Origin of the sequence: Clostridium sp. MCC353 (genome assembly GCF_018785315.1) — a bacterium.
Classification (GTDB): Bacteria; Bacillota; Clostridia; order Lachnospirales; family Lachnospiraceae; genus CHH4-2.
On record NZ_WQPN01000093.1, the window covers coordinates 1 to 57,297 of the forward strand.

General features: G+C 47.7%; 46 protein-coding genes. 37 read left to right on the forward strand and 9 right to left on the reverse strand.

What is annotated here, in order from left to right; all coding sequences use genetic code 11:
- Positions 1-103: 103 nt before the first annotated feature.
- Together GPL15_RS16155 and GPL15_RS16160 are read right to left on the reverse strand one after the other, a co-directional pair.
- On the reverse strand, positions 104-991 hold the full coding sequence (locus GPL15_RS16155) for a type II CAAX endopeptidase family protein (RefSeq protein ID WP_215699721.1): 888 nt from the start codon (positions 989-991) through the stop codon (positions 104-106).
- Between the two features lie 212 nt (positions 992-1,203).
- Positions 1,204-1,599 carry a cytidine deaminase gene (locus GPL15_RS16160; RefSeq protein WP_215699722.1) on the reverse strand — a complete coding sequence of 132 codons (396 nt, stop codon included), beginning with the start codon at positions 1,597-1,599 and terminating at the stop codon, positions 1,204-1,206.
- Positions 1,600-1,788: 189 nt separating this feature from the next.
- On the opposite strand from GPL15_RS16160, the gene GPL15_RS16165 reads away from it, so the two are divergent.
- Together GPL15_RS16165 and GPL15_RS16170 are read left to right on the forward strand one after the other, a co-directional pair.
- Complete coding sequence (locus GPL15_RS16165; protein ID WP_215699723.1) at positions 1,789-3,411, forward strand: amidohydrolase; 1,623 nt, start codon at positions 1,789-1,791, stop codon at positions 3,409-3,411.
- A gap of 61 nt (positions 3,412-3,472) precedes the next feature.
- The gene (locus tag GPL15_RS16170; RefSeq protein WP_215699724.1) at positions 3,473-5,356 is read left to right on the forward strand and encodes a PrpR N-terminal domain-containing protein; all 1,884 of its coding nucleotides are present in this window, start codon (positions 3,473-3,475) and stop codon (positions 5,354-5,356) included.
- A 168-nt stretch (positions 5,357-5,524) separates the two neighbouring features.
- Here GPL15_RS16170 and GPL15_RS16175 read toward each other — a convergent pair whose 3' ends face one another.
- The gene (locus tag GPL15_RS16175) at positions 5,525-7,390 is read right to left on the reverse strand and encodes a histidine kinase (protein WP_215699725.1); all 1,866 of its coding nucleotides are present in this window, start codon (positions 7,388-7,390) and stop codon (positions 5,525-5,527) included.
- Positions 7,387-8,127, reverse strand: a complete 741-nt coding sequence (locus tag GPL15_RS28065; RefSeq protein WP_215699726.1) for a response regulator — start codon at positions 8,125-8,127, stop codon at positions 7,387-7,389. Before GPL15_RS28065 ends, GPL15_RS16175 begins: the two co-directional genes overlap by 4 nt.
- Positions 8,128-8,488: 361 nt before the next feature.
- On the opposite strand from GPL15_RS28065, the gene GPL15_RS16185 reads away from it, so the two are divergent.
- From GPL15_RS16185 to GPL15_RS16250, 14 genes are all read left to right on the forward strand, one after another.
- Entirely contained in the window at positions 8,489-9,409 is a 921-nt protein-coding gene (locus tag GPL15_RS16185; RefSeq protein WP_215699727.1) for a sugar ABC transporter permease, read from the forward strand.
- Positions 9,409-10,248 (forward strand): carbohydrate ABC transporter permease, encoded by an 840-nt coding sequence (locus GPL15_RS16190; RefSeq protein WP_215699728.1) that lies wholly within the window; start codon positions 9,409-9,411, stop codon positions 10,246-10,248. Before GPL15_RS16185 ends, GPL15_RS16190 begins: the two co-directional genes overlap by 1 nt.
- Positions 10,249-10,302: 54 nt before the next feature.
- A complete protein-coding gene (locus GPL15_RS16195; RefSeq protein ID WP_215699729.1) occupies positions 10,303-12,621 on the forward strand; it encodes a hypothetical protein in 2,319 nt (772 codons plus the stop codon).
- Between the two features lie 137 nt (positions 12,622-12,758).
- Positions 12,759-14,159: an ABC transporter substrate-binding protein gene (locus tag GPL15_RS16200; RefSeq protein WP_215699730.1), complete on the forward strand. Its 1,401-nt coding sequence runs from the start codon at positions 12,759-12,761 to the stop codon at positions 14,157-14,159.
- A 309-nt stretch (positions 14,160-14,468) separates the two neighbouring features.
- Complete coding sequence (locus GPL15_RS16205; RefSeq protein WP_215699731.1) at positions 14,469-15,392, forward strand: MBL fold metallo-hydrolase; 924 nt, start codon at positions 14,469-14,471, stop codon at positions 15,390-15,392.
- A gap of 405 nt (positions 15,393-15,797) precedes the next feature.
- Entirely contained in the window at positions 15,798-16,682 is an 885-nt protein-coding gene (gene garR, locus GPL15_RS16210) for a 2-hydroxy-3-oxopropionate reductase (RefSeq protein ID WP_215699732.1), read from the forward strand.
- Between the two features lie 240 nt (positions 16,683-16,922).
- Positions 16,923-17,822 (forward strand): dihydrodipicolinate synthase family protein, encoded by a 900-nt coding sequence (locus GPL15_RS16215; RefSeq protein WP_215699733.1) that lies wholly within the window; start codon positions 16,923-16,925, stop codon positions 17,820-17,822.
- A gap of 290 nt (positions 17,823-18,112) precedes the next feature.
- Positions 18,113-19,255 (forward strand): glycerate kinase, encoded by a 1,143-nt coding sequence (locus GPL15_RS16220; RefSeq protein WP_215699734.1) that lies wholly within the window; start codon positions 18,113-18,115, stop codon positions 19,253-19,255.
- A 65-nt stretch (positions 19,256-19,320) separates the two neighbouring features.
- Positions 19,321-20,133 carry a hypothetical protein gene (locus tag GPL15_RS16225; protein WP_215699735.1) on the forward strand — a complete coding sequence of 271 codons (813 nt, stop codon included), beginning with the start codon at positions 19,321-19,323 and terminating at the stop codon, positions 20,131-20,133.
- Positions 20,134-20,596: 463 nt separating this feature from the next.
- On the forward strand, positions 20,597-21,250 hold the full coding sequence (locus GPL15_RS16230; RefSeq protein ID WP_215699736.1) for a GntR family transcriptional regulator: 654 nt from the start codon (positions 20,597-20,599) through the stop codon (positions 21,248-21,250).
- A gap of 150 nt (positions 21,251-21,400) precedes the next feature.
- Positions 21,401-22,477 (forward strand): TAXI family TRAP transporter solute-binding subunit, encoded by a 1,077-nt coding sequence (locus tag GPL15_RS16235; RefSeq protein WP_215699737.1) that lies wholly within the window; start codon positions 21,401-21,403, stop codon positions 22,475-22,477.
- 55 nt (positions 22,478-22,532) lie between these two features.
- On the forward strand, positions 22,533-24,431 hold the full coding sequence (locus tag GPL15_RS16240; protein WP_215699738.1) for a TRAP transporter permease: 1,899 nt from the start codon (positions 22,533-22,535) through the stop codon (positions 24,429-24,431).
- Positions 24,432-24,455: 24 nt separating this feature from the next.
- Complete coding sequence (locus tag GPL15_RS16245; protein WP_215699739.1) at positions 24,456-25,430, forward strand: hydroxyacid dehydrogenase; 975 nt, start codon at positions 24,456-24,458, stop codon at positions 25,428-25,430.
- A gap of 228 nt (positions 25,431-25,658) precedes the next feature.
- A complete protein-coding gene (locus tag GPL15_RS16250) occupies positions 25,659-26,579 on the forward strand; it encodes an AEC family transporter (protein ID WP_215699740.1) in 921 nt (306 codons plus the stop codon).
- A 127-nt stretch (positions 26,580-26,706) separates the two neighbouring features.
- Here GPL15_RS16250 and GPL15_RS16255 read toward each other — a convergent pair whose 3' ends face one another.
- Positions 26,707-27,609 (reverse strand): LysR family transcriptional regulator, encoded by a 903-nt coding sequence (locus GPL15_RS16255; protein ID WP_215699741.1) that lies wholly within the window; start codon positions 27,607-27,609, stop codon positions 26,707-26,709.
- A 344-nt stretch (positions 27,610-27,953) separates the two neighbouring features.
- Here GPL15_RS16255 and GPL15_RS16260 point away from each other — a divergent pair, with 344 nt between their 5' ends.
- Complete coding sequence (locus GPL15_RS16260; protein WP_215699742.1) at positions 27,954-28,862, forward strand: AEC family transporter; 909 nt, start codon at positions 27,954-27,956, stop codon at positions 28,860-28,862.
- 7 nt (positions 28,863-28,869) lie between these two features.
- On the opposite strand, the gene GPL15_RS16265 is transcribed toward GPL15_RS16260, so the two are convergent.
- A complete protein-coding gene (locus GPL15_RS16265) occupies positions 28,870-29,790 on the reverse strand; it encodes a LysR family transcriptional regulator (protein WP_215699743.1) in 921 nt (306 codons plus the stop codon).
- A 226-nt stretch (positions 29,791-30,016) separates the two neighbouring features.
- Between GPL15_RS16265 and GPL15_RS16270 the strand changes: the two genes are divergently transcribed.
- The 7 genes from GPL15_RS16270 to GPL15_RS16300 all read left to right on the forward strand — a co-directional run bounded on the left by GPL15_RS16270 (position 30,017) and on the right by GPL15_RS16300 (position 37,202).
- Complete coding sequence (locus tag GPL15_RS16270) at positions 30,017-30,364, forward strand: cupin domain-containing protein (protein ID WP_215699744.1); 348 nt, start codon at positions 30,017-30,019, stop codon at positions 30,362-30,364.
- Positions 30,365-30,375: 11 nt separating this feature from the next.
- Positions 30,376-31,107, forward strand: coding sequence for an RraA family protein (locus tag GPL15_RS16275; protein WP_215699745.1), 732 nt, complete (start codon positions 30,376-30,378; stop codon positions 31,105-31,107).
- A gap of 65 nt (positions 31,108-31,172) precedes the next feature.
- On the forward strand, positions 31,173-32,228 hold the full coding sequence (locus tag GPL15_RS16280) for a tripartite tricarboxylate transporter substrate binding protein (protein WP_215699746.1): 1,056 nt from the start codon (positions 31,173-31,175) through the stop codon (positions 32,226-32,228).
- A 24-nt stretch (positions 32,229-32,252) separates the two neighbouring features.
- On the forward strand, positions 32,253-32,732 hold the full coding sequence (locus GPL15_RS16285; protein WP_215699747.1) for a tripartite tricarboxylate transporter TctB family protein: 480 nt from the start codon (positions 32,253-32,255) through the stop codon (positions 32,730-32,732).
- Between the two features lie 78 nt (positions 32,733-32,810).
- A complete protein-coding gene (locus GPL15_RS16290) occupies positions 32,811-34,322 on the forward strand; it encodes a tripartite tricarboxylate transporter permease (RefSeq protein WP_252198467.1) in 1,512 nt (503 codons plus the stop codon).
- A 15-nt stretch (positions 34,323-34,337) separates the two neighbouring features.
- Positions 34,338-35,639, forward strand: a complete 1,302-nt coding sequence (locus tag GPL15_RS16295; RefSeq protein ID WP_215699748.1) for a lactate racemase domain-containing protein — start codon at positions 34,338-34,340, stop codon at positions 35,637-35,639.
- Positions 35,640-35,672: 33 nt separating this feature from the next.
- Entirely contained in the window at positions 35,673-37,202 is a 1,530-nt protein-coding gene (locus GPL15_RS16300; RefSeq protein WP_215699749.1) for an altronate dehydratase family protein, read from the forward strand.
- A gap of 55 nt (positions 37,203-37,257) precedes the next feature.
- Here the strand turns inward: GPL15_RS16300 and GPL15_RS16305 are convergent, their stop codons facing one another.
- Positions 37,258-38,154 carry a LysR family transcriptional regulator gene (locus GPL15_RS16305; protein WP_215699750.1) on the reverse strand — a complete coding sequence of 299 codons (897 nt, stop codon included), beginning with the start codon at positions 38,152-38,154 and terminating at the stop codon, positions 37,258-37,260.
- A gap of 207 nt (positions 38,155-38,361) precedes the next feature.
- On the opposite strand from GPL15_RS16305, the gene GPL15_RS16310 reads away from it, so the two are divergent.
- The 10 genes from GPL15_RS16310 (at position 38,362) to GPL15_RS16355 (ending at position 50,384) form a co-directional block, all read left to right on the forward strand.
- A complete protein-coding gene (locus GPL15_RS16310; protein ID WP_215699751.1) occupies positions 38,362-39,705 on the forward strand; it encodes an enolase C-terminal domain-like protein in 1,344 nt (447 codons plus the stop codon).
- Positions 39,706-39,835: 130 nt separating this feature from the next.
- Positions 39,836-40,324, forward strand: a complete 489-nt coding sequence (locus GPL15_RS16315; RefSeq protein ID WP_215699752.1) for a tripartite tricarboxylate transporter TctB family protein — start codon at positions 39,836-39,838, stop codon at positions 40,322-40,324.
- 10 nt (positions 40,325-40,334) lie between these two features.
- Positions 40,335-41,846, forward strand: coding sequence for a tripartite tricarboxylate transporter permease (locus GPL15_RS16320; RefSeq protein WP_215699753.1), 1,512 nt, complete (start codon positions 40,335-40,337; stop codon positions 41,844-41,846).
- Positions 41,847-41,919: 73 nt separating this feature from the next.
- Positions 41,920-42,990 carry a tripartite tricarboxylate transporter substrate binding protein gene (locus GPL15_RS16325; RefSeq protein WP_215699754.1) on the forward strand — a complete coding sequence of 357 codons (1,071 nt, stop codon included), beginning with the start codon at positions 41,920-41,922 and terminating at the stop codon, positions 42,988-42,990.
- A gap of 201 nt (positions 42,991-43,191) precedes the next feature.
- The gene (locus tag GPL15_RS16330; RefSeq protein ID WP_346344989.1) at positions 43,192-44,376 is read left to right on the forward strand and encodes a mannonate dehydratase; all 1,185 of its coding nucleotides are present in this window, start codon (positions 43,192-43,194) and stop codon (positions 44,374-44,376) included.
- A 248-nt stretch (positions 44,377-44,624) separates the two neighbouring features.
- Complete coding sequence (locus tag GPL15_RS16335; protein WP_215699755.1) at positions 44,625-45,470, forward strand: MurR/RpiR family transcriptional regulator; 846 nt, start codon at positions 44,625-44,627, stop codon at positions 45,468-45,470.
- Between the two features lie 48 nt (positions 45,471-45,518).
- A complete protein-coding gene (murQ, locus tag GPL15_RS16340) occupies positions 45,519-46,415 on the forward strand; it encodes an N-acetylmuramic acid 6-phosphate etherase (RefSeq protein WP_215699756.1) in 897 nt (298 codons plus the stop codon).
- Between the two features lie 56 nt (positions 46,416-46,471).
- Entirely contained in the window at positions 46,472-47,632 is a 1,161-nt protein-coding gene (locus GPL15_RS16345; RefSeq protein ID WP_215699757.1) for an extracellular solute-binding protein, read from the forward strand.
- A gap of 12 nt (positions 47,633-47,644) precedes the next feature.
- A complete protein-coding gene (locus GPL15_RS16350) occupies positions 47,645-48,739 on the forward strand; it encodes an ABC transporter ATP-binding protein (RefSeq protein WP_215699758.1) in 1,095 nt (364 codons plus the stop codon).
- Positions 48,732-50,384, forward strand: coding sequence for an iron ABC transporter permease (locus tag GPL15_RS16355; RefSeq protein ID WP_215699759.1), 1,653 nt, complete (start codon positions 48,732-48,734; stop codon positions 50,382-50,384). Before GPL15_RS16350 ends, GPL15_RS16355 begins: the two co-directional genes overlap by 8 nt.
- On the opposite strand, the gene GPL15_RS16360 is transcribed toward GPL15_RS16355, so the two are convergent.
- Positions 50,379-51,824 carry an MATE family efflux transporter gene (locus GPL15_RS16360; protein WP_215699760.1) on the reverse strand — a complete coding sequence of 482 codons (1,446 nt, stop codon included), beginning with the start codon at positions 51,822-51,824 and terminating at the stop codon, positions 50,379-50,381. The genes GPL15_RS16355 and GPL15_RS16360 overlap by 6 nt on opposite strands.
- Positions 51,825-52,119: 295 nt before the next feature.
- Complete coding sequence (locus GPL15_RS16365) at positions 52,120-53,028, reverse strand: LysR family transcriptional regulator (RefSeq protein ID WP_215699761.1); 909 nt, start codon at positions 53,026-53,028, stop codon at positions 52,120-52,122.
- Positions 53,029-53,247: 219 nt separating this feature from the next.
- Between GPL15_RS16365 and GPL15_RS16370 the strand changes: the two genes are divergently transcribed.
- The 3 genes from GPL15_RS16370 to GPL15_RS16380 all read left to right on the forward strand — a co-directional run.
- Complete coding sequence (locus tag GPL15_RS16370; protein ID WP_215699762.1) at positions 53,248-54,555, forward strand: lactate racemase domain-containing protein; 1,308 nt, start codon at positions 53,248-53,250, stop codon at positions 54,553-54,555.
- A 43-nt stretch (positions 54,556-54,598) separates the two neighbouring features.
- Entirely contained in the window at positions 54,599-56,116 is a 1,518-nt protein-coding gene (gene garD / locus GPL15_RS16375) for a galactarate dehydratase (RefSeq protein ID WP_215699763.1), read from the forward strand.
- Between the two features lie 501 nt (positions 56,117-56,617).
- The coding region (locus tag GPL15_RS16380; protein WP_215699764.1) for a hypothetical protein at positions 56,618-57,297 on the forward strand (680 nt) is incomplete at its 3' end.

A 57,297-nucleotide genomic window follows, 5' to 3' on the forward strand; every position in this document is an offset into this window, starting at 1 on the left:
GAGGCGGCGGATGGAGGACCGGGGGTTTGGAACGGTCCTCCATCCGCCGCCTCGCCCCGCTTTCCTGCTGGGAGTCTCAGGCTAAAGGGAATTAAAAGCATTATTATGAATTGGTGGGTGGATTATTTTTGTTGAGGGTAAAAATAATGAGAATAACAACGCTATAACCAATGATGGCTGGCAAAGAGGATTCAATTCCAAAAGCACCGCCGGTTAATAAGTAAGATTTTGATTTCAATGCATAAGTAAATATTGCTGATCGGGGGTTAACACTAATTTCTAATATGCCGCCGATTATTACAAGGTTCCATATTCCGTGTACAACGGCACTTGACCATATGGAAGAACTTTGTATTGTAATCAAAGAGAACATGATTCCAACAGCAGTACCCGCAATCACCAGTATGAGAATATCGATTGCATTAGGGGCTTTCATATTAAAAATATGTAATAGTCCGAACAACACTGACGGCGCCAAAACCGCAATGGCTTTTCCCCAGCGCAGTTCAAGTATATGCATGATCAGACCTCGGAAGATAAGTTCTTCTGTAATTCCTGCCACAAGGCATGTCCTAAAAATTGCATTCCATATGATTTCTATTATTTGTTCATTGTTCAATTCAGACACATGAAATATGCCAGGCGTAAATAGAATAAAAAAGCTGGATACTGCAACGGGAAGGACAACAGCACATAAAAACCACGTAATAATATTTTTTGGCTTGCGTATACGAAAATCATGCAATGGCAATTTGAGTATTTTAAGTATGTAAAAAATAGTGAGCGATATCAAAACGATAATTGTTAATAACGCCCGAATCGCAACTACTGCTAAGATTGAAGGTTCCATCTTTACGATAGAAAAAAACAAATCCACAGGAAGGGATGCCAATATATTGCCTGCAAACCAAATTACAATACCCATCAATACATGAAAAATTGTCTTTAGTCCCCGTCTGTCATGTTCTAAATCTACTAATGAATTTCGCATGAAATTACCCCCCTATAAATAATAAAATCGTAAATCATATTTTATTATACCAACAAACTAGAAATAACACATACTTTTTTCGTTCCACCTATCCAGACGGTCAATAAATGGGGAACCCTAAAACCATTGACAAGCTGGATTTTTGCCGTGGCATTGCGCTGCTAAAACAAAGAACAGAACAAAAGCCCTAAGGGTTTTTTCAACCTCTTCTATCACTCTGTCTTATAAGAAAAAGGCAATAGCTCCTTGGCTCCAATCTTTTTGTTCTCTCCATTTACTGAAAGGATTACTTCACATTCCGGCATGTAATCGTGCAGTATTTGACGGCAGTTTCCGCATGGAGGTATAATTTCTTCTCCATCTTTTCCGCGAACCGCAACAATTGTTTCAAAATCCCTTTCTCCATGGGTAATAGCAGTTCCAATTGCTACCTGTTCTGCACATGCCCCATGCAAAGAATAAACATTTACCCCAACGTATATGTTGCCGTTTTTACACCGGATTGCTGCTCCTACCGTATGATTGTAGTTTTCTTTATCATAGTTTAAATGGATTGCTTTTTGCGCTTCTGTTATTAACTCATGATCTTTATCTGTTAATGGGTACATTTTTATCCGCCCTTTCAAATTTTGATTGGTTGATCCGCGTCCCATCCACCGGAGGGAAGCGAATATACAACTGGTTTTATCATTCTAATATGGGCGCATGAAAATGTCAAACAGCCGTGTAAAAACAGTTCATTTGGTGTAAAATTGTAGTAACGCATGAATATGTAAATATAACTAGGAGGGAACGAAATGGAGCAGATTTTATACAATGGAACGTTTTTGACCATGGATCCGGGCTGCCGGGAGGCGGAGGCAGTGTTGGTTTCAGAGGGCATGATTAAGGCTGTGGGGAAGTTTGAGGAAATCTGCGCCCTGGCGCCGGACGCCAAGAAGAAAGATATGGAAGGACACACGGTGCTGCCTGGATTTATCGATGGGCACTCCCACATTTCCGCGGTGGCTTATCAGCTTCTGATGGCGGATTTGAATCCGCCGCCTACAGGGGACTGCAGTTCGGTAGAGGACGTGATCAGGAAGATGAAGGAATTTTTGGCTTCCAGAAAGCTGGCTCCAGGGCAGTGGCTGATGGGGATGGGGTATGACAACAGCGTATTTCCCGACGGGAAGCACCCGACGAAAGAGGATTTGGACCAGATCAGCCGGGAACATCCGGTTGTGATTCTTCACGTGTCCGGCCATCTCTGTGTTGTGAATACAAAAGGGATGGAGCTGATGGGATATGTGGGGGATCATTTTGCGGTTCCTCAGGGCGGCGTTGTGGAAAAGAGCGGGCTTTTAAAGGAACAGGCATTTTTGGGATCGGATAAGATGGAAGGCCCATCCCCGGAAGAGGTGATCCGTTCAGTGGAAAATGCCTCCCGCCTCTATGCGTCCTATGGGATTACCACAGTACATGACGGAAAAGCCAGAATGTCGGAGTACAGGCTTTTAAAAGCCGCCGCCGAACAGGGGCTGCTATGCAATGATGTGGTCATCTACTTTTCGCCGGAAGCCGCTGAGGAACTTCTGCCCCATCAGTATCCGGCTCTGAATGGTTATCATAACCGGCTGAGGTTTGCGGGTATGAAGCTGTTTTTGGACGGTTCGCCTCAGGGGAAGACGGCCTGGCTTTCAAAACCTTATTATGAAGCGCCGGAAGGGGAAGGGAAAAATTACCGGGGATTTCCGGTGCAGACGGAAGAAGACGTGATGGGGCTGATGAAGAAGGCAGTGGAAAATCATTGGCAGATCAATGTCCATGCCAACGGGGATGAAGCGATTGAGCAGATGATCCGCTGCTATACGAGAACTCTTGAGGAAACAGGGTGCAGAGAGAATTTGAGGCCGGTAATCATTCACTGTCAAACGGTTCGGGAAGATCAGTTGAAACGGATGAAAGAGATCGGCATGATCGCCAGTTTCTTTTTGGATCATGTATATTATTGGGGGGATTATCATTATGAATCGGTTCTGGGGCCGGAAAGGGCGGAACGGATCAGCCCCCTTAAATCGGCTCTGGAACAGGACATTTCATTCACGCTTCACCAGGATTCTCCTGTGGTGCCGCCCAATGTCCTGTTTTCCATCCACAATGCGGTGAACAGGAAAACTTATAAAGGCAGGATTTTAGGAGAAGACCAGAGAATCAGCGTTTATGAAGCCCTTCAGGCGGTCACCATTCACGGGGCTTACCAGATATTTGAAGAGGATAAAAAGGGCAGCATTACTCCGGGAAAATGTGCCGATTTTGTGGTGCTGGATCAAAATCCGGAGAAAACGGCGCCTGAGCGGATTAAGGATATCGCTGTTAAAGAGGTGATAAAAGAAGGTAAGACAATTTTTACAGCCCCTGGCCATGACGGAAATGCTTGACCCTGGGCATTTGGCTAACGTATAATCAAAATATTATAAAAGGACGGGAGCTGAGTTTAGGATGGGAAAGATAGCGCTTCTGGTTTCCAGGGAAGAAATGCTGTATCAGGCGCATAATATCCTTCAGGAGAAAAAATATGAGATCAGTGAAATAAGGGTGGTGCAGACCCGGGATACCATTGTGGAGGCCAGACAATCCATTGCCAACGGGGCTTCCATCATCATTGCCCGGGGCCTGCAGGCCTCGCTGATTAAACAATATACGGACATTCCCGTGGTTGAAATTGCGCTTACGGCTCAGGAAATGGCCCTTTTGGTGGTAAAAGCGAAACAGATTGTGAAAAAGCCCAAACCGGTGATCGCGGTTGTGGGCTTTAAGAACATGTTCTGCGATATGTCGTATTTTGACACCCTGTATGATATTGAACTCAGGACGTATTATTCGGACAACAGTTCCGGCCTGCGGGACGCGTCCCAAAGGGCAGTTGAGGAGAAGGCGGATCTGATCATCGGAGGGGACACGACTGTGGAGGTGGCCACCAAAGCCCATGTGCCGTCGCTGTTTTTGTCCACCACGGAAGATTCGCTGAAGACTGCATTTGCCATGGCTGAAAGCATGGATTACGCCATGGGGGTGGAGAAGAAAAATGCGGCCCAAATGGAGACGCTGCTGGATTATTCCTACAGCGGAGTGATAAAACTGGACGCTGAGGGGCTGATTACAGCGGTCAACCCTCTGATGGAGGATATTCTGGGCAGCCGGGAAGAGGAGCTGACGGGGAAGCGGATCACGGACGTGATCGTGGATCTGGATGTGGACGCGGTATACCAGGCTCTCAGTGAAGGGGAGGAGTATTCTTCTTTTATTGACGCCAACCGGACGTCCTTATTCGGTGTTCTGGCCCCTGTTTTGATTGAAAACCGGGTGGACGGAGCTATTCTCACCTGCCATAAGATGAGGCGGCGCCAGTCTGTGGAGGTGGAATCTAAAAAGAAACGCCGTTTTGGCGGACAGATTGCCCTGGGAAAATTCCAGGATATACTTCAGGAATCAAAGGCCATGCAGGAATGCGTACATACGGCCAAACTTTACGCCCTTTCAGAGAAGCCGGTTATGATCATGGGCGAGCCCGGAAGTGAAATCCGTTTGATCGCCCAAAGCATCCACAATTCCAGTTTGAGGAACGACGGGCCGTTTATGGATGTTTCCTGCTGCGGAATGGCGGGGGAAGACCAGACGGACTTGATTTTTGCCGATAAAGGGGCGGCAGCCCAGGTAAATGGGGGGACGCTTTTTATCGAAGATGTGGATCAGATGACCCTTGAGAACCAGTACCGGCTGTATCAGTTGATCCGCTATAAACGCAGAAACAGCAGGGACGGCCTGCAGACGTCCCACACGGATGTCCGGGTGATGGTGTCTTCCGGCGCCCCGCTGGAACCGGTGGTGAACCAGGGGAAGTTCCGAAAAGATCTGTATTATCTTTTAAATGGGCTGGTGGTGTCCGTTCCTCCCATCAGGAACCGGGAAGAGGATTTAAAGCAGAAGATAACGGACTGCATTAAGGAGGGCTGTGAACGGTATTCCAGATATCATGTGCTGACAAACGGCGCTTGGAGGATTTTGATGGAATATGGCTGGAAGGGGAATCTGCTGCAGATTGAATCATTTTGTGAGCGTTTGATCCTGACATCGTCCAGAAGATCCATTGACGAAATCGCTGTTAACAGGCTTCTCAGGGAACTCTATCCTGAGACAGAGGAAGAGGAAGTGATGGATGGAGATCAGATTTTCGCGTCGGTTTCCGAATCCAGAGAAGCGCAGAGGATTGTAAGAGCGCTGAAAAAGTGTGGCGGCGACCGGATGAAGGCGGCCGCGGAGCTGGGGATCAGCAAGACTACGCTTTGGAGGCGGATGAAGCAGTATGAGATTACGGAGGGATGATGCGCTTGGAGGGTGAGAGTACATCTCAGAGAGAAGCGCCCATCCCAGAGAAAAGTGCCCATCCCATTTGCCGATGGGTGGGCGCTGATTTTAGCGGTTCCTATTTTGGCTCGGAAAGCCAGAAAAGGTGATAATTAAGCTGTAAAAGAAATCCGTATACCGAGTTACTTATTCATCTATTTGTCTATTTATTTCAGCAGGATTCCCGGAGATTCCGCCGATTTCAACGATTGTGCCCAACCCTTCTTTGCTCCAGAGTTTCATATAACCGCTGGGATAGGCCAGGCGGATTCGCTGGCTGATATTTTTTAAGCCGATGTGGCGGCCGGAGCTTTCTACCTGGTCGTCTGTAATGCGGACGCGGAGTTCGTTCAGGGTTTCAGGCGGCATTCCCAGGCCATTGTCTATGATGTAAAAAGCCAGGGACTGGGGTTTCTTTTTTATCTTGATTTTGATCTTCAGTTCTTCCGGCGATGAGAGGCCGGAGTGGGAGATGGAGTTTTCGATGATGGGCTGGAGCAGCAGGCGCAGCATGGGCATGGCCAGAACTTCCGGCCCGTATTCCCAGATGACTTGGAACTGTTCTCCCAGACGGCAGGACTGGAGATCTATGTAATTTTTCGTCGCATCGATCTCTTCCCGGACGGTAACCTTTTTCATGGGTTCATCCAACGCGTAGCGCAGGAGCTGGGACAGGGCCGAGATCATGTGGTTGGCCGGAGTGGGCCGTCGGCCGATTTTCAGCACTTCCAGGTCAATGCTCTGAAGGGTATTGAACAGGAAATGAGGGTTGAGCTGGTACTGGAGGGCGGAAAGCTGCGCTGTGGAAAGGGCATATTTCTTCGCGTCCAGCTGGACTTTCAAATAGGTCTGCGACATGAACAGGTTGATGATGTTATTGATGATATTCAAATACGCGTGGTTTTTCATTTTCACGGGAGTGAGGGGCTCAAATTCCCCTTTTTCCGCATGTTCAAACAATTCTATGATCTGGAAAATCTGTTTATAATCCCGCATGGTATAAAAATACGCCAGGACAGAGGACAAAAGGATGCTGAGCAGTCCGGCGGCCAGCGTCAGCTTTAAGATGGTATTGCTCAGCTTAAAGACCTCTTTCTGGGGGATGAGGGACTGATACCTCAATTCATACACGCCGGGGAAAACTCCCGAATTATAAAAGTATCCGTCCACGATGGAGTCTGCGGGCGTGTTATTTTCAAAGAATGCGGCCGCCTTGGGCAGCAGTTCATCGTTTTTATTGGTGAAAAGCACCTGCCCGTTGGAATCGGTGATGAAAAGCCCCTGGCCATTATAAGAAGCGATGGAATCCAATAATTTATTAAAATAATCCTGGCGGATGTTAACTGCCATCAGTTCATTGTATTTGAGCTGCTGGTACACGGTGACTACGGGGATTGTATGGGTGTCGAATTTATTTTTCTTGACATTGCGCACTTTGATGGCGGCAGCACCGCCTGCTTGGGGCGCACCGCCAGCTTCTGGCGTTCCGCCAGCATCAGGCGCACCGCCAGCATCAGGCGCACCGCCAGCATCAGGCGCACCGCCAATATCAGGCGCACCGCCAGTATCTGGCGCTTCGTCGGCCCAGGAGCTGTCTGCGGCCCCCTGAAACGTTTCCCGGTAGATGCCGTTTATAAAATAAGGGCTTCCTTTGATGGTGAGGAAAACGGACTGCAGGTAGGGCTTCGTGCTCTGGGCGTAATACAGGCTCTGCATGGACTGGGCCAGCTTTTCCAGATCGCCCGTACCGGCAGAACTGGTTCCCAGAGCGCTGATTAACGCCAGATGAAGACGGGAATCGGAGTTTACGGACACCTTATAAAATTCCAATGTGCCGGTCAGTTCCTCCATGTATTGGGCCATCAGTTCCGTGGTGGATCTGGTTTTTTCCCGGGCTTCTTTTTTTACCTGCATGTTGATGTAAAAAATGGAGAGAAAGGCGAAAATGCAGATGGGAACCAGGGTAAGGCTGATAAACATTCTGAATTTGGATGCAAAATACTGGCGTTTCATAGGCGTTCATCCTGTTCACGGAATTCCCGGGGAGTTTTTCCGCAGTACTGTTTAAAGGCGCGGGAGAAATTCTTAGGGTTGTCGTACCCCACCTCTGCCGCCACTTCATATGTCTTCCTGGTGACATCCCGCAGCAGTTCCGCCGCTTTTTCCATCTTCACATCCAGAAGATATTCTGAAAAATTGATCCCTTTTTTCCGCTTAAATATTTTGGAAAGGTAGTTAGGGCTTAAACTCACTTTTATGGATGCCTCTTCCAAAGAAGCGTCCCTATAGTGCTCCTTCAAATACTCAGTGACCTGATCCACAATCTGGTCGTAATATCCCGCAAAGGGCTCGTCGATCTTTTTAATCCCTTTTAACAGATCCAGGTTTTCTTTGATATCCGTAAAGACCTTTATGATATCCTCATATTTTACCGGTTTTAAAATATATTCTTTGACCCCGAATTTGATTGCGGTACGGGCGTATTCGAATTCCGCATATCCGCTCAGCAGCACAATATTGATCTGCGGGTAGTCTTTATAGAGCTGTTCAGCCAAGGTCAGCCCGTCCATCTTAGGCATCCGGATATCGCTCAGCACGGCGTCTGCGCAGCATCGCTTGATATAGTCGAGGGCGCTTTTTCCATCCGGCAGGACGGCGGCCACCTGAAAGCCCAATTCTTCCCATGGATAACAATAGGCCAGCCCTTCCCTGATATTCTTTTCGTCGTCGACAATGATTAAGTTATACACCTGACTTCCCCCTGTTGTGTTAAATGATGTAACAGTTCAGACCTGCTGCAAAATGATTGATAATGATACCTTTTCACCGCTGGCAGTTCTTTTCATAAAATGCATTTAATTATATCATGATTATATGAGATTCGACAATAAATGTAAAGCAACTGGAAAATCATGGAGGAATCGTGTGAAAAATAAGCGTAATAGTTCAGACCTGTCTGAACTGTTGCAAATAAGCCTGATGGCTCGTTTTTCACACCCAAATTTGTGCCGGAGCCACAAATTTGAATCGCAGCTGAGAATCTGAAATTCTCAGCGCGTGCCTTCGCAGCGCAATATCTGCGCAAAAAACGCTCCGGCAAGGAGGAATCGTATGAAAAACAAAAACACGGCGTCGAGGCCGAAAAAACAGTGGAAACTAAAGGATTTCAGGGGGCTTTTTTATATTTCGCCCTGGATTATCGGTTTTTTATGTCTGCAGCTCTATCCATTTTTATCCTCTCTTTATTATTCATTTACCCAGTACAATGTATTGGGGGCGCCTAAGTTCATCGGGCTCAACAATTATATCAGGCTGTTTACCATTGACCCTGATTTTAAAAAGTCCATATTGGTGACCCTGGAGTATGCGGCCATATCCGTTCCGGCAAAACTTTTGTTCGCATTGCTGATCGCCATTGTGCTGAATATGAAGCTGAAGGGGATTAACTTTTTCAGAACCGTCTATTATATCCCGTCCATTCTGGGCGGCAGCGTGGCGGTATCCGCGTTATGGCGGCTGATGTTCATGTCCGACGGCATTTTGAATAAGCTGCTGGCTTTGATCGGCCTTCCGGCCGTAAACTGGCTGGGGCAGGGGGGCACGGCCATGTTCACCATCTGTCTTTTGCAGGTGTGGCAGTTCGGTTCTTCCATGGTGCTGTTTTTGGCGGCGCTGAAACAGATTCCCATGGATCTGCACGAAGCGGCCAGCATCGACGGCGCGGGACGGGGCAAACGGTTTTTCTATATCACCCTGCCCATGATCACACCGATTATATTCTTTAACCTGATCATGCAGTCCATCAATGCCCTTCAGAATTTTACCTCCGCGTTCGTCATCACCAACGGAGGACCGTTAAAATCCACATATCTGATCGGCATGAAATTATATACGGAAGGCTTCAGCAACTTTAAAATGGGATACGCGTCCGCGATTTCCTGGGTGCTGTTTGCCATTGTACTGGTGTTCACCATGTTCATCTTTAAATCATCGGATGCATGGGTTTATTATGAAGATGGAGGTGACTTCTGATGAAACTGGAAAAAAAATATAATGTACCGGCCTATCTTTTGTTGGTTGCAATTGGGGTAGTTATTACGTTTCCTTTTATATGGATGATTTTTGCCTGTTTTAAGACGAATGCTGAAATCCTGGGCTCCACCAAACTGCTGCCTTCTTCTTATTCGTTTGACGCGTTTATCAAAGGCTGGAACGGCGTGGGAAATATCACGTTTGCCACGTATTTTAAAAATACGTTTCTCATGGTGGCGCCAACCGTGGCCCTCACCGTATTTTCCTGTTCCTTTGTGGCCTATGGATTTGCCAGATTTCGTTTTCCTTTTAAAAAATTATGTTTTGCGCTGATGATTTCCACACTGATGCTTCCTAACTCAGTGATTATCATACCGAGATATTTGATCTTTAATAAGCTGGGGCTTTTAAATACATACTGGCCGTTTTATCTGCCGGCGGCATTTGCCTGTTTTCCGTTCTTTATCTTTATGATCATTCAGTTTTTAAGGGGTGTTCCAAGAGAACTGGATGAGGCAGCCTATATAGACGGGTGTTCTTCCCTGCGGCTGTATTTTAGAATTCTGCTGCCTTTGATTAAACCGGCTTTATTTTCGGCAGGGCTGTTTCAGTTTATGTGGACATGGAATGACTTTTTCAATACCCTGATCTATATCAGTTCGGTAAAGAAATTCCCGGTATCCCTGGGGCTTCGCGCGTCCCTTGACACCGCGTCGCAGGTACAGTGGGACAAGGTGATGTCCATGTCGTTAATCAGCATATTACCGCTGATTGTATTATTTTTCTTTGCGCAGAAGTATTTTGTAGAAGGAATCAGTACCACGGGATTAAAAGGCTAAATCATCTGCACCGTTACTAAAATCCCGCGCAGGCGGCAGAAAAGAGGAATAGAAATGAAAAAAACGATCCATTTTGAAATTGTATCCAGATACCGCAAAGACCGTGAACCGGCAACCACTGCGGTGCCCTTTGGACAAGGAGAACTGAAGCCGGAAGAAATCCGGTTTCTGACAGTAAATGACGGAATGAAGCAATGCCAGGCCCAGTTTAAGGCCACGGCTTACTGGGGGGACGGTTCGGTGAAATGGCTCCTGATCCATTTTCTGGCTGATCTTCCGGAAAATAAGGAAACAGACTTTTACCTGGAATCATCAAAAGGCGGAATCGAGGCGGTACAGGAAAATACGGTGAGGATTTTGCAGGAAGGGGAGCACACGGTTCTGGATAACGGGGCTGTCCGTGTGGAACTGGCTGCGGCGGAAAGCTGCTGTATGTTTGAGAGGATTGTTACGGCAGACCATATTTACGGAAAAGATGAGATCACAGGCCCTGTTCTGACGGACAAAGAGGGCCGGGAATATGTGATTGAACTGGATCACAAGGGGTGGGAGATCATAGAGAGCGGCCCCGTGAGGGCTATGGTACGGGCCAGAGGGAAACACCGGGGAGCGGACCGCAGATGGTTTGACTTTTCCCTGATCCTGACTTTATGGGCGGGAAAACCCTGGATGAATCTGGATTACCAGTTCATCAACTGTGAAGACGATCCCCATGCATCGATGCGCAAACAGATGGAGCTTAACAATGAACAGGCCGGGCTTAAATATGACAAGGACTATCCTTATGAGGAAATCCGATCCATCCGTCTGTCCATCCATCCGTCAGGGGAGAAAAATGGAGTGAAACACGGCATTTACACGTCCAGTTTTAACTTCCATTCGGAAAAGGCCACGGAGAAGGAAATCCTGTCGGAAGTGATCACAGCCGATACCGTGGTGAATACCGCCAATGAGATGTTCCCGGAGGTGCTGTTCAGCATATTTACGGCGGATTGGAACAATGAAACATACGCCCTTGCCGCAGGAATTTACCAGGCCTACCAGAATTTCCCCAAGGCGCTGGAAACGTCGGGAGAGGGGATTGAGATCAATCTGCTGCCGGATACCGGGCATCCGCTGAAAGTGCCTCAGGGGGTGGCAAGAACTTCCAGATGTTATCTCTATTTCCATGAGGTAGAATTAGATGACAGAATGCTGGTGGACAGGGCTCACCAGTTTGAAATGCCGGCTGTGCCGGTGCCGGATTCTTCCTGCTATATGGATTCGCGGGTGTTCGGGCAGTACGTGTCGGATCATTATCATTTTGCGACGGAGCGTTTTCTCTACCGGTATGTGGATTCCAGGGCAAAAGGGCTTGGAATGCTGAATTTCGGGGACGGGCCGGAATGGGAGTACATTAAACAGGGGCGTTCCAAAGGGGAACTGATCTGGATCAATAACGAATATGATATGCCTCATAATTTTATGATCATGCTGGCGAGAACCGGTGACCGGAGGTATTTCGATTATATGAAGGCAGCGGTGGAGCACTGGTACGATGTGGATCTCTGCCATTACAGCAACCAGCCCAACAAGCAGGGGCTTCTGTATACACACAGCGTGGATCACATCAGCGGCCAGCCGGTGCCCAGCCACCAATGGGTGGAAGGGTTCCTGGACTATTATCACATGACAGGCAATCCAAATGGCCTGGAAGCGGCCAAATCCATCGGAGAAGGGCTTTTGGGACTGATGGAGCTGCCCATTTACCATACGACGGCTACGGTGGAGCCCAGGGAAATCGGCTGGGCCATGCGGACATTTGTGGCCCTTTATAAAGAAACGTATGAGGAAAGATGGCTGGATGCCTGCCGTCCCATCGTGGATGTTTACATAAAATGGGCGGAGGAACAGGGGACCTGGACCACGCCGTACCCGGATAATTATCTGGACCGGGTTCCGTTCATGATGCACGTGGGAATTGTGGGGATGTACCAGTTTTATGAAATCTGCCCCACTGAGAAGGTGAGAACCACCATCGTCATGGTGATCGGGGATATCATCCGCCACTGCTATATCAAACGGGCGGACATGTTTTTCTGCAAACAGCACCCCTCTGTCCGTTTCCTGAATCTCAACGGCATGGTTTTAGAAAGCCTGGCTATCGCCTATGAACTGACTGGAAATACCGGATATATCGAAAAGGGGCTTGGCATGTTTTCCTGGATCACGGTGGAAAACCAGCCGCCGATTTATGATTTCTCAAAATATAAAGAGAATGAGTACACGGTGGTTTACAACTGCCCCGCCGGGCCAAAGCGGTGCGCTCAGACCCTGCTTCCGCTTCTGCATTATTACCGTTATGCATTTGACCTGGGTTTTATTAAAAACTAAGTAAGAAGTGATACCTTTTTGTGGTTTGAAGTCATATTGTGGAAATTTAAAACTTGTTATAATGGCTTTATCAGAAATAACCTGAATTGGTTACAGGAGAAGAAAGTTGCCGTTTGACGCGGCAGAAGGAGGCATTTATGAGGAAAATGAAACAGTTGGCGGCTCTGTCCATCGCGGGGGTCATGGCAGTATCAGGGTTAACCGGATGTTCCGGTTCGCCGAAAGAGACGGAAGCGCCGGCCACGGCAGCGACAACAGCGGCCACAGAGGCACAGACGGAAAAAGCGGCAGATGGCGGCTCGGCATCGTCGGAAGCGGCGTCTGCTGAGGCGGCCGGAGAACCAATTACCCTGCGTTTTTCCTGGTGGGGAAATGACGACAGACATGAGAGAACATTAAAAGTGATCGAAATGTATCAGGAGAAACATCCCAATATCACCATTGAGCCTGAATACAGAGGAAAATCCGAGCGTGAAAAGGTGGCTACGGAGTTAGGAAGCGGCACCTGTGCGGATATTGTACAGTTAAATCCGCCGTGGATGGGCGATTTTGTGGCTAATGGAGACTTTTTCGTGGATCTTGGCCAGTACGGTTTTGATATCGAAGGATTTGATAAAAACTTAATTAATGATTATTGTACGTATAACGGGACTTTAATCACCCTTCCCAGCGGCTTAAACGCCAGAACCTATCTGATGAACAAGACAAAACTGGATGAAATGGGAATTCCCTGTGATATGGACACCAAATGGACCTGGGACGATGTGATCACCATTGGCAAAACTGTTCATGAGAAAAACGCGGACATGTATTTCTTGAATGCGGATAAAGTGGATCTTGTGGAATTTGTGATGCGTCCTTATATCATACAGAAAACAGGAAAATTCCTGATCGATGACAGCTATGAATTAGGCTTTGCAAAGGAAGACCTGAAAGAAGCGCTGGAGTACATTTCAAAATTATACACAGAAGGAGTGGTTCTTCCTGCATCGGAAGGAAATACCTTCCTGAATGCGGTTTGGACCAACCCGGACTGGATTAACGGCAACCTGACATCTGAATTGTCCTGGACTTCCCTGATGGCCGGAGCCATTTCCGATTCCCAGGATACTTATGTAACGACAACGCTCCCGGTAAGAGCCGATGCGGTGGACACCTCCATTGTGGTAAAACCATCTCAGTTGTATGCGGTAGTTAAGACCAGCGAACATCCGGCGGAAGCAGCCGATTTCCTCAACTTCCTGTTAACCGATGAAGAAGCGGGCAAAGTGCTGGGCGACAGCCGCGGAGTTCCTCCTTATAAGGCAGTGCAGGATGTATGCATGAGTGAAGGCATACTGGATGAGAAGATCATCATCGCTACACAGTTTGCCCAGGAAAATGCGGGATTATATGAGAACACGGCTTCTACCAACGCGGAGATCACCGCTGTGCTGCAGGATGCGGTGGAAACAGTTTCTTATGATGCGTCCAAGGTGGATCAGGCTGTGGATCAGGCGATGGTTTTGATTGAGGATATTTTATCTACGCTGAAATAAACTGGCTTTTTAAATTTTATCAGAAGTAACGCCGGGAAGAAGCCGCCGCTTTGCGGCCTGCCCTGGGTCTGGCCGTCTGCACCAAACCCAGGGCAGGCCGCAAAGTAGCGGCTTCTTCCCGGCTGGGGGATGGCTGGGCTGGGAGGGATATGGTATAATGGCGGTGGGACATTTTTATGTGAGTGACGTGGGGGTTAACAGTAAAGCGTGAAGGCATTTTTGAAAATGCCTTCACGCCTGAGGTAACACGTCTGAGGTAACACGCCTGAGGTTAATCGTGGTTGAGGTAAAAGGAGGCAGGATTGGACTATGAAGTATGTATGGTATAAAAAAGGTGCGGAGCTGTTAAAGGAATTTGAAATGACCCAGGTGCCGGAACACATGGCAGCATACTGGTATATCGGCCAGATGGGAATGGTGGTGAAGGGGGCTGGGCTCACTCTTTGTTTTGATCCGGTATTGAATGATCTTCGCCGTCCGGACGGCACGAGCCGCAGGAATTATGAGGCTCCGTTTGGAGGAAGCGAGTGGAAAGGGCCGGATTATGTGATCTGTTCCCATGATCATGCGGATCACATTAATTTGGAGACGCTTTTGCCGCTTCATCAGGCAAATCCATCTTTGCGTTTTATTGTTCCGGCTCCGGCGGTGAGGACGTTGACTGACGGGGGGATCGTCCAGGAAGCTGTGGTGGGAGCGAAAGCGGGGGAGGAAATTGTGCTGGGAAATGGCGCGGTTCTCTATCCGGTGGCAGCAGCTCACGAAACTTATGAAACAGATGAACATGGGAACCAGAAGAGCCTGGGATATGTGCTGAATTTAGATGGAATCAGCGTGTACCATGCCGGGGATACCATGGTTACTGGACAGCTGATTGAGGATTTGAAACGGTTTTCTCCCCTTGATTTGGCCTGTATTCCGATTAACGGAGTGGATACGGAACGCCATGAACGCGGGATTATAGGAAATATGGACTGCCGGGACGGGGCTTATTTTGTATGGAAGATCGGAGCGGATCTGACGGTGCCCATGCATTATGATATGGTTATGGGAAATTTGGAAGATCCCCTGATCTTTGCCCGCTATATGCAGGAAATGTATCCGGGGAAAAAGTACCGGATTATGCAGTTGGGGGAGAGAGGGTATCTGGCTAAGCAGCAGAAGGAAAGCTGCGGAAGGGAACCCGCCGGAGAAAGAAAATTTGGGCATCAGGTTGTTTCCCGGATGTTATGATATAAATTGACGGGAATAGGCGCTTCCGGGAAAATGCATGAAGCAAATGCCGGATTGCGGAAAGAAATTGTGGAATGTTTTTTCTGACAGGGAAAAACGATGAGTGGATTTCTTGTTTTTTATTGGAGTAATAAGGGCATACGGTTGTAAATGAAAAAGAAAATTTCGGAATGAAACGAATATGAAAACTGTAGAAACGGATAATGTTTCAGAAAATGAAATATTATCCGTTTTGCATAGAAAAACAATGTGAGTTTGGCGAAAACGCCGATTGTATTTCCGGGCCGTCCAACCTATAATCAGGTCATGAGATGGAGCTTGGGGCTGATAAACGATCAGTTCCGGGCCTCATGATAGAAACCAAACAACCAGTTATTCGAACGATTGAAAGGAAGAGGTATTAAGATGAAAGTTGGATTTATCGGTTTAGGAATCATGGGAAAACCTATGAGCAAGAATTTAATCAAAGCAGGATACGAATTAGTAGTTTGTGATTTCAATAAAGATGCAGTTGCAGATGTTGTTGCATGTGGCGCAGCCGCAGCAGAGAATGGTAAATCAGTAGCAGAACAGTGTGACGTAGTTATCACAATGGTTCCAAACTCCCCACACGTAAGAGCAGCCGTTTTAGGTGAGAACGGTGTGGCTGACGGCGCAAAACCTGGCACAGTTGTTATCGATATGAGCTCTATCGACCCAACCGAAAGCAAAGCAATCGGCGCTGAATTAGCTAAAAAAGGCATCGAGATGATGGACGCTCCTGTATCCGGCGGAGAGCCAAAGGCAATCGACGGAACCTTATCTGTAATGGTAGGCGGAAAGAAAGAATTATTTGATAAATACTATGATTTATTAATGGTTATGGCTGGCTCCGTAGTATATGTTGGCGAATTAGGTTCAGGAAACGTTGCTAAGTTAGCAAACCAGATCGTAGTTGCTGTTAATATCGCTGCTGTATCTGAAGCTTTGACATTTGCTAAAAAAGCAGGCACAGATCCTGAATTAGTATATCAGGCAATCAGAGGCGGTTTAGCTGGTTCCACAGTTATGGATGCAAAGGCTCCTATGATGCTGAGCAGAAACTTCAAACCTGGATTCCGTATCGAACTTCATATCAAAGACCTTAACAACGCATTAAATGCAGCTCATGCAATCAGCTCCCCAGTGCCGTTAACAGGACAGTTAATGGAAATTATGCAGGGATTAAAGGCTGACGGCTACGAGAAAGAAGATCATTCCAGCATCGTTAAATATTACGAGAAAATCGCTAATACAACCGTTGAGTCATAATTGATTTAAATGCCGCTTACGCGGCGGAATGAGAGGAAAAGGGGAAAGAGAAAACCGCTCTTTCCCCCAAGAGTTTGAGCATCCGCCCAAACTCCTCTCCATATTTAAATGCCGCTTACGCGGCGGAATGAGAGGAAAAGGGGAAAGAAAAAACCGTTCTTTCCCCCTAAGAGTTTGAGCATCCGCCCAAACTCCTCTCCATATTTAAATGCCGCTTACGCGGCGGAATGAGAGGAAGATATGAATACAGATTTCATAAAGGGTGTTGTCGTTCCCATTCTTACTCCAATTGATGAGAACGAAATGATCGATGAAGTGAAGTTAAGAGAACAGGTAGACTATGTAATTGAGGGCGGAGTTCTTGGAATTCTGGCATTTGGAAGCAATGGCGAGTTTTACGTGATTGAAGACGATGAGATGGAACGCGGGTTGAAAATCATGGTAGACCAGGCAGCAGGAAGAGTTCCTGTTTATTTTGGAATCGGCGCGATCAGCACGAAAAAATGCTGCCGTCTGGCTAAAATGGCTGTTGCCAACGGTGCAGCCGGTATTTCCGTACTGCAGCCGATGTTCTTGAAACCAACGGAGAAAGAACTGTATGAGCATTTTAAAACGATTGCTGAAGCGGTTCCGGAAACTCCTATGCTGTTATACAACAATCCCGGTAGAGTTAACTACACCTTATCAGGTAATTTAGTTGAACGTCTGGCACACGAAGTTCCTAACATCGTTGGAATGAAAGACACCAGCGGGGATATTACACAGACCTCTGAGTTTATCCGCAGGACAAGAGACGTGGGATTCAAAGTATTTGGCGGTAAAGATACCCTGTTATATGCTTCTATGTGCCATGGCGCAGTAGGCGGCGTGTGTACGGCTGCCAACTTCATGCCTGAACTGATCACAGATGTATATAACAAATATGTTGCAGGCGATCTGGAGGGATCTCTGGAAGCTCAGTTTAAACTGAATCCTGTAAGACTTTCCATGGATCCGGCAAGCTTCCCTGTTGCCGCAAAAGATATGGCTAATTTGAGGGGGAGAAATATCGGAGTTCCTTACAGACCGAATCTGGCAACTCCGGAAGGACCTGTGCTTGAGAATATCAAAACAGCCATGAAGAACGCAGGATTGATCTGATTTATAAAATTAAATTGAAATACATAACAGACCGGTGACCATGATTTTGCAGTTGCCGGTCTATTGTTTTAAAAAAAAGAATGTGAAATTTATGACTTTCCTGGAATTGGGGAGGGATGTAGGCTATAATATCGTCAAAACCAGATCGTGAGGTACAGCAGTTCATTTACGTGTTGAACAAATCAGCGGGCTGGAATATAATTTATATGTAACAGTTTAAACGACGTGAAATTATACCGTCTGATATGTTACATTTATGCAAGACATAAGAAAATCGGAGGGCTCAAGGTATGAAATTTTTATTTGCATCAGATTCATTTAAGGGTACGCTGTCTTCAGAAAAAATTATTGATCTGCTGACGCAGTCCGCAGAAAAGGTGTTTCCTGGCTGTGAAACATTTGGCGTTCCCATTGCAGACGGCGGAGAGGGAACCGTTGACGCGGTTATCTCTGTTACAAAGGGCAGCATGGTTACTGTGGATGTGAAAGGGCCGTTATGGGAGGATGCAAAGGCTTCTTACGGCGTATTTAACGGGGATTCCGCTATTATTGAGATGGCGGCGGCATCCGGGCTTCCCATGGTTCCAACAGAAAAGAGAAATCCTCTGAATACCACTACATATGGAACCGGCGAACTGATCAAAGACGCACTCGATAAAGGCTACCGCAAGCTGTCCATCGCGATCGGCGGCAGCGCTACCAACGACGGCGGAATGGGCGCTATGAGGGCGCTGGGCGTGCGTTTTCTGGATGAAAAAGGCAATGAACTTTCAGGAATCGGGGCGGATCTTGGAAAGGTGGCGGATATCGATATCAGCGGCATCCATCCGGCTGTGGCCGAATCCACATTTACTGTTATGTGCGATGTTAACAATCCGCTGACAGGCCCGGACGGAGCGACTTATACATTTGGAAAACAAAAAGGCGGCACGCCTGAAATCCTGGATCAGATGGAAGGATATATGAAACAGTATGCCAAGGTGATTGAGGACAAGCTGGGCATGGATGTGGATAAGATTCCCGGCGCAGGCGCGGCCGGTGGATTAGGCGCGGCTCTCTGCGTATTTTTACATGCCACATTGAAATCAGGAATTGAAACGGTGCTGGATCTGATCGATTTTGATAATCTGCTAAATGGTGTGGATGTGGTTGTTACGGGGGAAGGCCGCATTGACTGGCAGTCCGCATTCGGCAAGGTTCCAAGCGGCGTGGGAATGCGCTGTAAGGCCAAAGGGGTTCCGGCTGTGGCGTTGGTCGGCGGCATGGGCGACGGAGCTGAGAAGATCTTTGAACACGGGGTGGACAGCATTATTCCTACGATCAACGGGGCGATGGATATTGAAGAAGCGTTAAAACGGGCGGAAGAATTGTATTCAGGAGCGGCAGACAGGATGTTCCGCATGCTGAAGGTAGGTATGAGTATAAAGGATTAAGCTGATTCTCAGAGCGGGTTTGAAAATTGCTATCTTCAAATACACTCTGGCAGGACGGAGGAAGTATGAAGGGGAAAAGATGGAGAGCGGCGCTGCTCGGCCTGGTTTTTTCTGCCGGTATGTGCGGAGCTGTGTATGGAATGTCGGAAGAATTGGAACGGGGGCAGACTGTGGAGGTGGAAGAGCTGGATTTATCCATAACATTTCCGGAGGACTGGGTCTGCTTTAACAGCGGGATGGCTGAGGACGATCCTATATTCAGCACTTATGGCCTGGATGGAAGCACCATGCTTGAGCAGTGGGAAACCGGAGGGATATACATTGACGCGCTGGACTTCTCTATGGAATGTACAGTAGTACATAATCAGAAGGGCGGAATTACCCATTTAACCCAGTATACCGATGAAGAAATTCAAAGTATCATGGAGGATCTGAGCTCATCGGACATGATGGAGATTCTGGATTCCGCAGAGGGAGAACAGAGAGAACTGGTGGAGCAGGTGGAAGAGATTTCCATTGACTACCAGGAGATTGTCCATAAGGAACAGGCAGCCTATATGGTGGGGGACAGCAGGATGTCGGTGGGAGGCAGAATTCTTCAGGGACGGCAGTATTATACGGTCGTAAACGGCAATTATATTGCGTTTAATTTTAATTCCCTGACGGAGGAACCTTTGACGGAAGAACAGAAGCTGCTGGCGGCGTCCATTATGAACACAGTGGAATTCGGCCATTTGGATCCGGTAAAAATGGAGGGACTCCGCCTGGACTGGGAGAAAATTGGCAGGGAAGTCTTGATCGGCGCTCTGATCGGCGGGGCGGCAGGTGTCTGCCTGTGGTTTGCCGGTAAAAAGAAAAGGGCGAAAAAGGGAGAATAATGGCGAGCGCTTAGGCCGCATGCGGAAGAGTGGAATGAGGCAGCAGGCGGCATGGCACTGTGAAAAGGGGCGGACATTCGTTGGAATGGTCTGCCCCTTTTGGTAACTGCCACGGCCTCCCTCCGGCGAATCCAGACAGCCGGCCGCGCCGCCCAAAGGGAAGCTGCCTTCCGCCTTTTGAACTCATCGTTTTGTCCAGGACAATTCAGAGGCTGGAAGAGGATATAAATGATGGGGCCGATGACATTTATTGAGAAGGCTTAAAGGCAATCTTTCGTTTGTTATATGAGCGGCTTGAGGGTTAGAGCGTGTTTCAAAAGCCAGGTATTGTTAAATATGTATAAGAAACCACCTGAAAAAATGTGAAAACCGCTCAAAAAGTGAATCCGACCCAATATGTGATTGACAAAGTGTTATAACAGTTATACAATGTAACCAGATCAAGAAAAAAGGAGAGATGAAGATGGCAGAAGAAAATTTCCAGACCGCATCAGACGTGGCTTACCGCATTATCTCTCAGAAGATTTTAGACGGGGAATTTCCGCCGGGGATGAAGTTGTCCAGGCGCAAGATGGCGGAAGCCACCGGCGTCAGCGTCATACCGGTTATTGAAGCGCTGAAGCGCCTTGAAGAAGACCGTCTGGTAGAATCCAAGCCACAGTGGGGATCTTTCGTCACCATCCCTACATTGGAGAAGATTAAACAGAGCTATCAGTTGAGGGAGGCCATTGAATGCCAGTCGGCACGGATTTTGTCCCAGTCCATGACGCCGGAACAGAAGGTTGTGCTGATGGAGATCGCCACGGAGCTGGACACGGTCCCTTATAAAGAGGACACGGCCATTGACAGCCGCAATTCCCATGTGCTGTTTCACACCAAGCTGACCGATTTCACCAATAACCATTTGCTGGTGGATACCTTGAGAAAGATCAATTTATTCTGGGTTTTATGCAAGGCCATCGGGACCAATGCGCCGAAAACCGCGTATCCAAGATACTGGCACCGCTATCTGGTGGACGAGATCGCCAAAGGGGATCCGGACACAGCGGAACGGGCCATGAGACAGCATGTCAATGATTCTTTAGTCACAATTATTGCCGCAGAGGAACAGAAATAATGCCAAGTTCCGAAACGGCAATAAAAAATGCTTACTAGTGTTATAACAGTTATTAAATAAATAACATAAATAATAGTTATAAATAAAAAGCTTTATTTAACAAAGAAACTATATAAAACAACCAATTATTAAAAAGCGGAGGGAAACAAAATGAGGAAAAGTGTAAAAAGAATGGCAAGTTTTATGGCGGCAGCATGTTTGACGGCAGCGATGGCAGCAGGATGCGGAAATTCCGGCGGGGCTTCATCCGCCAGCCAGGCGGCATCCGGCAAAGAGGCATCCAGCGGGGCGTCATCCGGTGAGACAAAGAAGGAAGAATCCGGCGGAACAAAGTACATATCCATTGCCACTTCCAGTTCAGGCGGCGCCTTCTCCATCATAGGAACCGCCATGTCCGACATCATCAATAAGAATGTGCCGGGAATCTCGGCCAACATTGAAATTACAGGAGGATCTTCCGAAAATATCCTGCTGGCAGCCAATGGAAATGTGGAATTAGCCATGACGGCATCCGACGTGCTGGCCCTGGCTTTGGACGGAAAAGGAAGTTTTGAAGGAAAACAGGTGGCAAAAGAAGAGATTTTAGGAGTTATGGGCGGCCATCTGACAACCCTGCAGGTTTACACCTTAAAAGACGGAGATATTAAGAGCTATGCGGATCTGAAAGGCAAGAAGATCGCCGTGGGACCGGCAGGCAGTGTGGCCGGAGACGCGATGAAGACGGTTATGGACGCATACGGATATGAGATCAATAAGGACTGGACGCCGGAATACCTGGCCCATGGAGACGGGGCAGAAGCGCTGACCGACGGCAATGTGGATGCGGTTTGTATCATGAGCACCCTTCCAGCCTCACCGGTAGCCACTGCGGCGGCATCCAAAGAACTGACCCTTTTGGATCTGGATCAGGAGCAGTTTGACAAGATCATGGCAGAATGCCCTTACTACATTCCCGCCAAAATTGAGGCAAATGTATATAGCGGACAGGATAAACCGGTGGAAAATACATTCGGCAGCGTGAGCGTGATGGTAGCCAATAAGGACGTTCCGGAAGAAGAAGTTTATCAGATGGCAAAAGCGTTATTTGAAAACAACGATGTGCTGGTAGCGGCATATCCCCAGTGTAATGAATGGTCCGTGGAAAATGCCACAAGAGGTCTGGACGGTCTTTTAGATATGCATCCCGGAGCAGTTAAATATTTGAAAGAAGTGGGCGCTATAAAATAGAGCCGCGGCAAGTCTTTGACAGCCCGGAACTGAGAAAGTAAAAGGAGAAAAGATTATGGGAAATGAAGCCGGAAAAGAAGATATCAAGGTGAAAATCCAAAAAGCGGCGATCCTTGTTATCGGACTCACGTTAGCATTATTTCATATTTATACATCATTTTTCGGGGCATTGCCTTCTTATCAGCACAGGATTATCCATCTTGTGATGAGCATGATGCTGGTTCCCCTGTGCTATGACCTGTTTAAATGTAAAAGCAATACGGGAAAGATGATTTACCAGGTTATTTTCATCGGAATCCTGGCGGCAATTGGAATCTATTCCTATTCCATTGCCAATGATATGTGGAAACAGAGCGGTACCATGTCGAACATCGACATGGTGCTGGGAACTCTTTTGATCCTCATGCTTTTGTATTTCACCTGGAGAGTGGTGGGGGCGGCCATGCCGATTATCGCGATACTCTGTATTCTGTACGCCCTTTTAGGACCGAAACTTCCTCAGGGAATTGCCCACAGGGGGTATAACTGGAGCCGTATTACGGAACTGCTGTTTAAAGGCACCAACGGTATTTTCGGAACGCCGCTGGGAGTTTCGTCCATCTACGTTTCCGTATTCGTAATTTTTGCCGGGGTGCTGGAAGCGTCGGGAGCGGGGGATGTGTTCATCCGCCTGACCCAGTCCCTTTTAGGCGGTTTCAGAGGCGGCCCGGCTAAAGTGGCTGTTGTAGCCAGCAGTTTGTTCGGAACTATCTCCGGCAGCGCGGTGGCAAATGTGGTGGGCACGGGATCATTTACCATTCCGCTGATGAAAAAAAGCGGTTTTAAACCGGAGTTTGCCGGAGCTGTGGAGACGGCGGCTTCCAGCGGCGGACAGCTTATGCCCCCGGTTATGGGAGCAGCGGCTTTCATCATGGCCGATTACATCGGTTCTTACCAGCAGGTGCTGGTGGCGGCAATCATACCGGCGATTTTGTTTTACATAGCATTGTTTATGATGATTGATTTGGAGGCGTTAAAGAATAACCTGCGGGGACAGTCTAAGGAAGAACTTCCTAATTTCAAAGAGGAACTGAAAAACGGCTGGTTCCTTCTGCTCCCGCTGGTGCTGCTGGTGTTCCTTTTGGTAGGCGTCCGCTATTCTGCGCAGAAATCGGCATTTTTCTCCATCATTTTCCTGGTGCTGATCATGCTGTTGTATCCGGGAAAGAGAAGGAAATTCTGGGATGTGGTGAAGCTGATCGCAGGTTCTTCCAAGGGCATGGTGAGCGTGGCCCTGACCACAGGTACTGCGGGCATCATCGTAGGAATTCTGATGCTGACGGGAATCGGCTACAAGCTTTCTTCACTGCTGATCGCCTTGTCCGGTGGCCATGTATTCCTGCTCCTCTTCTTAACTATGCTCACATCGGTGATTCTGGGAATGGGAATGCCCACATCGGCGGCCTATGTGCTTTTAGCAACCCTGATCGTTCCGGCGCTGGAGGAACTGGGGGTTATGAAGATCGCGGCTCATTTCTTCGTATTCTATTTCGGAATTATGGCAAATGTAACTCCTCCGGTTGCGGTGGCGGCCTATACGGCGGCGGGAATCGCAAAGGCGGATTCCATGAAGACGGGTCTGGTGGCTTGGAGGCTCAGCCTGGCAGGATTTTTGATGCCGTTTATGTTCTGCATTAACCCGGCGCTGATCGGGCAGGGGACGATGGTTGAGATTATTCTGGCCATCGCTACGGCGCTGATCGGTTCTTACGGGCTGGCCACAGCGGTTCAGAGATACTTTAAGGGTAATTTAAACTGGTTTCAGACGATTGTCGTGCTGGCCGGAAGTATTTTCATGATGGTTCCGGGTACAATGACCGACGCAATCGGTATCATATGCATTGGCTTTGTATATTCCGTGCAGATTGGAAAAGAGAAAAAGGCGAAGGCATCCGTGACAACCCAGATGCTGTAAAATATATAGGACAGGTGAAAGAATATGGCTTATAAAGTGTTAATTCCCCAGGATATCGCTAAAGAGGGAAAAGAATTCCTTCTGGAGCGGGGGTATGAGATCAAAATGGGAACAGGGGCCGCAGAGGAGGATCTGATCCGCGATGTGGCGGACTGTGACGCCATCCTTTTGAGGACGGCTCCGGTGACGGAGGCGGTGTTAAGGGCCGGTAAAAATCTTAAAATCGTTGCCAGACATGGGGCAGGATACAACAATGTGGATCTGGATGCGGCCGACCAGCTGGGCATCTGGGTGACCAATGCCCCGGATTCCACCACGAATTCCGTGGCGGAGTTCACATTGGGAGCGATTCTGGCAGCGGCTAAGAGGACATTTTTGCTCAATAAGGCGTTGAAAGAGGACAATTTCTTCTATAAAAATAACCATAAGGGCGTGGATTTAATCGGAAAGACCCTGGCAGTCATCGGGTTTGGACGGATCGGCAGGGCGCTGGCTAAGAAAGCTTATCTGGGGCTTGAAATGAATATCATCGCCTATGATCCATATGCGAAGCAGGAGAGCGTTCCTGACTATGTGAAGCTGGTGGACTGGGAAACGGCATTTAAAACTGCTGATTTCGTCACACTGCACATGCCGCTCACAAAAGATAACCGGGGATTTATCGGGGCAAAAGAATTCGCCATGATGAAACCCAGCGCATACTTTATCAACTGTGCCCGCGGCGAAGTGGTGAATGAGCCTGAAATGATCCGGGCCATGGAGGAAAAACAGATTGCAGGGGTATTTACCGACGTGTTTAACCAGGAACCCCCTTCCATGGATAACCCATTATTGTCCTTTGAAGATGTCAGCGTGACCCCTCATATGGCATCCAATACGGAGGAGTGCATGATGTTGATGGCAACTCAGGCGGCTTCTCAAATCGACCTTGTTTTATCAGGCCAGCAGCCTGCCTGGCCGGTTAATAAGCCGGTATTTATCAAACAGGCTGCCTGCTGATGAAATAAATTACTTTTCCCCGGCGGAGCGTGTCCCTAATGCATGTTTCAAACATGCCCTTATGCATGCTCCGCCCTTTCTCTGTACGCATCCAGCCCATTAAAGCCGCCTGCGGCGAGGGGCTGGATGCCTGCAAACGCTGTGTTTTTGTACGGTCCGCGCAGTAAATGCGCAGACCTGTCCGAACGGTTATCTTTCCCTTTACTATAAGTGAATAGGAGAAAACATATGATTGACTTCACCAATCTGTTAAATCTGCAGTGTATGCTGTTTTTGTTCATGGGTTTGGGATTTGTTGTGACGAAACTCAAGATTCTGACGCCGGAAGGCAGGAAGAGCTTGACGGATCTGATTATCAATGTGATACTGCCCTGTAATATTATCATTTCATTCTATGTGGAAATGTCTTTTGAACTGCTGGTCTCCACGGGGAAGATTTTCGTGCTGGCTTTCGTGATCCAGATGATGCAGTTAGGGCTCAGCAAAGTGCTGTATCCCCATATAAAGGGGAAGCGGAAGAAAGTGATGGAGTACGGAACCATCTGTTCCAATGCGGGATATCTGGGAAATCCGGTGGTAGAAGGGATTTACGGTCCGGAGGGGCTTTTGTACGCTTCGGTTTACCTGATACCGGCCCGGCTTTTTCTGTGGTCTGCCGGACTGGCCTGCTTCACATCGGCGGATAAAAAGACGGTGATCAGGAATCTGGCGTCCCATCCCTGCATCATTGCGGTGGAAGTGGGATTTTTGCTGATGCTGTCACAGTTCACCCTGCCGGTCATTGTGGAGAAATCCCTTAGGAATGTGGGCGGGTGCACAACGGTGCTTTCCATGATAACGATAGGGGCGGTGGTCGCAGAATCGGATTTAAAAACCGTGTTCAGCAGGGACAATGCCTACTACTGCTTTGTGCGCTTGTTTCTGGTTCCCGGCCTGGTGCTGGCGGGAGGGCTGCTGCTTCATGTGGACGCCCTGATATTAGGGATTTCGGTGGTGTTGGCCGGAATGCCGGCGGGAGCGACCACCACGCTTTTGGCGGCTAAATACGATGGAGATGCGGATTTTGCATCGAAATGTACGGTGCTCAGCACATTGCTTTCCATGGTGACCATCCCGGCATTGTGTATCCTGATCCAGAAGCTGGTATAAGCTGAAATAAAATTACCGCTGCCCTTTGCGGGAACAGCAGCGTGGTATTAATAATTCTGATTGCGTCATTATTATAATGAATTGGTAAAATTCCGTACTCTTTATTATAATAAGAAAGAGAAAACCGTTACATATCGTAGTTATTCTGTGAATTGTCGTGAATCAGCTTTAAAATAGTCTGTTCTGCGGAATGAAGGATCATCTGGTTCCGGTAGATAATAGCCTGATAACGGCGGGCATTGGAGGACAGAGGCAGATAGATAACCGGCAGTTCGTGGTTAATGCATGATTGGGGGACAAATCCCATTCCCATTCCATTTGCCACCAGTTTTACGGTTAATGGCATACTGTTGATCTCACATACGGTATCAGCGGTGAAGTGGTATTTGGAACAGATTTCGTCAGAGATTTCCCTGAGGGCGGTTCTCTTCTGGGACAGGATCAGACCGCAGCCGGTGAGGTTACAAAGGGCTTCTTCCCCCGACATATCAGGGGATATCTGGCTGGATTCGGCATAGGAGGCCGGTACTGCCAGATATACGGCTTCTTCTTTCAGGATTTCCAGATGATTCAGCGGATCGCTGAACTCATGGGTGGAGATCAGGGCGAAATCCAGCAGGCCTTCATTGAGCTGGGGGATCAGTTTTTCAGTAGAGCCTTCGGAGATATCCAGAAGGATTCCGGGCATTAAGGTGCGGAACCGGGGCAGCACATCGGATAAGAGGTTCATCCCCCATTGGGAGGAAACACCCAGGGCGATGTGTCTGTTTTTTGAAACTTCCGCGATCCTGGAATAGAGGTTTTCTTTGATTCCGATCACTTTTTTGGCGGCGTCCACGTATTCCCTGCCCGCATCGGTGAGCACAAGCTCATTCCTGCGGCGGATAAAGAGGGGGACATCCAGTTCATTCTCCAGTTTGGCCAGGTATTGGCTCAGGTTGGACTGGGAGATAAATAGATTTTTAGCGGCACGTGTGATATTTTTTTCTTTGGCGATCTCTATAATGTATTCCAATTGCTGGACATTCATGGCGTCTCCTGTCATACGGTGCGTATTTGATGATAAAGGCTATTCAATGATTATACTAAAATATAATTGGATAGGCAATTACTTTTCCTCTGGCGGAGTGTGTACCCCCTGGTCTGATTAATCCTTTAACCGGACATTTGAACACGCTCCGCCCTTTCTCTGCGGAATTTTAAAAGCCGGAACTTTAAAATGGAAAAAACGATTTACTTATAATTTTTAAATGTATATAATAATAAATTGTGATGCAGACGGCTTTTCTCCTTGACCGTAAAGGCAGGTCAAGAAGTATGGGATGACTGTTACATTAAATTAGCGTGCAAAAGACAGGTTGGAGGAATTGTTTTATGGATATGGGAAGTTTGCTGAATCTGCAGGGAAAGATGTTTTTGCTTGTGGCTATAGGGGTAGTGCTCAGAAAGCGGGGAACTCTGCCGGAACAAGGGAAGAATATCCTGACAGACCTGGTTTTAGGAGTGGTGCTCCCATGTAATATTATAAACTCATTCAGGATGGAGTTCAGCCTGGATATCTTGAAACGGTTTATGGTGATCATATTGGTGGCCTGCGGGATTCAGGTGGTGTGCATGATTATGGCAAACACCCTTTACAACGGATATCACGGCAAGATGAAAAAGGTGCTTCAATATGCCACCGTCGTATCCAATGCCGGGTTCATGGGCAACCCCATTGCGGAAGGCGTGTTTGGGGCGGAAGGGCTGATGTTCGCATCGGTGTACCTGATCCCTCAGAGAATTGTGATGTGGTCTGCGGGGCTTTCTTATTTTACGGAGAGCAGCAGTAAAAAGGCGCTGATAAAAAAGGTGGCAACCCATCCGTGCATTGTGGCGGTCTATCTGGGGCTGATCCTTTTGATCACACAGCTTCCCCTGCCTGAATTCTTAGGCAGCACGATCAGATCCGTGGGAAACTGTACCACGCCCCTTTCCATGATCCTGATCGGAACCATATTGGCCGAGGTGGATGTGAAGAGCATATTGAGCAAGACGGTGCTGGCCTATACGGGAATCCGCCTTGTGATCATACCGCTGATCACGTTTATCGGATGCAGGCTGTTTCATGTGGACGGGCTGATTACAGGGGTATCCGTCCTGTTAGCCGGAATGCCTGCGGGCAGCAGCACCGCGATTCTGGCGGCCAAATATGACGGGGACTATAAATTTGCAACGAAATGCGTGGTGGTGTCCACTGTCTTGTCATTGATTACGATCCCGCTCTGGTGTCTGGTATTGTAAAACATGTTCAATTTGTGTATTCATCATGACAGGAATAATAGTTTTGTACCAGTTCAATTAAAGTGCGTTCGGCGTCTGACAGCGCATAGTGGTTAGGATATGCGGCGGCGAGATACCAGTGTGGAGACGTTGATAAGGGGAAATAATAATTCCCCGTGTTGGAAGTCCGGAATCCGGCCGGGACAAAAGCGGTTCCCATGCCGCTTTCTATTACGTTCAGAAGCGTGAGGGTGTTGCTGATTTCATATATGCTGCTGGAATCCAAAGGATAGGACTTGAGGATAGAATCCTCCACCTGCCTTTTAACCGTGTTTTTGGGTGACAGAACTATTTGGGCGTCCTTCAGCGGGAGAAGATCTTCCGGCGTGAGGGGATGTCCGGCGGATAAAAATGTTTCGGCCAGGGGATTCTTCTTGGAAATGGTAAGATAAAATTCCTCCTGTTTAACGGTCACATACTGCAGGGCTGATGACTTAGGAACCATGGACGCTATAATGGCAATGTTGAGTTCTGAGTTCAGAAGCTTTTCGATCAGATCGGCTGTTTTGGCCTCTGTGATTGCCAGTTCGATTTTTGGATGGATTTTCTTAAATTCCGGAAATACGGAAGAAAACATGGCGCTTCCGGCAACGGTCATAAAACCGATGGAAATGCATCCCGCATTTCCTGCAATAATTTCATTAAACTGCTGATAGAGATCCTCTTTTAAGAGGATTATTTTTTTTGCTGTTTTGATGTACAGGGAACCGGCGTAAGTCGGTTTTAATTCTGTCCGATTTCTCTGAAACAACTGCAGGCCGATCTCATTTTCTAAATTGGATAAGAAAAGGCTGAGGGTAGGCTGGGAAATGTATAATTTCTGCGCGGCCTTTGAAATCGTCTTGTATTCGGCAATCGCCAGCACATATTCCAGGTATCTTGTATCCATGAATTCCTCCTGATGTTATGAAAGATTAAAAAGTGTCTGTAATTTATATAGTTTTTAACTATATTGTACATTGTTTATGGGTATTTGTAAGGGATTGTTATCTATAATATACTATATTTACAGAGAGAATCAATACTTTTTGTGTCGAGTGAGGCATTTTGGAACAGGGCCCGGTTTCATGCTCCGCTTTTGAAATTATGATTACTAACAATAGGAGGAGACATTTATGGTAAAGCGAAGTGAAGAAATCAAGACAGAAGAGCTGGAGGGTTTTAAGGGAGGAAAAGGGAAGGTATATCTGACTAAATTTATTACGGCAGAGGATATTGATGGTAAAGGCCGGTTTTGGGCATACTGCAGGCTGCCCAAGGGGTGTTCGCTGGGATATCACAAACATACCGGCGAATTTGAGACCTACTATTTTTTAAAAGGCACAGGCAGGGCCAGCGACAATGGAAATGAGGTCATTGTAACCACTGGCGATACGCTGGTATGCAGGGACGGATGCTCCCATTTGCTGGAAAACATTGGAAGTTGTGATCTGGAATATATTGCCGTAATATTGAACTCATAAAGGAGGAAAAAATGAATCGATTAACGAAATCACAAATTGAGGAGCTGAGGTGTTTTGACGCGCCGACGATCTGCAATGCCATTGAATTTTTCGGATTGACTCCATGGACGGAGGGGTACATACTTCCGGGGCTGGAACAGAGGACAGGAGGCAAAAAGACTATGATAGGCTACGCGGCGACTGGGAAAATTCTGTCTACAAAGCCGTCTGACGATCCGGAAATTTTCATGAATTATCTGCAGTACATAAGGGATTCGGACGACCCCACCGTGGTGGTGATCCAGGATATGGATGAAAAGCCCGTTGCAACCTTCTGGGGAGATGTGAATGCGTCCACGCACATGTCTTTAGGGGCGGTGGGCCTGGTTACCAATGGAGCGGTCAGGGATCTGAAAGAGGTGGATGAGCTGGGATTTTATTTCTTCGCATCATGTTTGTCTGTTTCACACGGATATGCGCACATTGAGGAATATAATTGTCCGGTAACTATTTTCGGCATGGAGATTCTGCCCGGCGACCTGATCTGCGGGGACTGTCACGGCGTTGTAAAAATCCCCCATGAAATTGCGCCCAAATTGGCTGAGGCATGCAGAAAGGTTGCGGCGGCGGAAGCCTATATCATTCAGCCCTGTAAAGATGCCGTACACCAGGGCAGGAAAGTTTCTATGGGTGAAATCAAAGAGTGGCGGGGCATGGTGAACGCCAAGCGCAGGGAAGCGGAAAGAGAGTACAGCGGAAGATGAAAACTGCCTGAACCGTCAGGTGCTAAGAAGTGTACCGGGGAAAACGGTACGGATAGGAGAAAAGTATGAGAAAAATGGTTAAAGTTTTAACGGTTATTATATCTGTAATAATGGTTTTGGCAAACGTTGCAGGATGTTCACAGAAGGGAAATGAAGCTGCCTCAACCGCTCCGAAAGGAAATGAAGCAGAGACCTCAGCACAGGGAAAAGAGACCGGAGAATCCCCGAAAGCGGAGAGCGGGGAACAGGATATTGACTGGCCCACGAAAACAATCGAAATTGTAGTTCCGGGAGGGGCCGGAGGGGATACGGATCTGTGCACCCGCATGCTGGCCGAAAAACTGCAGGACGAGCTTGGACAGCCGATCATCATCACCAATATAGGGGGAAGCGGAGGCAGCATCGGGGCCAGGGAAGTGGTACAGGCGGACCCCAACGGATATAAGCTTCTCATGTTCCATCCAGGTCTGCTTTTGACGGAGATTTCCGGCGTCGCTGATTTCGGATTTAAGGATTTTGACATGGCAGCCAATGTATTTATGGATGAAACCCTGGTATGGGTGACCAACAAGGCGTCTGAATTCAATGATATGAAAGAACTTGTGGAATATGCCAAGGCCAACAAAGTCCAGTATGCCACGGATTTCGGCGGACATACCCATGCGGTGGCCTTGATGGTACAGGACGCGGCAGGCGTGGAGTTCAATATCATTGACGCAGGCGGATCGTCAGACCGGGTGGCGGCCCTTTTAGGAAACCAGATTGACTTGATTGCAACATCCTATGGAATGATAAAGGATTATGTGGAAAGCGGAGACTTTAAAGTCCTTGGCGTTGCCGCGGATGAGAGAAGCGAGGTTTGTCCAGATGTCCCCACATTTAAAGAACAGGGAATCGATGTGACGGCGCCTAAAAATTACTTTTTATCCTGGCCCAAAGGGATTGACCCGGCAATTCAGAAAAAATTTGCCGCAGCGGTGGAAAAAGCCTGCAGTGATCCGGAACTTCAGAACGAGATTCTGGAAACAATGTGCATAGAAACGTATTATATGGGGCCTGAGGATTTATATGCGTATCTGGAAGAGATGTTTAACCAGTATGAGCCTTTGCTGAAGAAGTAAGAAGGCCGTAGAGGAGGAAAATAGATGCTGCAAAAATACAGAGATGTTTTTGCCGGCAGTCTGCTCATGATTTTCAGCGTCATTTTATTCATATCCGCTTTATCCATTAAAAGCGCGGTGAGCATGAGCGTGGGGCCGGATTTTATGCCCAAACTGGCATCGGTACTGCTGTTTGTTTTGGGAGCGGCGATTGCGGTACAGGGATATTTGGAAGTTAAGAAGAATGCTGCCATGGAGGCAGAACGGGAAGTGGATGATTCAAAGGGTAAAACAGAGGCCATGAAGACCATGTTATTAATGGCTGCTTATGCTGTGTTAATCCAGCCGGCCGGTTTTTGGATCTGTACGGTACTTTATGTTTTCCTTCAGATGATGCTGCTGGCTCCGGCAGGGAAGCGCAGGCCTGTGATGTTTGCTGCCATTGCGGTGATATCGGCATCGGTCATCTATCTGTCATTTACGAAAGGTTTTCATCTCATGCTGCCGTCCGGCATCCTGGGATAAGGCATAGAGGCAGAAGGCTGGGGAAAAGCGCTTGTAACAGCGCTTTTCCCCGGCACAGTGAAAGGAAAGGGGATATCTATGAACGTTTTTGAAATGTTGTCGGCCGGTTTTCTGCTGATTTTTACGGCCAAAACAGTTCTGCTTATTATAGCGGGAGTCATATTGGGGATAGTATTCGGCGCCATACCGGGACTCAGCGCGACAATGGCCGTGGCTTTATGCCTGCCCATATCTTTTGGCATGCAGCCGATTGAAGGAATCAGCCTTTTGATCGGCTTGTATGTAGGCGGGATTTCCGGCGGCTTAATCAGCGCCATTCTGCTGAAAATACCCGGGACGCCGGCGTCGGTTGCCACCACGTTTGACGGTCATCCCATGGCGATGAAAGGGCAGGCTTACAGAGCCATTAATGTGGCGATTCTGTATTCCTTTTTAGGAACTTTAATCGGAGTAGCGGCGCTGATCTGCATCGCGCCTCCATTGGCCGGACTGGCGCTGAAGTTCGGCGCATATGAGTATTTTGCGGTCAGCATTTTTTCCCTGACCCTGATTTCCAGCCTGGTGAGCGGGTCTGTAACAAAAGGTCTGGCCAGCGCCGTAATAGGCCTGATTTTTTCCATGGTGGGAGCGGCGCCCATCGACGCCTTTCCGAGATTTACATTTGGAAGTCCGTCCCTTCACGGGGGATTTCAGATACTGACGCTGTTAATTGGAATGTTTGCAGTTTCTGAAATTATCAGCGTGGCTTATCATGGTCTGGACGGTGATAATGGTACGGTATTTACATATAAGCCGGAAAAGGGATTCGGGATCACCTGGATGGAGTTTACGGGGCAGATTGTCAATATGATCAGGAGCGCGGCCATTGGGCTGGGAATCGGGATTCTGCCGGGAATCGGCGGCGGGACTTCCAATCTGCTGTCTTATATCGCCGCTAAAAAGAGCTCAAAAGATCCGGACAAGTTCGGAACGGGATGCATTGACGGGATCATTGCGTCGGAATGCGCCAATAACGCCGGTATCGGAGGGGCCCTGATCACTCTGCTGTCACTGGGGATACCGGGAGATACTACCACAGCGATGCTGTTAGGCGGGCTGATCATCCACGGAATGACGCCCGGGCCGCTGCTTTTCCAGAAAAACGGCAGCATGGTTTATGGAATCTTTATCGCGCTGCTGATCGCCAGCTTTATCATGCTTGTGACGGAACATATGGGAATGAAGATATTCATAAAACTGCTGGATATTCCGAGGCATATTCTGCTGCCCATCATTATGGCTCTTTGTGTCGTAGGTGCTTTCGGAAACAATAACAGGGTCTTTGACATCGGATGCATTGTGTTTTTCGGCGTTGTCAGCTTTATTTTAAGCAGTTTGAAATTCCAGCTCACCCCCATGATGCTGGGGTTCATACTGGGCGGAAATATGGAGCAGTATTTGAGGCGGGGGCTGATGCAGAGCGAAGGGAGTTTGGTACCTTTCTTTACAAGGCCGATTTCAGCGCTGTTTTTAGGGCTTACGGCTGTCTCTCTGCTGGCTGCGGTAGTTAAAGGGATACGCGGCGCAAAGCGGTCTAAAATCACACAATAACGGGAGGGTTCTAAGATGTTCATCGAGTTTCCCCCGGTACAGGGGGTTATAATACAGGGAATAGACCAGATAAAAATGCCCCGGATGGTAAAGATACACCAACGGTATGATGATAAAAAGATCCCAAACATTGAGCAATATCTGATTGACAGAATGAATCTTGCAGTCAGGGATAAAGAGTGGTTTCGCAAAAAATCCATCTGCATTGCGGTGGGCAGCAGGGGGATCAGGAACCTGCAGCTGATTGTAAAAACCGTATGTGACCAGTTGAAAAGCTGGGGAGCCAAACCATTTGTCATTCCTGCCATGGGAAGCCATGGAGGAGGGACATCCGTAGGGCAGTTAGAAATCCTGAGAGGTTATGGGATAACGGAATGCAATATCGATGTTCCCATTGTATCCAGCATGGAGGTGGTCAGGTATGGTGAGCTGCCCGATAAAACGCCTCTGTACTGTGATAAAAATGCCTATGAATCGGACTGCATTATCCTGATCAATAAAGAAAAACCGCATACGGCTTTCCGCGGGAAGCATGAAAGCGGCCTTGCGAAGATGATCGCCATAGGAATTGCCAAACATAAAGGGGCGGCCGCGTTTCACAGACAGGGGTTCACCCAGTTCGCAGAACGGATTCCTCAGGCGGCAGAATGCTTCCTGCAGAAAATGCCGGTGGTATACGGTATCGGAATCGTGGAAAACGCCTATGATGAAATCTGTGAAATCGGTGTGGCTGATAGGGGGCATTTTTTGGAAATGGATGCAGAAAACCTGGAGAAAGCTAAAAAATCCATGGCCCGGTTCAAGTTTGCCAGGGCGGATGTTCTGGTGATCGATGAGATTGGAAAAGACATTAGCGGTCACGGACATGATCCCAACGTCACAGGAAGGGCGGCGGTTCCGGATGATTCCTTTAAACAGATTCTGGATTTAAAGCGGCTGGTGATTTTAGGTGTTTCTGAAAACAGCCACCATAACGGAAACGGGATCGCAGACGCGGATATCACCACCCGGCGCTGCCTCAACAGCATAGACTGGTCGGTCGTTTGGACCAATATAATGACATCAAATGAAATACAGGGCTGTAAGATCCCATTTTACGCGAACAGTGACCGGGAAGCAGTTGCAATAGCGATCAAAAGCTGTATGGGAGTGGAGCCGGATTCAATAAAAATAGCCCGCATACATAATACGCTTCAGCTGGAAACCATAGAGGTTTCCCAGGCACTGTACGAGGAGATAAAAGATTACCCCGATATCATTTGGGAACAGGGGCCGTATGAATGGGAGTTCGATTCTGAAGGCAATTTTGAAACATAAACAATATGGTGCGGAAGAAAGAGAGGAAATGATATGGAGAAAATAATAAGTCCGGTGATCCGTTTGAATGAACAGGATAACGTGGTGGTTGCGCGAATGGACCTGGAACCAGGCGTACAGGTTCCGGGTGAGGGATTTACAACCAAAACCCCAGTGCCCGCCGGATATAAAGTTGCGTCCAGGGATATAAAAAAGGGCGAGGCGGTAGTGAAATACAACATCAGGATCGGCTTTGCAAAGGAAGATACCCCGGCAGGGGTGATGATGCACAGCCATAACATTGTATTTGACCATGGCACCCTTGACTATGCATTCTGCCGGGATTATAAGCCTGTAGAACTGATTCCGGAAAATGAACGGGCTGTGTTTCAGGGCATTGTAAGAGAGAATGGAAGTGTGGGAACCAGAAACTATATCGCTGTAATGGCGGACAGCAACTGTTCGGCCACTGCCGTCCGAAGGATAGCCGCTTATTTTACGCCTGACAAGCTGAAGGCATACCCGAATGTGGACGGGGTGATCCCTCTGGTAACAACCCTGGGATGCGGGATGGAGATGACGGGAGAGCCGATGGACCTTCTGAGGCGGACCATGTTCGGTTATATGGATAATCCCAATGTGGCGGGCACTGTGGTTGTGGCGCTGGGCTGTGAGCGGAATAATATATACGACATGTTTGAGAAGCTGGGTCTGGTGGAAGGCCCCATGCTCAAGAAGATCGTGATGCAGGAAATTGGCGGAACCGTGCGGGCAATTGAAAATGGAATTGCCGAAGTATATAAAATGCTCCCGCTGGCGGATCTAGCGAAACGGCAGACCGTTTCTGCGGAACACCTGGTTTTGGCTTTGAAATGCGGAGGCAGCGACGGATTTTCAGGATTGTCTGCAAATCCCGCATTGGGAAGGGCCGTAGATATACTGGTGAAGAACGGAGGGACGGCTATCCTTTCGGAAACCCCGGAGATTTTCGGAGCGGAACACACCCTGACCTGCAGGGCAAAAACCCCGGAAGTGGCACAGAAACTTCTGGACAGGATTGACTGGTGGCTGGAATATAACAAAGGAAGAGACTGCCAGATTAACGGAAAGGTGAGCCCCGGAAACAATAAAGGAGGAATTGCCAATATTCTGGAAAAATCCCTGGGCGCGTCTAAAAAGGGCGGCGAAACAGCCTTGAACGCGGTTTATCTGTATGGGGAAAAGGTACGGGAAAAGGGGCTGGTATTCATGGATACTCCCGGATACGATCCTGTGGCCGCCACCGGACAGATTGCAGGGGGAGCCAACATCATGGCATTCACAACCGGCAGGGGCTCCTGCTATGGATGCGTTCCGGTGCCGTCGGTTAAACTGGCCAGCAATACTCCAATGTATACCAGAATGGAGGCGGATATGGATATTAACTGCGGCGTGGTGATAGAAGGAAAGAAAAACCTGGACGAAATGGGGCAGATCATATTTAATGAATTGCTGGAAACGGCATCCGGCAGAAAGAGCAAGAGTGAGGCAATCGGCGTTGGGGAAGACGAGTATATCCCCTGGGCCATCGGTGTTCTCGCATAATAACATAAATACAGGGGATTGGAGACGGCGATTTGGCCGCCTTCAATCCCCTGATTTATTTATCATTAAAATAATCCCGTATCATCCCATAAAACACCTGCTCCGGCTCGGACATCACCCAGTTTTTCCTTCTGACAACCGCATTATACCTGGTCAGCTTTGGTTCCATGGAGTAGTAGGCCACATGCTCCCGGTCGGTGGCGCAGGAATCCGCGATAAATGTGACGCCCACACCGCTTGCGACCATGCTTCTGGTGGTCAGGATGCTGTTGGTTTCCAACATGCCGCTGGGTTTAAAATGACAGGCCGCAAAGATCTGATCCGCAAGAAAACCGATGCTGGAGCCCTTTTTGGCAAGAAGAAAATTATCATCATGAAAATATCTGACGAAATCTTCATAGGTGATGGAACCATCGGGCCGGTCTTTATGAAACGGGTGGCCGACCGGAATTGCAAAATAAACCTCTTCCGTGCGAAGGATCTCCATCTGATCATCAAAGGGGGCTTTTGAAACCGCGGCCATGATGCCCAGATCGATGTTTTCCTCAACCAGCATCTTTGTCAGATTCGGAGGATTGGTTTCTGAAATCTCTATGGTTACTTCAGGGTATTGTTTTTTGAACTGTGGAATGATGGTGGACAGCATGCGGAGGGCAAACTGGGAAGTCACGCCTACTGTAATGTGCCCTTTCTGGTCAAGACCGGAAATTTCTTTATATAAATCCTTTTGGATATGAATGACCTGCTCTGCCGCTTTTACATAGAGTTCACCTGCCGGCGTGAGGGTCAGTTCGCCTTTTGCCCGGTAAAATAAAGGAGTGCCCACTTCCTGTTCCAGCTTCGTCAGATACTGGCTCAGAGACGACTGGGAAACATAGAGTTCTTCCGCCGCTTTTGTCATATTCCGCTTTTTAGCGATGGCTATGATGTAGTTTAGATATTTAACATCCAACACCGTGTCCTCCTGTCTATCAGTTTTTTTCTATAGGCGCTATTAGAAAATACGATTGATGCAATCAGAATTATTAATTGGTAAAATTGCATAAAATGCATTACAATAAATTTATAGTTCCTATAGAGAATTAATTATTAACTATTATAGCAGAATAGTTGAGGAATGTAAAAAGCTTTAATCATTATATTAAATGGGAGGGGAAAAATGGAAAAAGGTACACCAATAGTAGTTGATATGCAGGTGATTCCTGTTGCAGGCCATGACAGCATGCTTATGACACTGAGCGGCGCCCACGGTCCTTTTTTTACAAGGAACCTGGTAATTCTTAAAGACAGCGCAGGCCATACCGGAATTGGTGAAATCCACGGCGGGGATTATACCTGTGACGCTCTGAAAAGCTGTATTCCTCTGGTAGTGGGAAAACAGGTGGGTACATACCGGAAGATTCTGGACAGCATCCATAAGGCGTCTAAAAGATCGGCGGACGACGATGGAGAGGGAATCCAAAGCCTGGACATCAGCAAACTTAAATTCGTAGTGAAAGCGGAATGGGCGATTGAATGCGCGCTTCTCGACCTTTTGGGACAGTATCTGGATCTTCCTATGTGTGAACTTTTAGGGGACGGAAAGCAGAGAGATAAAGTGGAAACACTTGGTTATCTGTTCTATGTGAGCGATAAAAGGAAAGCGGATCTCCCGTATCTGGACGAATGCTACAGTGTGGATCCCTGGTTTAAACTCCGCAGGGAAGAGATGCTGACGCCTGAACGGATTGTGGAACAGGCTTGTACATTGAATGATAAATACGGATTCAAAAACTTCAAGTTAAAAGGCGGCGTTTTGGCCGGAGCTGAAGAGATGGAAGCCGTCAAAGCCCTGAAAAAGCAGTTCCCGGAAGGAAGGATCAACATCGATCCCAACGGCGCATGGAGCCTGGAAGAAGCGGTCCGCATCTGTAAGCCCATGGAAGGCGTCCTCACTTACATAGAAGACCCATGCGGGCCGGAAGCCGGATACAGCAGCCGTGAGATCATGGCGGAATTTAAGAATGCTGTTAACCTGCCTGTGGCAACGAACATGATCGCCACCGACTGGAGACAGTTCTATCATGCAGCAGCCTTAAAGGCTGTGGATATCGTGCTGGCAGATCCTCATTTCTGGGGATTCGGCGGCAGCGTGAGAATGGCTCAGATTTTAAATGACTGGGGCCTTACCTGGGGAAGCCATTCCAATAACCATTTCGATATCACATTGACTGCCTTTGCCCATGTGGCGGCGGCGGCGCCGGGCAATCCTACCGCCCTCGATACCCACTGGATCTGGCAGGACGGACAGAACCTTCTTGATGACACTCCGCAGATCAAAGACGGATATCTGGAAGTGCCGGACAAGCCGGGACTTGGCGTAACCATCAATATGGACAGGGTTATGGAGGCTAACAAGCTTTACAACCAGCTTCCATACCATGACAGGAATGACGCGGAAGCCATGCAGTATCTGATTCCGAACTGGAAGTTCGATTCCAAGAAACCATGTTTGGTGCGTTGAGAAACGAAAAAGTTTTTCTAAGAAAATTATAAGATTAATTAATTTTACTTACTGAAGATACAGCGTTATAATTGGACTTGCGCGAATCATTAGGGGGTTCGCGCAAGAGAAAAATTAGGGGGAAAAGTAAATGTTTATTAAAAAATATGGTGATTTGACAGTCGGTATTTTCTTTATACTGCTGTCGGTGGCTATGATTGTCGCCGCCTATGCGCTTCCGGCCTCCAAGGTTATGGAGATCGGACCTGATTTCATGCCGCTTTGTATCGGCTGGCTGACACTGGTGCTCGGTATTGCCCTCACCGCACTGAGCGTTAAGGAGCTGGCTAAGAATAAGGGCAAAGTGTATGAAGAGGATGAAAACAAACCGGATTACCGGAGAGTTCTTATCAGCTTCGCATTGATCCTGGTCTATGTGTTTGTGATGAAACCCGTAGGATTTATTGTTTCCACCATTGTATATCTTCCGTTACAGATGTATACTCTGGCGCCTGACGATGGCAGAAAACCTGTGTTTTTAACAATTATTTCAATTGTATTTACATTCGCAGTTTTCTTCTTATTCCGTTACGGATTTAAGATCGTGCTGCCTGCAGGTATATTCACAATCAATTTATAGGAGGGATTTTATGGACGCATTAGGTAAGTTAGGTTCTGCTTTTATAGCAATCAGCACTCCGCAGTCACTGCTTCTCATGGCAGCAGGCGTTGCGGTTGGTATTATCTTTGGTTCCATTCCGGGACTTTCGGCAGCTATGGCCGTAGCCTTGTTTCTGCCGCTGACCTTTACACTGAATGCTTCACTCGGTTTAAACCTGCTGGTAGCAGTTTATATCGGAGGTATTTCAGGAGGTCTGATTTCAGCGATTCTTTTGAACATGCCTGGTACGGCATCTTCGATTGCAACAACATTTGACGGATATCCCATGGCTCAGAAGGGAGAAGCGGGAAAAGCGCTTGGATACGGAATTGTATTTTCTTTTATCGGATGTATCTTTTCCTTCCTCGTGCTGGCATTTTTAGCGCCGCCTATCGCTAAGGTGGCTCTGAAATTTACTCCTGTAGAGAACTTCGGTATCTCCGTGTTCGCTCTTACCATGGTTGCCGTACTGGCTTCCGGTTCCATGTTAAAGGGTATTCTGTCCGGTATGGCGGGTCTTATGGTAGCCATGGTGGGCATGGCGCCGATCGACGGTATCGCCCGTTTTACATTTGGCAACAAATCCCTGCTGGCAGGTTTTGATACCCTTCCAACCCTGATCGGAATCTTCGCGATTTCTGAAATCCTGCTGACCGCAGAGAAGATGGGAAGCGGAAAGGCCCTGGAGACGGTTAAGATCAATAAGATCAAAGGGTTTGGTTTCAGCTGGAAAGAATTTGTATATCAGCTTCCCAATGCATTCCGTTCCGCATTAATCGGTACGGGTATCGGTATTCTTCCTGGTATCGGAGGAAGTACATCCGGTATGATGTCCTATGTAACCGCTAAGAATATGTCCAAACATCCGGAAGAGTTCGGTAAAGGATGCCCGGACGGTATCGTTGCAACTGAGACAGCCAACAACGCTACCATCGGCGGAGCTATGATTCCTCTGCTGGTACTGGGTATCCCCGGAGACGGCGTTACCGCTATGATGTTGGGCGGATTCCTGATTCACGGTTTATCAACAGGACCTCTTCTGTTTACAAAGAGTTCAGATATCGTTTACGGTATTTTCGCAGCATGTATTGTGTGCAGTTTCTTCATGCTGATTATCGAGTTCTTCGGTATCAGAGGATTTGTACAGCTGCTCAAGATTCCGAAACACATTTTGATGCCGTTTATTCTGGTACTCTGTGCAGTGGGCGCTTATGCGACCAACAATAAGATTTTCGACGTTCAGTCCATCATTCTGTTTGGTGTAATCGGTTATCTGATTACCAAGTTTAAGATGTCCGTATCGCCCTTTGTATTGTGTTTCCTGATCGGCGAGATGGTTGAGACCTATTTGAGACGAGGGCTCATGCAGTATAAGAGCTTCGGCGCGTTCTTTACAAGACCGATTTTTGATGTATTCTTCGCGCTGGCCATCGGTGTTCTTGCCTGGTCTATCTTTAAGGAATGGAAAGCTTATAAGTTAAAACTCAAAAAAGCTGAGTAGATGATGAGTGATGTTTAGCCGGATTGATATAGAACCCGGTTTACATAAATAAAGTTAAAAGGAGAAAGAGATTATGAGGAAAAGAATTTTAGCAACAGTATTGGCAGCTGGTATGGCAGTCAGCTTAGCAGCATGCGGCGGCGGATCAGGCACAACAGAAGCAGCAAAAACTGAAGCAGCTAAGACAGAGGCAGCTAAGACAGAAACAAAAGCAGAGGAATCAAAAGCTGAAGGCGAGACAAAGGCTGAGGCAGAAGCTCCTGCATCAGACTGGAAGCCAGGCACAACCATTTCTATCGTAGTTCCTGCATCAGCAGGCGGTACAACAGACCTTTCTGCTCGTGTTTGGTCTCAGTTCGCAAAAGAGCTTGGATTTGATTCAGTTGTAGTTAATGCAGGCGGCGCTTCAGGTTCCGTAGCAGCGAACCAGGTTCTGGATGCAGCAGCTGACGGATGCACCGTATTATACGGACACAACCTTGTAAACGTTGCTAACATTGCAGGCGTTACGGATTACAACTATACAGCATTTAAATTAGGACCTACATTCTGTCTGGAACCAGCACAGCAGTTATATGCATCTGCTGCTAAGTACAAAGACTGGAATGACTTCGTAGAGCAGGCAAAAGCAAATCCTGGAAAATTAATGGCTTGTACAGAAGTTGGCGCTTATACATATTATGAATTATTAGGTCTTGAAGTTGCAGCAGGCATTGACCTTGACTTAGTAGACGTTGGATCTAACTCTGAAAAGATCGCAGCTTTATTAGGCGGACAGGTTGACTTGATGCCAGGCGCATATGGCAACGCAAAAGATTATGTGGAATCCGGTGATTTCGTATGCTTAGGCGTTCCTACAGCTGAAAGATATGAAACTGTAAGTGATCTTCCTACATTAAAAGAGCAGGGCGTAGATTATGTATATCCTGATTGTGAATTCTCCTTCTACTTCCCGAAAGATACACCAGACGAAGTGATCGCAGCTTATGAAGCAGTTACAAAACAGCTGACAGAGAACGAAGAAGTTGTTGCAGCTTTAAACAACCTTGCTATGGTTCCGAAATATCTGAACGCAGCAGATTCTGAAGCTAACGATGCCAAGATCTTCTCACAGCTTGAAGAAATCGCAGCTACAGTTCAATAATTAATCAACCTAAAGAGGAATGGCCCTTCCGGTGAGAACCGGAGGGGCCGTTTCCTTTTTAAAGGGACGCTGTATCTGATAAGTTCTGCTTATTGGGCTGATTTTAAATAAATATTAGATATTATATATGGAAAATGATATCATGAAGACAGAAAGAATTCATGGCATTTTAGAAATCAAACGGATAAGGAGAAGGGAAACATGAGCAAAATGAGGTTAATTCTGCGCTGGCACGGCGAAAAAGATCCGGTATCACTGAAACAATATTCACAGGTTCCCAACATCTATGGGATTGTGACGTCACTGTATCATCTGCCGCTGGGCGTTGAGTGGGAGGAAACGGTAATCCGCGGGCTGGTACAGGAAGTGGAACGTTATGGCCTGAAACTGGAGATCGTGGACAGTTTCCGCGTGCATGAAGATATTAAAAGGGGATATGATACCAGGGACGCTTTGATTGAAAATTATAAGAAGAATATTAGAATGCTGGCAAGGTGTGGGATCAAGATCATCTGCTATAATTTTATGCCGGTTTTTGATTGGACCAGAACGGATTTGGCGCATGTGCTTCCGGATGGGTCGGACTGCCTTTCCTTTGATATTGAAAAGGTTCAGGAGGTGGACCCGGACGAGGGGATTGACCTTCCAGGATGGGGGACAAATTATACTCAAAAGCAGCTTAGGGAGCTGTTGAAATCCTACGAAGGCATCGGAGAAAAGGAGCTCTGGGAAAACTTTAAATATTTCCTGGACGCAGTTGTACCTGTTGCAGAAGAAGCGGGAATCATCCTGGCCCTGCATCCGGACGATCCGCCCAGACCGATTTTTGGGCTGCCCCGTTTGGCTAAGAACGCAGAAGACTACAGGCGGATACTGAACTATATTGACAGTCCGTCTAACGCCATCACCTTCTGCACCGGATCGTTCGGTTCCACGGCGGACAATGACCTGCCTGCCATGATAAGGGAGTTCGGCGCCAGGAAGAAGATTCCATTTGTGCATTTCAGGAATATTAAGCTGGAAGAGAACGGTGACTTTTACGAAACCGGCCATGTGACGGAGAGCGGATCACAGGACATGGGCGAGATCATGAGGGCGCTCCACGATACGGATTTTGACGGATACCTGCGCCCGGATCACGGCAGAAGAATCTGGGATGAGGCGTGGACGGAAAAAGAGGTGGTCCAGGCGGATGGTTCGGTAGTGATTGAGAAGAGGCCGGACGGCTGGAACGGTAAAAAGCCGGTTGCAGGTTATGGCCTGTTTGACCGGGCCCTGGGCGCTGCCTACGCGGTGGGGCTTTGGGAAGGGATTGCGAAGCAGAAGGCTGCGGACCGGAAGACTATGGATCAGAAGACTATGGACCAGAAGGCTGCGGACCGATAGTCTGCGGACCGGCAGGCTGCCGGTCGGGAATAAATCAGGACGGAGATATGGTATGTTTGGCAAATTGCCGGATATGCGGTATCTCCGTTATTTTTGACCAATTATCGTTAAATGTCTAAAGATGTCATTTAACTTAAAAATATAAAATGATTTTATTCAAAATATGGTACAAAGTACCGCATATTGTGTATAATATTGACAACATTGTTCGTTATGATATCATGAAAACAGAAGACGGAGGAATACTGATGAAAAGTGTACTGGTACGGTTACAAGAGTATTCAGCGCAGGCCAGCGGCGCTGAAAAGGGGATTCTCTCTAACCTGCTGACGAATCCGGAATCGTTCAGCGGCTGCAGCATTCATGAGCTTGCAGAGAGGACATTCTCATCGCCTTCCACAATCATCCGATTGTGCCATAAGACTGGTTTTGATGGATATAAGGAATTTCAAAGATCTTTAATGTATGAACTGGCAGTCCGAAAGGAAGCAGACAAGAAACAGATGGATGAGATCAAAAGGGACGACAGCCTGGAAGCGATTGTCGATAAGGTTACATATAAAAATATCGTCTCTCTTGAAAATACCAGAAAACTGGTGGATTTGTCCGTGCTGCAGCGCTGTGTGGAGCTGTTGAGGGAGTGCAGTTCTGTTTATTTATTCGGGATGGGGTCGTCCCTTCTCGTGGCCAGGGATGCTTATTTGAAATTTTTAAGGGTTAATAAGAGCTGCCATGTTTGTGACGACTGGCATGCCCAGCTTTTACAGGCCATGAATATCCGCCCGGACTGCGTGGCGATTATTATCAGTTATTCGGGCCTGACGCAGGAGATGATCCGGTGTGCAAAGGAAATCAGAAAAAAAGGCGCGCCCATCATTGTGATTTCGCGTTTTGAAGAATCGCCGCTGGCAAAACTGGCCGATTATAATCTATGTGTGGCAGCTACGGAATTTATTATCAGAAGCGGCGCCATGTCATCCAGAATATCGCAGCTCAACATGATCGATATCCTGTATACCGCTTATATGAACTGCAATTTTGATGACAGCATGAAGCAGCTTAGGCGCACCCACATTAATAAACCGGCAGAATGAGAAATAAAAAAGCTTGGGTCTTTTGAAGTGGTATGAGGAGGAAAACCGGTGCTTGATTTAGAAAATATGACAACAGAATCGAGAAATGCCCGTACAATTAACCTGGATCAGATGACGCCGCTGGAAATTGCCGGCGTGATGAACCAGGAAGACGGCCGCGTGATAGAAGCGGTGAAAAAGGTGCTGCCCCAGGTTGCCGCAGCAGTGAAATGGTGTACGGAAAGCCTGAGAAATGGCGGAAGAATTATTTATATGGGAGCAGGAACCAGCGGCCGTATGGGGCTTTTGGATGCGGTGGAATGCCCTCCCACATTCGGCGTATCGCCGGACGTGGTGATCGGTCTTATAGCCGGAGGAGAATATGCATTTGTAAAAGCGGCAGAGGGGGCGGAAGACAGCCAGATTACCGGGGTGGAGGATTTAAAGAGAATCGGTCTCACCTCCCGGGATACGGTGATCGGGATAGCGGCCAGCGGCCGGACGCCCTATGTGGTATATGGTTTGAAATATGCGAAAAAGACAGGGTGTAAAACGGCTGTCATCGTATGCAACCATAATTCTCCCATGGCTATGGAAGCGGATCTGGCAATTGAACCCATTGTCGGCCCGGAAGTGCTGACCGGCTCCACCCGTTTAAAATGCGGAACAGCTCAGAAAATGGTCCTGAACATGATATCCACAGCCAGCATGGTGGGGATCGGCAAGGCATATCAAAATCTGATGGTGGATGTGGTTCCAACCAATGATAAGCTGAAGGCAAGAGCGGAGAATATGGTTATGATGGCGGCTCAGTGCGGGCGTGAAGAGGCCAGAGAGGCCTTGGAAGCGGCTGAAGGGAATACCAAACTGGCAATTACAAAGGTCCTGCTTCATTGTGAAATCAATGAGGCCAGAAGATGTCTGGAACGTGCAGACGGCCATATCAGAGAGGCCTTAAACGTGTGAAAGGGAAACTTATTCATAAAGTCTTAGCTGTGTAAAACGGCGGAATCGAGGGTAATATGAAAAAAATTATCAGTGTGTTAACAGCAGCGAGTTTAGTTCTCACCTGTGCCGGCTGTTCACCGGCCACAAAAGAAACGGCGGCAGCGAAAGCCGGGGAGACAACCGTTCAGGAAACAACCGCTCCGGAAACGAAAACGGAGGCAGCCCAGGAAGAGAAAAAAACGGAACCAGAGGGCGGAAATGGGACGGAAAATAAGCCGGAAGGCGGAAAACTGGTACTGTATACATCAACAGCCCAGGATAATCTGGATATTGTGCTCCCGGCATTTGAAGAAGCTACAGGTATTAAGGTGGAATTGATCCGCGGTTCAACAGGAGAGATCAACGCCAGAATCCAGGCAGAAGCACAGAACCCTTATGGCGATGTAGCGTGGATTCCAGAAAGCTATATTCTCAGCGACACTTCCTATTTTGAATCCTATATTTCGGAAAATGACAGCCTTTATGACCAGGCGTTCAGGAATACATCCGGTTATGCAACAAATATCAATTACGCCATTCCCGTCATCATTTACAATAAGGAACTGGTGGATTTTGAAATTACAGGGTATGCTGATCTTCTGAAACCTGAATTAAAGGGAAAGATCGCCATGGGCAATGCGGCTTCCAGCTCCAGCGCCTACAATCAGTTGGAAAATATGGTGCTGGCCATGGGAAAAGGAGACACCCTGGATGAAAAAGTGGATTCGGATGAGGCCTGGGCCTATGTTGAGGAATTTTTAAAGAATCTGGACGGCATCATTGTGGACAGCTCCAGCGCTACCTATAAAGGCGTGCTTTCCGGGGAATACGCGGTCGGCATGTCCTGGGATACCCCTGCCCAGGAATACCTGGCAGATAAGGTGGAAAATGTGGGCGTAGTCTATATGGAAGAAGGCGTTATTCCAAAACAGAGTTCCGTAGCGGTCATTAAAAATGCATCAAATATGGAAAATGCCAAGAAGTTTGTGGATTATATGTCCAGCAAAGAAGGGCAGTCTGTCTTAGGCGCAAAGGTCTTAGGCGCCAACCCGCTGATGAGCGGCGTGGAGATTGCGGACTATAAGATGGATATTTCTTCTCTGCATACCATTCCGATCACCACCCAGTGGTCGGCAGATAAAAAAGAAGATATTTTGAAACGGTATGAGGATTTGTATCTGGACATTCTGGAATAAGAGGGAAAACATATGAGCGTTTCAATTAAGATCGAGCACGCGGTTAAAAAGTATGGGGATAAGGTCATAATACCCGACCTGTCACTAAACATCCGCCAGGGAGAGTTTTTTACTCTCCTTGGCTCCAGCGGCTGTGGCAAGACCACACTCCTCAGAATGATTGCCGGATTTAATACGATTGAGGGAGGCAGCTTTTATTTTAATGACAAGCTGATCAACCATCTGCCGCCTTACAACAGAAATATTGGAATGGTATTTCAAAACTATGCGGTATTTCCCCACATGACGGCGGAAAAAAATGTGGGTTACGGCCTGAAACAGCGGAAGATTAAGGACCCGGAGTATTCAAAAAGAGTGAACGATATCCTGGATGTGGTTCAGATTGCAGGTTTGAAGGACCGCCTCCCTTCTGATATGAGCGGAGGCCAGCAGCAGCGGATTGCGCTGGCACGGGCGATTGTTATCCAGCCGGATGTGCTTCTTATGGATGAACCTCTAAGCAATCTGGATGCCAAACTCCGTGTGGAGATGAGGCTTGCTATTAAAAATATACAGAACCAATATAAAATCACCACATTATACGTAACCCACGATCAGGAAGAGGCCCTTTCCATGTCGGACCGGATTGCGGTTATGAATAAAGGCGTGATTCAGCAGATCGGCACTCCGGTGGAAGTCTACTGCCGGCCCTCCAACCTGTTTGTGGCCACATTTATCGGCCAGAGCAATTTGTTTGACTGTGAAGTTGTGAAAAGAGGCACCCAAACCTTTGTAAAATTTTTCGACGGAAGTGAATATCAAACCAGCAGGTTAACGTCTTCTGTGAACCACGGACAGAAAGTGAAAGCGGTCATCCGGCCTACGGAATTGAGTTTTCAGGAGAAAGGAATCCGGGGAGAAGTTGAGGAGAATATTTTCCTGGGAACTGAAATGCGCTACATTATCAGGATGGCGGACGGCAGTAAGGTGGAAATTTCCCAGGATATCAAAAAAAGAATGAGATTGCCCGGAGATCAGGTGACGCTTGGATTTGATATGGAAGAAATCAATTTGTTTGATATGGAGAGCGGTGATTCGCTGATGAAGGATGTGAAGAAGCATGAATAGAAAAAGAATGAGGATTGACGGGTGGACGCTGATTTCCATAATCTGTTTTGTCTATTTTGGTATCTTCTTCATCTACCCCATATCAAAAATACTGATAAACAGTGTCTATGACTCAGCGGCAGGAACCTTTCAGTTTGATACGTTTATCAAATTTTTCAGCAAAAAATATTACACCAATACGATCATCAACAGCTTAAAAGTGACCACTCTTGCCACCTTTCTGACGTGCGCGGCAGGCACTGCTTTGGCCTATATCAGCAGGACCATAAAGATCAAAGGCAAAGGGCTCATCGATATCATGCTGATGATATCGGTTGTTTCCCCGCCGTTTATCGGCGCGTACTCCTGGGTCATTTTGCTGGGCAGGGCCGGGCTCATTACCGGTTTATTGAAGAAAATCGGAATTAATTACGGCGGGATCTATGGGTTTGGCGGAATTCTTCTTGTATTCACCCTGAAGCTGATGCCGCTCGTGTATCTCTATGTTTCAGGGGCGCTGAAGAATATGGACAGCTCTCTGATTGAGGCGGCGGAAAGCCTGGGCAGCAAAGGATGGAACCGGATACGGGAAATCGTGATTCCGCTGATCCTTCCCACGATTCTGGGATCGGGGTTGTTGGTATTTATGAGGATACTGGCTGATTTTGGTACGCCGAAACTCATTGGAGAAGGATACCGGACGCTGCCCACCCTGATTTATGATTCTTTTATTGGGGACGTGTCCAATGACAAAACGCTGGCAGCCACAATCAGTGTGGTGATCATTTTATTTACTACGGTGATTTTCCTCTTGCAGCGTTATGTATCAGGGCGGAAAAAGATCGAGATGTCCGCGCTGAGGCCGGTGGAACCCAGGAAAGAAACGGGGGTTAAGAATGTGCTGGCGCATTTGTTTGTCTATCTGTGTGCTGGTTTTGCCATTCTTCCCATGCTGGTAGTCTTGTACAATTCGTTTCAAAAGACAAAAGGCACTCTGTTCATAGGCGGGTTTACACTGGAAAACTATACGAAATCCCTGGAAACCATGGGCATGACTATAAAAAATACATTTTTGTTCTCTGCCATTGCCCTGGCCATCATTATTACATTGGGGGTTGTGATCGCCTATACTTCGGTCCGCAGACGGAATAAACTCACATCATTTCTGGATGTGATCTCCATGTTTCCGTATATCATACCGGGGTCTGTGCTGGGCATCGCCCTGATCCTTTCTTTTAATAAAAAACCGCTGTTACTGAGCGGAACAGCGGTGATCATTATCATGGCCTGGGTCATCAGAAGGCTGCCTTATACAATCCGGAGCAGCGAGGCGATTCTCAGGCAGATTGACCTTGGGGTGGAAGAGGCGTCTCTGAGCCTGGGAGCCAATGGATTCAAAACATTTGTATGCATTACGCTGCCCATGATGGCCAGCGGGATTATGTCCGGCGCCATCATGAGCTGGCTGTCGATCATCACTGAGCTGAGCGCTTCTGTCATGCTTTGGGTGACCTCTACCCAGACCATTACCATTGCAATTTATTTTCAGGTGATGGACGGAAACTACGGGACAGCGTCCGCCCTGTCCTCCATGCTCAGCCTGCTGACCGTCTGTGTTCTGCTTTTATTCTTTAAATTAACAGGCAAGAGAGAAATAGAGTTATAACAGGGCGCTGGGCGCCGCCTGTCTGGAAGGGCAGACGTCTGCCGGAACATCGGTTTCGGTGGAGGTCTGTCCTTCTTTCTGCTTCAGATGCCGGAAAATATAGCCAGTGACAAAGAACACAGCGATCAGTGTAACGATATCCGAGACTGGGGCGCTGTATAAGGTTCCGGTCAGCCCCATATAGCGGGGCAGGATCAAAACTAAAGGCACACTGAGGATAAAATCACGGAGAAGTGACAATCCGGTGGATAAGAACGGTTTTCCAAGGGCCTGGAGGAATATGCTGGTGGCTTTCTGGATACAGCAGAATAAAATTGTGGACAGGAACAGGCGGAAGGCCATAACTGCGAATTCATTGTATAAGTCGCTTTCACTTCCGAATATGGAAATGATCTGCTGCGGAAATGCCTCAAAACAGATGGTGGCTATGATTCCCACACAGGCTTCCGCCATTAGCATGGTTTTAAATATCTCTTTTACCCGTCTGTATTTACCGGCTCCGTAGTTAAATCCGATAATTGGCTGGGAACCTGCAGCGATGCCTACCACGACAGCGATGACAATCTGGAAGACTTTCATCACGATGCCTACAACCGTTAGAGGGATATCAGCTCCGTATTTGGACTGGGCCCCGTAAGTGACAAGGGTGTTGTTCATAACAGCCATGATGATAACGATGGAAATCTGGGTCAAAAAGCTGCTGATGCCCAAAGGCAGGAATTTTTTCATCACACTAAGATCAGGCAGAAAGCTGTCCCTGCTCAGATGAAAGGTTTTTGTGTGGATCAGATAATAACCGGCCAAAATAGCGGAAATGATCTGCCCGGTAATGGTGGCCGCCGCCGCTCCGGCCATGCCCCAGTGCAGCACGAAAATCGCCACAGGATCTAAGATCACGTTGATTACAGCTCCGATCAATGTGGAAAGCATGGCGAACTGGGGATTTCCGTCCGCCCTTATGATGGAATTCATGCTGTTGGCAAACATAAAAAATGGTATGCCCATAATAATATAGAAGAAATACTCTTTGGCATAGCCGATATTGCCTTCCGTGGCGCCGAAGGCCCACAGCAGGTTATCCCGGGAAAGGGCGACAAACAGAGTGAAAATAAGGCTGACCGCTATGATAAATGATACCGCGTTTCCCACGCTCTTTTTCGCTCTTTTTTCGTCCTTCATACCCTGGCAGATGCTGAGATAGGCGGCGCATCCGTCTCCTGTGAGCAGGGCCAGGGAAAGGGCAATCACGGTGACCGGAAAGATGATGTTGGTGGCTCCATTTCCCAGATATCCGATTCCTCTTCCGATAAATATCTGGTCGACGATATTGTACAGAGATGAAACGAGAAGTGACATGATGCAGGGAATGGAGAATTTCATCATCAGTTTTCCGATCTTCCCCTCTGCCAGGTATTGATTTGTATTTAATGTGTGTTCCATAAATTACCTCCATTTTCAAAAATAAAACGGCTGCATCAGCGACGAGAGACCTTCTCATCATTGATACAGCCGTTCTGCAGCTTATATCCTAGCACATTTTTTGGAGCGGTGTAATTGGCAATGGTACACAAAGATTTACCTCGGTATATATGTGCAGAATGCCTGCATCCGCTATGTTTTCGTACGGTCCGCGCAGTAAATGTGCAGACCTATCTGAACCGTTACGCAGAATTTACAAACCAATCGGTTTCGTTAAGGCGTTCAGGGGGCAGGAATCATTTTTTAACAGACATCATTAGGGCGTATTACAGAATATCTTTGCCAGGCGGATGAATTCGCGGGCGGCTTCACTCAGATATCCGTCCTTTCTGTAGCTGACGGTCATCTCCCATTCCAGTTTTTTCGGCAGGGAGAAACAGGCCATGCCTTCCCTGTCCTTTTTTACATAATAATAAGGAAGAAGGCCGCAGCATAAGTTGGATTTTATCATGGTCACAATGGCCAGGTTATTGGAGGTTTCAAACAGCACATTGGGCACAAACCCGGCCTCCTGAAACGCGGATTCCACCAGAGGCCGGATGGTGGACCCTTTGTACATGAGCACAAAAGGTTCGTATTTCAATTCGGACAGGCTGAGCGTGTGAAAGGGCTGTCCCTCGGGGGCTGCCAATGTGCCTAAGGGATGGCCTTTGGGTATGGCCAGGATGATCTCTTCCTGCATCAGAGTGATGAAATTGCTGCCGTTTTTCTGTTTTTCACAGAGCGTTTGAAATCCGATATCCAGATCACCCCGTGAAATCAGTTCCTGCTGCTGTTTGACGCTGAGTTCCATTGGCTCCACTATGACTGTGGGATAGAGGCGGTGGAAATCAGGGTAGACCGCGGAAAACATGGCGATTCCACGGCCGGAAGTAAAGCCTACGGAAAGCTTTCCCTTTTGGGATTCAGCCATGTCATTTAAAATGCTGTAGGTTTTCCGTTTGATTCGCAGAATCTCCCTGGCATTTTCCAGATAGACCAGCCCGGCTTCCGTAGGATGCCAGTCTGTCCGGGAACGGTAAAACAATTGAAGGCCCAGTTCCTTCTCCAGTTTAAGAAGCTGCTGGTTCAGGGCGGACTGGGTGATAAACAGCTTTTCGGCCGCCCTTGTGATGTTGTTTTCATCGGCAATTTTTACAATATATTCGATTTGTTTCAGATCCATAAAGTTCCTCCATGCCGGAGCGTTTTTGGCGCAAATACTGTGCTCCTCTTATTTTTCGGCTGTTCACATTCATAAGTCAGTTATATAATAAAATTGAATTGGAATCAATAGAGAACTCTTAATTTCACTTATTAAAAACTAAAAAATATTAATTTTACTTAATAAATTCTATGCGCTATAATGAGGATAAAGGATAATTTTACAGGAGGAGGGTCAGTTATGCGGATTGTAAAAGGGGGAAATGTTTCCCGTCTGCTTCAGGATGTGGAGATTCCAAAGATGTTCCATGCAACGCAGACATTTAACAAAGACAGAATCGATCCGTCTGAAATCCCGGCAGTTGTATACGGCCAGCTTTCCAGACCGGAGATTGGGGCCGCCATTAAGCCGGGGATGAGCATTGCCATCACCGCGGGAAGCCGGGGGGTTGCCAATGTGGACATTATCACCAAAGCGATTGTGGATTTCTGTAAGGAGAAGGGGGCCAGCCCATTTATTGTGCCCGCCATGGGAAGCCATGGAGGCGCGGATGCACGGGGACAGAAAGAATTGCTGGAGGGTTATAACATCACGGAAGAGAGCATGGGATGTCCGGTGAAATCGTCCATGGAAACCGTGATGTTAGGATATTCTGAGTATGGGAAACCGGTATATCAGGATAAGAATGCCCATGAAGCCGACGGAATCATCATTTCCTGCCGGATAAAACCTCATAATGCATTCAGGGGGCCTTATGAAAGCGGCGTCTGCAAGATGATGGTTGTGGGCCTGGGAAAACAGAAGGGCGCTGAAAGCGTACATAGCGACGGCCTCGGCAATATGGCACGGAATCTGCCTGCCAACGCAAAAGTGGTTGCGGAGAAATCCAATATCCTGTTTGCCATTCCATGTGTTGAAAATGCCTATGACGAAACGGCGCTCATCGAAGCCATACCTAAGGACAAGATTTTTGAACGGGAGCCAGAGCTTTTAAAGACGGCATTTTCCAATATGCCCAGCATTCTGGTGGATGAAGCGGATGTTTTGGTGGTAAATGAAATGGGGAAAAATTACAGCGGAACCGGAGTTGACCCCAACATCTCTGGAACCTGGTCAACGGAGTTCGGTAAAGGCGGGCTGAAGGTAAAACGTACCTGTTTCCTGGATTTGACGGACTGCTCCCATGGAAATGCCAACGGCATGGGGCTGGCGGATATTATTACCGCCAGAATGTATGATAAGCTGGATTCGGAAGTGATTTATCCCAACTGCTTTACAAGCACAGTGCTCCGTTCCGGCATGATGCCCCCGGTGGTCGCCACGGACAAAGAGGCCATCCAGGCATGCATCCGCACCGCCAACGGTGTGGAAGACAGGAAAAAATGCAGGGTTGTGAGGATTAAGAACACCCTTCATGTGGGAAATATCATGCTGTCGGAAGCTTATTATGAGGATGTGAAAAACGGCAGATACCCGGGCGTAACTGCTGATTCAGAACCGGCGGACCTGGAATTCGATGAGGATGAAAACCTGATCACACCAATGTAAAATACAACTGTTACATACAACTGTTTAAAGAGGAGGTAATGATTTGAGCGCACCACTGTATATTAAAATCAAAGAAGAAGATAATGTGGCTATCGCAGTCAATGAAATCAAAGCCGGCACCGAGGTGATGCCGGGAATTACAGCTACCCAGGACATTCCCCAGGCGCATAAAATTGCGCTTTGCGACATTCCTAAAGATGGGAAAATCATCCGCTATGGCGTCATTTTGGGCTATGCCACTGACCCGATTAAAAAAGGTGACTGGATCAACGAAAAGATGCTGGTTCTGCCCACACCGCCGTCCGTAGACGAGATGGTATTCGGCACAAACCTTGTGACAGACCTCCCGACACCGCCGGTTACTGCTTGGGAAGGCTACCGCAATCCTGACGGCGGTTATGCGGGCACCCGCAATATATTGGGAATCAGCACCACCGTTCAGTGTGTGACGGGCGTGCTGAATGTGGCCGTCGCTAAGATGAAGGCAGAACTTCTCCCTAAATATCCCAATGTGGACGATATCGTGCCCATCAACCATGCATATGGCTGCGGCGTTGCCATCAATGCGCCGGAAGCCAAAGTTCCCATCCGTGCGTTAAGAAACCTGTCCAAACATCCCAACTTTGGCGGGCAGCTCATGGTTGTGGGCCTTGGATGTGAGAAGTTTACTGTGGAAATGCTGTGTGACGAAGCTGATATCACTCCGGAAAATGTCATCATCCTTCAGGAGAAAAAAGGCTTTGACGCTATGATCGACGCTCTTATGGAGATGGCGGAAAAGAAGCTGGCCATTTTAAATGAAAGAAAGAGGGAAGTTCTTCCGCTGTCCGATCTGCTGATCGGCCTGCAGTGCGGAGGAAGCGACGCATTTTCCGGTGTAACGGCAAATCCATCGGCCGGTTATGCTGCTGATATGCTGGTAAAAGGCGGAGCCACCGTATTGTTTTCCGAGGTTACGGAAGTGCGTGACGGGGTTTACCTGATCGGAGAGCGCTGTGTGAATGAGGAAGTAGGGAAAAAACTGGCTGCTGAAATGAAATGGTATGACCACTATCTGGAGGAAGGCCAGGTTGACCGCAGCGCCAACCCGACGCCGGGCAATAAAAAAGGCGGGCTTTCCAATATCGTGGAAAAAGCCATGGGTTCCATCGCAAAGTCCGGTACATCCCCGGTTGTAGAAGTGCTTTCCCCGGCAGAAAAACCGTCTAAGAAGGGCCTGATCTATGCAGCCACCCCTGCCAGCGATATTGTCTGCGGCCCCTGCCAACTGGCGTCCGGAATCGGCCTTCAGGTATTCATGACAGGCCGCGGCACCCCTTATGGCCTTGCAATCGCTCCGGTAATAAAGGTTTGCTCCAGAAATGATATGAAAGAGCAGTGGCCGGATCTGATCGATGTGAATGCGGGCCCCATTGCCACTGGTGATGCCACGATTGAGGATATCGGAACGCTGCTGTTTAACGAGATCGTGGATGTGGCCAGCGGTAGAAAGCAGAGTTTTGCAGAGAAATATAAACTTCATAATGACTTGTGCATCTTTAACCCGGCGCCGATTACCTGATTCGGCCGGATGTAGATTTTAAGTGCACCTGGGCGGTGCTTCCTGAGAGATTGATGAAGGGGGATTGCCCGGGTGTGTTTTTTTATGGAGAGTTTTGAGTGCGGGATTTTGAGTATGGCATGATCCGCTTTTGGGTGCTGAGGTGTGAGATTATCGGCTTTAGGGTACTGAGATATGAGCTTATTTTTGTTAGATTCTCTGGTTTAATATTCTTCGTTTTATTATTCTCCGGATTATTTTTTTAGATCAGAAGTCTCAGATTAATTCTCAGATTTATTCTCAGATTTCAATTCTCAGATTTAATCTATAAAATACAATTCTCAGATTTAATCTATAAAATCATTGAGAAATAACATTTTTACTGGTATAATTATACGATAGTCATAGATATTGCTGGGCTACAGCAGTAGTATTCTGATATTGTGGAAGTCATCCACATTCTACAGGCCGTTTCGGCCGCATTTTCCTATTAAAAAAACAAAGGCATTAGGAGGATACTGTATGTTTAATAATAGTATAACAAAAGAAACCAGCAACCGTGAGGTGAAATCCAGCGCATTTACGGCATTATTCAGCGATCCGAAGAATGCGGCCGCCCTTTATCAGGCCCTGGAGCCGGGCGAGGAGGTGAAGCCGGAAGATATTGATTATACGACATTGAGCGGAGTGCTGTTCATGGCTAGGAAGAACGATATGGCGTTTACCGTGAAAAAAAGAGTATTGGTAATCAGTGAACACCAGTCCACAGTGAATGAAAACATGCCTTTACGGGATGTGATTTATTTTGGTAGAACGATTGAGAAACTGGTAGAACCGAAGGCGTTATATAAAACCCGCCTGATCTCCATCCCGGCACCGGAATTCTATGTATTTTATAATGGAACGGCTCCGTTTGCTGCGGAAAAGGAACTGAGATTATCGGGTGCCTACCTTGTAAAAGACGGGGAACCTATGTTAGAATTAAAGGTGAAAGTAATCAATATAAACCTGTCGGCAGACCATCCGATATTAAAGCAATGCCGTCCAATTTATGAGTATTCCAGCTTTATCCAAAAGATCCGTGATTGTATGAAAATCGGGAAGACCAGGGATGAAGCAATTATTCAGGCGATATCGGACTGTGAAAACGAGGGGCTTCTTGTGGAGTTTTTAAGGGAACATGGAACGGAGGCGTCGAATAT

Excerpts from the sequence above, each read along its gene's own strand:
- GPL15_RS16225 (WP_215699735.1), top strand. The coding sequence starts at position 19,321 with ATGAAGGGGAAAAGATGGAGAGCGGCGCTGCTCGGCCTGGTTTTTTCT.
- GPL15_RS16365 (WP_215699761.1), bottom strand. The coding sequence starts at position 53,028 with ATGGATCTGAAACAAATCGAATATATTGTAAAAATTGCCGATGAAAAC.
- GPL15_RS16220 (WP_215699734.1), top strand. The coding sequence starts at position 18,113 with ATGAAATTTTTATTTGCATCAGATTCATTTAAGGGTACGCTGTCTTCA.
- GPL15_RS16165 (WP_215699723.1), top strand. The coding sequence starts at position 1,789 with ATGGAGCAGATTTTATACAATGGAACGTTTTTGACCATGGATCCGGGC.
- GPL15_RS16335 (WP_215699755.1), top strand. The coding sequence starts at position 44,625 with ATGAAAAGTGTACTGGTACGGTTACAAGAGTATTCAGCGCAGGCCAGC.
- GPL15_RS16155 (WP_215699721.1), bottom strand. The coding sequence starts at position 991 with ATGCGAAATTCATTAGTAGATTTAGAACATGACAGACGGGGACTAAAG.
- GPL15_RS16175 (WP_215699725.1), bottom strand. The coding sequence starts at position 7,390 with ATGAAACGCCAGTATTTTGCATCCAAATTCAGAATGTTTATCAGCCTT.
- garR (WP_215699732.1), top strand. The coding sequence starts at position 15,798 with ATGAAAGTTGGATTTATCGGTTTAGGAATCATGGGAAAACCTATGAGC.
- GPL15_RS16240 (WP_215699738.1), top strand. The coding sequence starts at position 22,533 with ATGGGAAATGAAGCCGGAAAAGAAGATATCAAGGTGAAAATCCAAAAA.
- GPL15_RS16295 (WP_215699748.1), top strand. The coding sequence starts at position 34,338 with ATGTTCATCGAGTTTCCCCCGGTACAGGGGGTTATAATACAGGGAATA.
- GPL15_RS16370 (WP_215699762.1), top strand. The coding sequence starts at position 53,248 with ATGCGGATTGTAAAAGGGGGAAATGTTTCCCGTCTGCTTCAGGATGTG.
- GPL15_RS16285 (WP_215699747.1), top strand. The coding sequence starts at position 32,253 with ATGCTGCAAAAATACAGAGATGTTTTTGCCGGCAGTCTGCTCATGATT.
- GPL15_RS16245 (WP_215699739.1), top strand. The coding sequence starts at position 24,456 with ATGGCTTATAAAGTGTTAATTCCCCAGGATATCGCTAAAGAGGGAAAA.
- GPL15_RS16160 (WP_215699722.1), bottom strand. The coding sequence starts at position 1,599 with ATGTACCCATTAACAGATAAAGATCATGAGTTAATAACAGAAGCGCAA.
- GPL15_RS16235 (WP_215699737.1), top strand. The coding sequence starts at position 21,401 with ATGAGGAAAAGTGTAAAAAGAATGGCAAGTTTTATGGCGGCAGCATGT.
- GPL15_RS16315 (WP_215699752.1), top strand. The coding sequence starts at position 39,836 with ATGTTTATTAAAAAATATGGTGATTTGACAGTCGGTATTTTCTTTATA.
- GPL15_RS16360 (WP_215699760.1), bottom strand. The coding sequence starts at position 51,824 with ATGGAACACACATTAAATACAAATCAATACCTGGCAGAGGGGAAGATC.
- GPL15_RS16300 (WP_215699749.1), top strand. The coding sequence starts at position 35,673 with ATGGAGAAAATAATAAGTCCGGTGATCCGTTTGAATGAACAGGATAAC.
- GPL15_RS16325 (WP_215699754.1), top strand. The coding sequence starts at position 41,920 with ATGAGGAAAAGAATTTTAGCAACAGTATTGGCAGCTGGTATGGCAGTC.
- GPL15_RS16290 (WP_252198467.1), top strand. The coding sequence starts at position 32,811 with ATGAACGTTTTTGAAATGTTGTCGGCCGGTTTTCTGCTGATTTTTACG.
- GPL15_RS16275 (WP_215699745.1), top strand. The coding sequence starts at position 30,376 with ATGAATCGATTAACGAAATCACAAATTGAGGAGCTGAGGTGTTTTGAC.
- GPL15_RS16350 (WP_215699758.1), top strand. The coding sequence starts at position 47,645 with ATGAGCGTTTCAATTAAGATCGAGCACGCGGTTAAAAAGTATGGGGAT.
- GPL15_RS16260 (WP_215699742.1), top strand. The coding sequence starts at position 27,954 with ATGGATATGGGAAGTTTGCTGAATCTGCAGGGAAAGATGTTTTTGCTT.
- GPL15_RS16195 (WP_215699729.1), top strand. The coding sequence starts at position 10,303 with ATGAAAAAAACGATCCATTTTGAAATTGTATCCAGATACCGCAAAGAC.
- GPL15_RS16270 (WP_215699744.1), top strand. The coding sequence starts at position 30,017 with ATGGTAAAGCGAAGTGAAGAAATCAAGACAGAAGAGCTGGAGGGTTTT.
- GPL15_RS16330 (WP_346344989.1), top strand. The coding sequence starts at position 43,192 with ATGAGCAAAATGAGGTTAATTCTGCGCTGGCACGGCGAAAAAGATCCG.
- GPL15_RS16250 (WP_215699740.1), top strand. The coding sequence starts at position 25,659 with ATGATTGACTTCACCAATCTGTTAAATCTGCAGTGTATGCTGTTTTTG.
- GPL15_RS16320 (WP_215699753.1), top strand. The coding sequence starts at position 40,335 with ATGGACGCATTAGGTAAGTTAGGTTCTGCTTTTATAGCAATCAGCACT.
- GPL15_RS16255 (WP_215699741.1), bottom strand. The coding sequence starts at position 27,609 with ATGAATGTCCAGCAATTGGAATACATTATAGAGATCGCCAAAGAAAAA.
- GPL15_RS16310 (WP_215699751.1), top strand. The coding sequence starts at position 38,362 with ATGGAAAAAGGTACACCAATAGTAGTTGATATGCAGGTGATTCCTGTT.
- GPL15_RS16230 (WP_215699736.1), top strand. The coding sequence starts at position 20,597 with ATGGCAGAAGAAAATTTCCAGACCGCATCAGACGTGGCTTACCGCATT.
- GPL15_RS16205 (WP_215699731.1), top strand. The coding sequence starts at position 14,469 with ATGAAGTATGTATGGTATAAAAAAGGTGCGGAGCTGTTAAAGGAATTT.
- GPL15_RS16190 (WP_215699728.1), top strand. The coding sequence starts at position 9,409 with ATGAAACTGGAAAAAAAATATAATGTACCGGCCTATCTTTTGTTGGTT.
- GPL15_RS16185 (WP_215699727.1), top strand. The coding sequence starts at position 8,489 with ATGAAAAACAAAAACACGGCGTCGAGGCCGAAAAAACAGTGGAAACTA.
- GPL15_RS16280 (WP_215699746.1), top strand. The coding sequence starts at position 31,173 with ATGAGAAAAATGGTTAAAGTTTTAACGGTTATTATATCTGTAATAATG.
- GPL15_RS16170 (WP_215699724.1), top strand. The coding sequence starts at position 3,473 with ATGGGAAAGATAGCGCTTCTGGTTTCCAGGGAAGAAATGCTGTATCAG.
- GPL15_RS16345 (WP_215699757.1), top strand. The coding sequence starts at position 46,472 with ATGAAAAAAATTATCAGTGTGTTAACAGCAGCGAGTTTAGTTCTCACC.
- GPL15_RS16200 (WP_215699730.1), top strand. The coding sequence starts at position 12,759 with ATGAGGAAAATGAAACAGTTGGCGGCTCTGTCCATCGCGGGGGTCATG.
- GPL15_RS16215 (WP_215699733.1), top strand. The coding sequence starts at position 16,923 with ATGAATACAGATTTCATAAAGGGTGTTGTCGTTCCCATTCTTACTCCA.
- GPL15_RS16355 (WP_215699759.1), top strand. The coding sequence starts at position 48,732 with ATGAATAGAAAAAGAATGAGGATTGACGGGTGGACGCTGATTTCCATA.
- GPL15_RS16265 (WP_215699743.1), bottom strand. The coding sequence starts at position 29,790 with ATGGATACAAGATACCTGGAATATGTGCTGGCGATTGCCGAATACAAG.